Annotated in this window: 53 protein-coding genes and 2 tRNA genes (2 of these 55 only partly in view); 23 read left to right on the forward strand and 32 right to left on the reverse strand. The window is 65.8% G+C overall.

The window, feature by feature from the left end; all coding sequences use genetic code 11:
• From ACNFBT_RS10190 to ACNFBT_RS10205, 4 genes are all read right to left on the reverse strand, one after another.
• Positions 1-1147, reverse strand: partial view of an NAD(P)/FAD-dependent oxidoreductase gene (locus tag ACNFBT_RS10190; RefSeq protein ID WP_416748904.1) — the 5' portion only. Its footprint begins 200 nt before the window's first position; only the first 1147 of its 1347 coding nucleotides appear in the window; the start codon lies at positions 1145-1147; its stop codon lies off the left edge, out of view.
• Between the two features lie 89 nt (positions 1148-1236).
• Complete coding sequence (locus ACNFBT_RS10195; RefSeq protein WP_416748906.1) at positions 1237-2127, reverse strand: metal-dependent hydrolase; 891 nt, start codon at positions 2125-2127, stop codon at positions 1237-1239.
• A gap of 8 nt (positions 2128-2135) precedes the next feature.
• Positions 2136-3908: an SDR family oxidoreductase gene (locus ACNFBT_RS10200; RefSeq protein ID WP_416748908.1), complete on the reverse strand. Its 1773-nt coding sequence runs from the start codon at positions 3906-3908 to the stop codon at positions 2136-2138.
• Entirely contained in the window at positions 3905-4789 is an 885-nt protein-coding gene (locus tag ACNFBT_RS10205; protein ID WP_416748909.1) for a M24 family metallopeptidase, read from the reverse strand. The genes ACNFBT_RS10200 and ACNFBT_RS10205 overlap by 4 nt, the downstream gene beginning before the upstream one ends.
• Before the next feature lie 392 nt (positions 4790-5181).
• On the opposite strand from ACNFBT_RS10205, the gene ACNFBT_RS10210 reads away from it, so the two are divergent.
• Positions 5182-5880, forward strand: coding sequence for a MerR family transcriptional regulator (locus ACNFBT_RS10210; protein ID WP_416749456.1), 699 nt, complete (start codon positions 5182-5184; stop codon positions 5878-5880).
• 7 nt (positions 5881-5887) lie between these two features.
• On the opposite strand, the gene ACNFBT_RS10215 is transcribed toward ACNFBT_RS10210, so the two are convergent.
• Positions 5888-6802, reverse strand: a complete 915-nt coding sequence (locus ACNFBT_RS10215; RefSeq protein ID WP_416748911.1) for a LysR family transcriptional regulator — start codon at positions 6800-6802, stop codon at positions 5888-5890.
• Between the two features lie 82 nt (positions 6803-6884).
• Here ACNFBT_RS10215 and ACNFBT_RS10220 point away from each other — a divergent pair, with 82 nt between their 5' ends.
• Complete coding sequence (locus ACNFBT_RS10220; RefSeq protein ID WP_416748913.1) at positions 6885-7343, forward strand: DMT family transporter; 459 nt, start codon at positions 6885-6887, stop codon at positions 7341-7343.
• Positions 7344-7452: 109 nt separating this feature from the next.
• Here the strand turns inward: ACNFBT_RS10220 and ACNFBT_RS10225 are convergent, their stop codons facing one another.
• Positions 7453-10929, reverse strand: a complete 3477-nt coding sequence (locus ACNFBT_RS10225) for a NahK/ErcS family hybrid sensor histidine kinase/response regulator (RefSeq protein WP_416748915.1) — start codon at positions 10927-10929, stop codon at positions 7453-7455.
• Between the two features lie 263 nt (positions 10930-11192).
• Here ACNFBT_RS10225 and ACNFBT_RS10230 point away from each other — a divergent pair, with 263 nt between their 5' ends.
• The 4 genes from ACNFBT_RS10230 (at position 11193) to ACNFBT_RS10245 (ending at position 17037) form a co-directional block, all read left to right on the forward strand.
• A complete protein-coding gene (locus ACNFBT_RS10230; protein ID WP_416748916.1) occupies positions 11193-11762 on the forward strand; it encodes a GNAT family N-acetyltransferase in 570 nt (189 codons plus the stop codon).
• Between the two features lie 62 nt (positions 11763-11824).
• Positions 11825-12676 (forward strand): AraC family ligand binding domain-containing protein, encoded by an 852-nt coding sequence (locus tag ACNFBT_RS10235; protein WP_416748918.1) that lies wholly within the window; start codon positions 11825-11827, stop codon positions 12674-12676.
• A 139-nt stretch (positions 12677-12815) separates the two neighbouring features.
• Positions 12816-14981 carry a TonB-dependent receptor family protein gene (locus tag ACNFBT_RS10240; RefSeq protein WP_416748920.1) on the forward strand — a complete coding sequence of 722 codons (2166 nt, stop codon included), beginning with the start codon at positions 12816-12818 and terminating at the stop codon, positions 14979-14981.
• Between the two features lie 181 nt (positions 14982-15162).
• Positions 15163-17037, forward strand: a complete 1875-nt coding sequence (locus ACNFBT_RS10245; protein ID WP_416748922.1) for an MFS transporter — start codon at positions 15163-15165, stop codon at positions 17035-17037.
• A 63-nt stretch (positions 17038-17100) separates the two neighbouring features.
• Here the strand turns inward: ACNFBT_RS10245 and ACNFBT_RS10250 are convergent, their stop codons facing one another.
• From ACNFBT_RS10250 to rdgC, 4 genes are all read right to left on the reverse strand, one after another.
• Entirely contained in the window at positions 17101-17310 is a 210-nt protein-coding gene (locus tag ACNFBT_RS10250; RefSeq protein ID WP_024763416.1) for a cold-shock protein, read from the reverse strand.
• 204 nt (positions 17311-17514) lie between these two features.
• On the reverse strand, positions 17515-17829 hold the full coding sequence (gene sugE / locus ACNFBT_RS10255) for a quaternary ammonium compound efflux SMR transporter SugE (protein ID WP_416748925.1): 315 nt from the start codon (positions 17827-17829) through the stop codon (positions 17515-17517).
• A 135-nt stretch (positions 17830-17964) separates the two neighbouring features.
• A complete protein-coding gene (locus ACNFBT_RS10260; RefSeq protein ID WP_416748927.1) occupies positions 17965-18921 on the reverse strand; it encodes a bile acid:sodium symporter family protein in 957 nt (318 codons plus the stop codon).
• Between the two features lie 54 nt (positions 18922-18975).
• Positions 18976-19896: a recombination-associated protein RdgC gene (rdgC, locus tag ACNFBT_RS10265; protein WP_416748929.1), complete on the reverse strand. Its 921-nt coding sequence runs from the start codon at positions 19894-19896 to the stop codon at positions 18976-18978.
• Positions 19897-20074: 178 nt separating this feature from the next.
• Between rdgC and ACNFBT_RS10270 the strand changes: the two genes are divergently transcribed.
• The 4 genes from ACNFBT_RS10270 to ACNFBT_RS10285 all read left to right on the forward strand — a co-directional run bounded on the left by ACNFBT_RS10270 (position 20075) and on the right by ACNFBT_RS10285 (position 22022).
• Positions 20075-20150: transfer RNA gene (locus ACNFBT_RS10270), tRNA-Val, on the forward strand.
• Between the two features lie 15 nt (positions 20151-20165).
• Positions 20166-20242, forward strand: a tRNA-Asp gene (locus ACNFBT_RS10275).
• A gap of 243 nt (positions 20243-20485) precedes the next feature.
• Positions 20486-21232 carry an FKBP-type peptidyl-prolyl cis-trans isomerase gene (locus ACNFBT_RS10280; protein WP_416748931.1) on the forward strand — a complete coding sequence of 249 codons (747 nt, stop codon included), beginning with the start codon at positions 20486-20488 and terminating at the stop codon, positions 21230-21232.
• A 370-nt stretch (positions 21233-21602) separates the two neighbouring features.
• Positions 21603-22022, forward strand: coding sequence for a YkvA family protein (locus tag ACNFBT_RS10285; RefSeq protein ID WP_416748933.1), 420 nt, complete (start codon positions 21603-21605; stop codon positions 22020-22022).
• On the opposite strand, the gene ACNFBT_RS10290 is transcribed toward ACNFBT_RS10285, so the two are convergent.
• Entirely contained in the window at positions 22010-22768 is a 759-nt protein-coding gene (locus tag ACNFBT_RS10290; protein ID WP_416748934.1) for a substrate-binding periplasmic protein, read from the reverse strand. The two genes, ACNFBT_RS10285 and ACNFBT_RS10290, sit on opposite strands and share 13 nt — an antisense overlap.
• Before the next feature lie 87 nt (positions 22769-22855).
• On the opposite strand from ACNFBT_RS10290, the gene ACNFBT_RS10295 reads away from it, so the two are divergent.
• The 3 genes from ACNFBT_RS10295 to ACNFBT_RS10305 all read left to right on the forward strand — a co-directional run bounded on the left by ACNFBT_RS10295 (position 22856) and on the right by ACNFBT_RS10305 (position 24022).
• Positions 22856-23173 carry a helix-turn-helix domain-containing protein gene (locus ACNFBT_RS10295; protein ID WP_416748936.1) on the forward strand — a complete coding sequence of 106 codons (318 nt, stop codon included), beginning with the start codon at positions 22856-22858 and terminating at the stop codon, positions 23171-23173.
• Positions 23170-23535 carry a hypothetical protein gene (locus tag ACNFBT_RS10300; protein WP_152221681.1) on the forward strand — a complete coding sequence of 122 codons (366 nt, stop codon included), beginning with the start codon at positions 23170-23172 and terminating at the stop codon, positions 23533-23535. The genes ACNFBT_RS10295 and ACNFBT_RS10300 overlap by 4 nt, the downstream gene beginning before the upstream one ends.
• A gap of 70 nt (positions 23536-23605) precedes the next feature.
• A complete protein-coding gene (locus ACNFBT_RS10305; RefSeq protein ID WP_416749458.1) occupies positions 23606-24022 on the forward strand; it encodes a sel1 repeat family protein in 417 nt (138 codons plus the stop codon).
• 2 nt (positions 24023-24024) lie between these two features.
• Here the strand turns inward: ACNFBT_RS10305 and ACNFBT_RS10310 are convergent, their stop codons facing one another.
• Entirely contained in the window at positions 24025-25773 is a 1749-nt protein-coding gene (locus tag ACNFBT_RS10310) for a GGDEF domain-containing protein (protein ID WP_416748939.1), read from the reverse strand.
• A gap of 89 nt (positions 25774-25862) precedes the next feature.
• Positions 25863-27941 carry a carboxy terminal-processing peptidase gene (locus ACNFBT_RS10315; protein ID WP_416748941.1) on the reverse strand — a complete coding sequence of 693 codons (2079 nt, stop codon included), beginning with the start codon at positions 27939-27941 and terminating at the stop codon, positions 25863-25865.
• A 138-nt stretch (positions 27942-28079) separates the two neighbouring features.
• On the opposite strand from ACNFBT_RS10315, the gene ACNFBT_RS10320 reads away from it, so the two are divergent.
• Together ACNFBT_RS10320 and ACNFBT_RS10325 are read left to right on the forward strand one after the other, a co-directional pair.
• Positions 28080-29042: an NAD(P)H-quinone oxidoreductase gene (locus ACNFBT_RS10320; protein WP_416748943.1), complete on the forward strand. Its 963-nt coding sequence runs from the start codon at positions 28080-28082 to the stop codon at positions 29040-29042.
• 28 nt (positions 29043-29070) lie between these two features.
• On the forward strand, positions 29071-30234 hold the full coding sequence (locus ACNFBT_RS10325; RefSeq protein WP_416748945.1) for a site-2 protease family protein: 1164 nt from the start codon (positions 29071-29073) through the stop codon (positions 30232-30234).
• A 6-nt stretch (positions 30235-30240) separates the two neighbouring features.
• Here ACNFBT_RS10325 and ACNFBT_RS10330 read toward each other — a convergent pair whose 3' ends face one another.
• Genes ACNFBT_RS10330 through ACNFBT_RS10355 form a run of 6 tightly spaced genes read right to left on the reverse strand, consistent with a single transcriptional unit; the run spans position 30241 to position 35423 of the window.
• The gene (locus ACNFBT_RS10330; RefSeq protein WP_416748947.1) at positions 30241-30894 is read right to left on the reverse strand and encodes an HAD family hydrolase; all 654 of its coding nucleotides are present in this window, start codon (positions 30892-30894) and stop codon (positions 30241-30243) included.
• Complete coding sequence (locus ACNFBT_RS10335) at positions 30894-31889, reverse strand: ABC transporter ATP-binding protein (RefSeq protein ID WP_416748949.1); 996 nt, start codon at positions 31887-31889, stop codon at positions 30894-30896. The genes ACNFBT_RS10330 and ACNFBT_RS10335 overlap by 1 nt, the downstream gene beginning before the upstream one ends.
• Positions 31886-32674 carry an ABC transporter permease gene (locus tag ACNFBT_RS10340; protein ID WP_416748951.1) on the reverse strand — a complete coding sequence of 263 codons (789 nt, stop codon included), beginning with the start codon at positions 32672-32674 and terminating at the stop codon, positions 31886-31888. Before ACNFBT_RS10340 ends, ACNFBT_RS10335 begins: the two co-directional genes overlap by 4 nt.
• Positions 32658-33500, reverse strand: a complete 843-nt coding sequence (locus ACNFBT_RS10345) for an ABC transporter permease (protein WP_416748953.1) — start codon at positions 33498-33500, stop codon at positions 32658-32660. Before ACNFBT_RS10345 ends, ACNFBT_RS10340 begins: the two co-directional genes overlap by 17 nt.
• A complete protein-coding gene (locus ACNFBT_RS10350) occupies positions 33497-34306 on the reverse strand; it encodes an alkaline phosphatase family protein (RefSeq protein ID WP_416748955.1) in 810 nt (269 codons plus the stop codon). Before ACNFBT_RS10350 ends, ACNFBT_RS10345 begins: the two co-directional genes overlap by 4 nt.
• Positions 34307-34364: 58 nt before the next feature.
• Positions 34365-35423, reverse strand: coding sequence for an ABC transporter substrate-binding protein (locus tag ACNFBT_RS10355; protein ID WP_416748957.1), 1059 nt, complete (start codon positions 35421-35423; stop codon positions 34365-34367).
• A gap of 357 nt (positions 35424-35780) precedes the next feature.
• Here ACNFBT_RS10355 and ACNFBT_RS10360 point away from each other — a divergent pair, with 357 nt between their 5' ends.
• Positions 35781-36497, forward strand: a complete 717-nt coding sequence (locus ACNFBT_RS10360) for a UTRA domain-containing protein (RefSeq protein WP_416748959.1) — start codon at positions 35781-35783, stop codon at positions 36495-36497.
• A 154-nt stretch (positions 36498-36651) separates the two neighbouring features.
• Here the strand turns inward: ACNFBT_RS10360 and ACNFBT_RS10365 are convergent, their stop codons facing one another.
• The 6 genes from ACNFBT_RS10365 to minC form a co-directional block, all read right to left on the reverse strand.
• Positions 36652-37053: a GFA family protein gene (locus ACNFBT_RS10365; protein ID WP_416748961.1), complete on the reverse strand. Its 402-nt coding sequence runs from the start codon at positions 37051-37053 to the stop codon at positions 36652-36654.
• 48 nt (positions 37054-37101) lie between these two features.
• Positions 37102-38391, reverse strand: a complete 1290-nt coding sequence (locus ACNFBT_RS10370; protein ID WP_416748963.1) for a M18 family aminopeptidase — start codon at positions 38389-38391, stop codon at positions 37102-37104.
• Between the two features lie 132 nt (positions 38392-38523).
• Positions 38524-39159: an RluA family pseudouridine synthase gene (locus ACNFBT_RS10375; RefSeq protein WP_416748965.1), complete on the reverse strand. Its 636-nt coding sequence runs from the start codon at positions 39157-39159 to the stop codon at positions 38524-38526.
• Between the two features lie 85 nt (positions 39160-39244).
• Positions 39245-39499, reverse strand: coding sequence for a cell division topological specificity factor MinE (gene minE / locus ACNFBT_RS10380; protein WP_043253957.1), 255 nt, complete (start codon positions 39497-39499; stop codon positions 39245-39247).
• A complete protein-coding gene (gene minD / locus ACNFBT_RS10385) occupies positions 39496-40311 on the reverse strand; it encodes a septum site-determining protein MinD (protein ID WP_416748967.1) in 816 nt (271 codons plus the stop codon). Before minD ends, minE begins: the two co-directional genes overlap by 4 nt.
• A gap of 61 nt (positions 40312-40372) precedes the next feature.
• Positions 40373-41290: a septum site-determining protein MinC gene (gene minC / locus ACNFBT_RS10390; protein ID WP_416748969.1), complete on the reverse strand. Its 918-nt coding sequence runs from the start codon at positions 41288-41290 to the stop codon at positions 40373-40375.
• A gap of 144 nt (positions 41291-41434) precedes the next feature.
• Here minC and ACNFBT_RS10395 point away from each other — a divergent pair, with 144 nt between their 5' ends.
• Positions 41435-42367, forward strand: coding sequence for a lipid A biosynthesis lauroyl acyltransferase (locus ACNFBT_RS10395; protein ID WP_416748971.1), 933 nt, complete (start codon positions 41435-41437; stop codon positions 42365-42367).
• Positions 42368-42412: 45 nt separating this feature from the next.
• Positions 42413-43597, forward strand: coding sequence for a patatin-like phospholipase family protein (locus ACNFBT_RS10400; protein ID WP_416748973.1), 1185 nt, complete (start codon positions 42413-42415; stop codon positions 43595-43597).
• Between the two features lie 45 nt (positions 43598-43642).
• On the opposite strand, the gene ACNFBT_RS10405 is transcribed toward ACNFBT_RS10400, so the two are convergent.
• From ACNFBT_RS10405 to ACNFBT_RS10425, 5 genes are all read right to left on the reverse strand, one after another.
• Positions 43643-44503 carry a pirin family protein gene (locus ACNFBT_RS10405; protein WP_416748975.1) on the reverse strand — a complete coding sequence of 287 codons (861 nt, stop codon included), beginning with the start codon at positions 44501-44503 and terminating at the stop codon, positions 43643-43645.
• 139 nt (positions 44504-44642) lie between these two features.
• Positions 44643-45455 carry a VacJ family lipoprotein gene (locus ACNFBT_RS10410; RefSeq protein WP_416748977.1) on the reverse strand — a complete coding sequence of 271 codons (813 nt, stop codon included), beginning with the start codon at positions 45453-45455 and terminating at the stop codon, positions 44643-44645.
• Positions 45456-45458: 3 nt separating this feature from the next.
• Positions 45459-46808 (reverse strand): serine/threonine protein kinase, encoded by a 1350-nt coding sequence (locus ACNFBT_RS10415; RefSeq protein WP_416748979.1) that lies wholly within the window; start codon positions 46806-46808, stop codon positions 45459-45461.
• Positions 46809-46894: 86 nt separating this feature from the next.
• Positions 46895-47380: a GNAT family N-acetyltransferase gene (locus ACNFBT_RS10420; RefSeq protein ID WP_416748981.1), complete on the reverse strand. Its 486-nt coding sequence runs from the start codon at positions 47378-47380 to the stop codon at positions 46895-46897.
• 77 nt (positions 47381-47457) lie between these two features.
• On the reverse strand, positions 47458-48024 hold the full coding sequence (locus tag ACNFBT_RS10425) for a hypothetical protein (protein WP_416748983.1): 567 nt from the start codon (positions 48022-48024) through the stop codon (positions 47458-47460).
• A 102-nt stretch (positions 48025-48126) separates the two neighbouring features.
• On the opposite strand from ACNFBT_RS10425, the gene ACNFBT_RS10430 reads away from it, so the two are divergent.
• The gene (locus ACNFBT_RS10430) at positions 48127-48492 is read left to right on the forward strand and encodes a hypothetical protein (RefSeq protein ID WP_416748985.1); all 366 of its coding nucleotides are present in this window, start codon (positions 48127-48129) and stop codon (positions 48490-48492) included.
• Between the two features lies 1 nt (position 48493).
• Here the strand turns inward: ACNFBT_RS10430 and ACNFBT_RS10435 are convergent, their stop codons facing one another.
• Together ACNFBT_RS10435 and ACNFBT_RS10440 are read right to left on the reverse strand one after the other, a co-directional pair.
• The gene (locus ACNFBT_RS10435; RefSeq protein ID WP_416748987.1) at positions 48494-50077 is read right to left on the reverse strand and encodes a glycosyl hydrolase family 17 protein; all 1584 of its coding nucleotides are present in this window, start codon (positions 50075-50077) and stop codon (positions 48494-48496) included.
• 79 nt (positions 50078-50156) lie between these two features.
• Positions 50157-50378, reverse strand: coding sequence for a DUF2061 domain-containing protein (locus tag ACNFBT_RS10440; RefSeq protein ID WP_416748989.1), 222 nt, complete (start codon positions 50376-50378; stop codon positions 50157-50159).
• Between the two features lie 283 nt (positions 50379-50661).
• Here ACNFBT_RS10440 and ACNFBT_RS10445 point away from each other — a divergent pair, with 283 nt between their 5' ends.
• The 4 genes from ACNFBT_RS10445 to ACNFBT_RS10460 form a co-directional block, all read left to right on the forward strand.
• On the forward strand, positions 50662-51516 hold the full coding sequence (locus ACNFBT_RS10445; RefSeq protein WP_416748991.1) for a glycine betaine ABC transporter substrate-binding protein: 855 nt from the start codon (positions 50662-50664) through the stop codon (positions 51514-51516).
• A gap of 222 nt (positions 51517-51738) precedes the next feature.
• Positions 51739-52050 (forward strand): DUF485 domain-containing protein, encoded by a 312-nt coding sequence (locus ACNFBT_RS10450; protein ID WP_416748993.1) that lies wholly within the window; start codon positions 51739-51741, stop codon positions 52048-52050.
• Positions 52047-53717, forward strand: coding sequence for a cation acetate symporter (locus ACNFBT_RS10455; RefSeq protein ID WP_416748995.1), 1671 nt, complete (start codon positions 52047-52049; stop codon positions 53715-53717). The genes ACNFBT_RS10450 and ACNFBT_RS10455 overlap by 4 nt, the downstream gene beginning before the upstream one ends.
• Before the next feature lie 75 nt (positions 53718-53792).
• Positions 53793-54318: the start of a putative nucleotidyltransferase substrate binding domain-containing protein gene (locus tag ACNFBT_RS10460; RefSeq protein WP_416748997.1), read on the forward strand. The gene runs 1265 nt beyond the window's last position; 526 of the gene's 1791 nt are visible here — the first part of the coding sequence; it begins with the start codon at positions 53793-53795; its stop codon lies beyond the right edge, outside the window.

The raw sequence follows: 54318 nt of genomic DNA on the forward strand, positions 1-54318 counted from the left end.
GGATGCCGTCGGGCAGCACGTCGATCAATCCGGCCCAGCTTTCCACCACCTTCACATCCCGCAGCGCCGGGAAGGCTTTCGCCAGGTTCTCCTGTGCAGCAAACACGCGGGACATATTTGCCTTCACCTGCGGATCGCGCTCGCCCAATACCGGGCCATTGGTGTTGCGCTCCGAGCCCGGCAGGCGCTGGCGCAGGTCATGCAGCAGCGCGCCGTTGAGCTTGAAGGAGAAGCTCGCGCGGTTGGCCGGCAGGTGTGGCAAGTAGTGCTTGGCGCCGCGCAGGTAGTCGAGGCTGAGGTCGATGTCGGCCTGGGTTTCGTCGGCGAGGTTGATGCTGCCGTCGGCGCGCTGGCGGAAGCCGATCCCGTGACCGATGAAACTCTGCGCGCCGACGTCCGGGCCGGGGCTGGTGCGCGAGACGGTGCAGCGTACGGCCTGCTGTGGCAGTTCCAGGCCCAGGCTTTCCACCAGGCGCCAACTGCTGGCGCCGGCGCAGACCAGCAGGTGCCTGGTCTTCACGTAGCCACGCTCGGTCTGCACGCCGCAGACGGCGCCGGCGGCGCGATCGATGCCGGTGACGCCGCAACCTTCGACGAACACGGCGCCACGTTCGATGGCGCGCAGGGCGTAGCCGGGAGCGACCCGGCGCGGTTCGGCCTGGCCGTCATTGGCGGTGTACATCGCCCCCAGTCCGGGATCGGACAGTGATGGCATCAGCTGCGCCACTTCAACGCGACTGAGCAGGCGGGTGTCGAGGCCGAAGTTGTTGGCCACCTTCAGCCAGTCCTCGTACTTGTGCTGCTGCTCCGGGGTTTCGGCCAGGTACAGGCAGCCACCCTGGCGCCATTCCAGCGGCAGTTGCAGCTCTTCTTCGAGACGCTCCCACAGCGGAATCGCCGCCATCATCAGCGGCACTTCCGCCGGGTCGCGCGCCTGCTGGCGGACGAAGCCCCAGGCGCGGGTGGACTGCTGGCTGGCAATGCCGGCCTTATCCAGCACCAGCACGCTCATGCCCTGGCCGGCGAGGTACCAGGCGGTGGCGCAGCCCATGATGCCGCTGCCGGCGATGACCACGTCCACCTGCTCCGGCAGGCGCTCCACGCGGGAGGAAAGGGCGGGGTGAAGCGGGTAGGTTCCCATCGGCATTCGGCGGCGTCCCTGTATCGAGTGGCGGATGCCGCAGTATGCGATTGGCGTGCGCCGCGCAACCACTGCGCGGGCACGCGGACAGGAGGCTACGAGGCGCGCGCGGCCCGGCTGGCGGCCGGCGAGCGGGCCAGGTAGTCCAGCGCTTCCTGGGTGTTGGCTTCATGGTCCGGGTGGTACCAGGGCTTGAAGTAGCGCAGGAAGCTGGTGGCCACCGAGCTGATCTTCGGCAGCACGCCGGATTTCGAGCCGTCGCGCCAGATCGCGGCGAAGGAGCGCGGCCGGGCGATGCTCGGGTCCTGCCGCGACAGGGTGCGGGTGCCGAAGGCGAACAGGTAGATGATCAGCGGCCACACCACGAACATCCACAGCTGGCGACTGATGAAGCTGCCACCCAGGTGGACGTGCAGGTCGTGGGCGACGTTGCGGTGCTCCACTTCCTCGGCGCCGTGCCAGCGGAACAGGTCCAGCAGCACCGGGTCGGCCTTGGCGCGGTCCAGCGCGTCGGCTTCGAGAATCCATTTGCCCAGCACGCAGGTGAAGTGCTCCACCGCCGCGACGATGGCGCAGCGCTGGCCGATCCACCAGCGCTTGAGCCGTGCGCTGCGGTTGAACAGGTTGAAGCCCAGCGGCGTGTCGCTGAGCAACTGTTCGAACAGGTAGTCCATGACCTTCAGGTAGCGGGTGGAGTCGATGCCGTGGTGGCTCAGGTAGCGCTCCAGCGCGCCCGAGTGGGCGCGGGCGTGCATCGCTTCCTGGCGGATGAAGCCCTGCACGTCGTCGCGCAGGCGGCCGTCCTTCACGAAGGGCAGGGCCTTGTTGTACAGCCGGCAGAACCACAGCTCGCCGGCCGGCAGCATCATGTGGATGACGTTGACCACGTGCGAAGCCTCGGGCTCGCCGGGAATCCAGTGCAGCGGCGAGTCGCTGTAGTCGAACTGCACCTTGCGTTGCACCAGCTTGTGTTGATGGTCGTTCATGAGGATTCTCAAGCAGTCAGGTTGAGGCGGGCCAACAGGCGCGACAGCCAGGGCATGAAGCGCCATTGCAGGGCGCCCAGGTGCACTTCGCTGCCGACCTTCAGCACCGGCTGGTTGCGTTCCACCGCGCGGGCGATGCGTTCGCCGATGGTGTCCGGGCTGAGCCGGCGCCGACGGTAGAAGCGCTGCACTTTCGCGCGATGCCTGGCTTGTTGTTCGTCGTCGAGGCCGGCGAAGCGCGTGGCCTGGACGATGCCGGTATCGACGAAGCCCGGGCACGCCGCGCTGACGCCGATGCCGTGGCCGGCCAGCTCGGCGCGCAGGCATTCGCTGAGCATCAGCACCGCCGCCTTGCTGGTGGCGTATGCCGGGTAGTTGCGCGACGGCGCGAAGGCCACGCCGGAGGCGACGTTGACCAGGTGCCCCGGCTTGCCGCTGTCCACCATCTGCTTGCCGAACAGCCGGCAACCGTCGATCACGCTCCACAGGTTGATTCGCAGCAGACGATCCCATTCCTGGGGCGTGGTCTTGAGCATCGGTCCGGCCATGCCGATGCCGGCGTTGCTCACCACCACGTCGGGTACGCCGAGGCTGCTCTTCACCCAGAGGGCGAAGCGTTCCATGGCGGCGCTGTCGCCCACGTCCACGCAGTAGCTGTAGGCGCTGGCGCCCAGTGCGCGGGCTAGCTCGGCGCTGCGTTCGGCGGCGGCCGGGTCGATGTCCGCGGCCAGCACGCTGGCGCCGCGTTCGGCGAAGCTGAGCAGGGTCGAACGGCCGATGCCGCCGCCCGCGCCAGTGACCACGACCAGCTTTCCGGCGAAAGGCCCGGCGCCGGGTTTCAGCGTGGCGCGCTGCAGCTCGGGGCCGGCCTCGCCGCCTTCGATGTGCTGGACGAACTCGCCGATCCAGCGCGCCAGTTGCGTCGGCTCGGCCAGCAGTTGCCAGTGCCCGGCGGTGACGTCACGCCGCCACAGGCGCGGCGCCCACAGCGAGAGCTGCTGGAACAGTTGCTGGCCGACGTAGCGGTCGCGGGTCGGCACGATCAGTTGCACCGGTACTTCGGTGTGGCGCCTACGTGGCTTGAAGATCGAGGTGATGAAGTTGGCCCGGTAGAGCTTCACGCCGTGTTCGCCGTCGCTGGCCTGGTGCGGGTTGCGCGACGGGTTGCGGATGCCTTCGACTTTGCGCAGGTACTGCGGCCACAGCTTCGCCGCGCCCAGGCGCCAGGAGATCGCCGGCAGCAGTGGCAGGTGGAAGTAGTAGATGTACCAGGAGTGCAGCAGCTGGCTGAGCATCTGCAGCAGCGCACGCGGGGTCTTGCGCCGCAGGCGGTCGCGCATCCAGAAACCGACGTGGTCCAGGCAGGGCCCGGAGACGCTGGTGTAGGAGGCGATGCGCGTGCGCAGCTCGGGATCGGTGACGCTCTCCCAGGTCTGGATCGAGCCCCAGTCGTGGGCCACCAGGTGCACCGCGCGCTGCGGGCTCACCGCATCGAGCACGGCCTTCAGGTCCTGGCTGAGCAGTTCCAGGCGGTAGTCGCGGGTCCTGCGCGGCTTGTCCGATTCGCCGGCGCCGCGCACGTCGTAGGCCACCAGCTGGAAGCGCCCGGAAAGCTGGCGGATCAACGGCAGCCAGACTTCGTGGTTGTCCGGGTAGCCGTGGACGAACAGCACCATCGGCAGGTGCGCCTCGCCCCAGCGCCAGACGGCCAGGCGCACGTCGCCGGACTGTGCCTCCAGGCGCTCGGGCGTCGGCAGCGGGTTTTCCAGCATCGCGTTCATGCCACCTCCCGCCGCGCCGGGGCGCTGATCAGGCCACGGGCGACCCAGCGGCGCACGTGGGGCAGGTCGTCGTCCAGCCAGTAGGCATCGTCTTCGGTGACCACCAGCAGCTCCTCGAACTTGGCGCCCACGCCGCGCAGGCCCAGGTGCGGTTCCACCGCCCAAAGGCCGGGCGTCGGGGCGTGCTGCGAGCGGTCGTTGCTCGACCATAGCGGCGACCAGCCTTCGCGGCGGCCGGTGATCAGGGCGTTCTTCATCAGGGTGGCGATGTTGCGCACGCCGAAGCGCGCCAGCGAAGGGCCGCTGTTGCGCGCGCCGAGTTTTTCCACGCGGTGGGCCAGCACTTCGAAGGGGTAGGCCTTGTGCCGGGGCAGGGTGCCCTGGCGCTGGCAGAGGCGGTCCACCGACTGGCTGACCTCGGCCAGCGGCAGGCGCTGGCGCACCTGCTCGACGATCAGGTTGCGGTGCGCCAGCAGGTCGTCCATCAGGCGCTCCACCAGCAGGTTGTGGCCCAGTGCGCCGGAGTAACCGACGTCTGCGGTGTAGGCGCCCAGGGTCGGCGCGCAGTCGAGGATGAAGGGCATGCCTTCCTCCAGGCGCTGCTTGCCGGGGTAGAAGGCCAGGTTGAAGCCGCCCAGATGGCGCAGGCCGTCGAAACCCCTGAACGAGGTGCGCGGGCCGAACCAGGCGAAGGGCTGGTGGAACCAGTCGCGCACGCCGTGATCGAGCAGCCAGGTCTTCATCAGGGCAGCGGTTTCACGCTCGCTGATGCCCGGGCGCAGTTCGCCGGCAATGGTTTCGCAGCAGCGGTAGGCCAGTTGCTGAATCTCGCGGAAGTGCCGCAGGTCTTCGGGAGTGGGCACCCAGGCGCCTTGGGACATGACTTTCTCCAGGCTGGTTGTTGTTATCGTTACATCGAGCAATGTCACGATCGATGCTGACCCATCGGTGGCCGTTGCGCCATGCCGTGCGCGCCGGGCCAGGAGTGTTACCGCAGCGGCAAGCCGCTGGCGGCGCGGCTTGCGGGCGAGAGGGGGATTTCGGGCGGGCGCAGTTCCCGTCTTTGGTTGGGCCGCCGGGCTGTGCGGCGGATCACTTTGGAATTAGTGCTTTGGATTGTGGCGCGGCGGTGACGCTGGCTATCATCCGGCCCATGAGCACACCCCTGAACCTGCTGCAGCGCCTGCTCCAGCGCCCGGACGATGTTCCTTCGGCGCTGGAAGATGAGCGCGAATACACGGTGGACGAACTGGCCCGCGAGGCCGGCAGCACCGTGCGCAACCTGCGCGCCTACCAGGACCGTGGCCTGCTGCCGCCGCCCGAGCGCCGGGGCCGCGCCGGGGTGTACTTCGCCAGCCACCTGCGCCGCCTGCGGCTGATCAACCGCCTGCTGGAGCGCGGCTACAACATCGCCAACATCAAGGAACTGCTGGAAAGCTGGGAGCGCGGCCATGACCTGGACCACGTGCTCGGCCTCGATGAGGCCATCGTCGGCCCGTGGAACCTCGAGTCTCCCGGCAGCATCGAGTTCAGCGACCTGCAGGCGCTGTTCGGCGACGAGTTGAATGACGCAGTGATCGACCAGGCGCTGGAGCAGGGCCTGCTGGCCTTCGATGGCGAGCGCATCAGCATTCCCAGTCCGCGCCTGTTCAATGCCGGCATCGAGCTTTACCGCGCCGGCATTCCCCTGGCCGCGCTGCTCGATCACCTGGCCGTGCTGCGCACCGACACCGAACACCTGGCCGCCGGCATCGTGCGCCTGGTGGTGACCCATCTGGTGGACAAGCCCGGCGCCGACCTGCTGCCCGGCGCGGCCGATCTGGAGCGCCTCGCCGAGGTGTTCCAGCGCCTGCGGCCGGTGGCCGAGCAGGTGGTGCTGGTGGAGCTGGCGCGTGGCCTGAAGCGCTCGGCCAACGAGATGCTGGGCGAGCGTGTCGGGGAAATCCTGCGGCGGCTGGAAACGCCGGAGTAACGAGCGCTCAGGTGCTGCCGGCGGCCTGGGCCAGCTTGCCACGTAGCCAACGCCGCGCCGGGTCGTCCTCGCTGGTCTCGGACCAGATCTGCACGAAGTCGAAGCGTGCCAGTTGCAGTGGCGGTTCCAAGCTGGCCAGCCCGTGGGTTTCGAGGTCGTCCGGCAGCATCCTCTCGGCAATCGTCAGGACCAGATCGGTGCCCGCCAGCAGCCCCGGCGCAACGCTGAAGTGCGGCACGGTGGCAGCCACCTTGCGGCGCCGGCCGAGCTTTTCCAGATGGCTGTCGATTTCTTCCGCCGGGCTCTGCTGCAGGGCGACCCGCAGGTGCGGGGCGGCGAGGTAGTCGTCGAGGTCCATTCGCTGGCGCCCGGCGAGGGTATCGACGGCGCACAGGCAGACAAAGCGCTCCTCGAACAATCGTTGCGTACGCAGCCCCTCGGGCAACATCGGGAAGACGCCGAGGGCGCCGTCCAGTTCGCCGCTCGCCACCTGCTCGGCCATGCCCAGGCGCGAAGCCTGGCGCACGTCGAGGTGGATGCCCGGTGCCTCGCGGCGCAGGATCGGCAACAGTGCCGGCAGCACCACCCAGGCGCCGTAATCGGACATGCCCAGGCGCAGTTCCAGTTCTGCTTTGGCCGGGTCGAAGTCGTCGCCCAGCACGAGACGGCGCACGTCGCCGAGGATTTCCCGCAGCGGCCCGGCCAGTTCGAAGGCGCGGCGGGTCAGTTGCATCTGGTTGCCGGCGCGCACCAGCAGCGGGTCGTCGAGCAGGTCGCGCAGGCGGTTCAGCGCATGGCTTACCGCCGGCTGGGTCATGGCCAGCCGCTCGGCCGCGCGGGAGACGTGTCGCTCGTCCAACAGGGCGTCGAGGATCACCAGCAGGTTGAGATCGATGCGTCGCAAGTCATGAATCGAGTGCATTTATGCTGTGCTGATCATTCATTTCCATGCGCAGGATGGATAGCAGAAGCTGAAGGCATCGACAAGAAACGGAGGAAAGTCGATGTCGAAACTGCTTCTTCTGCTGCCCGCCATCGGTGTAGGCGCGCTGGTCGCCCTGCAGGCCGGCAGCAACTCCCTGCTGGGTCGCCAACTGGGCCATCCGCTGAGTGCCAGCCTGACCTCGCTGGGCGTCAGTCTGGCGGCGGTGATCATTGCATTGCTGGCCTTCCGCGTGCCGTTGCCGGCAGTCAGCGGCATCGCCACGACACCCTGGTGGGGCTGGCTGGGCGGCATCTTCGGTGCGGCCTACCTGACGGTGGCGGTGATGCTGGCGCCGCTATTGGGCGCGGCGACTTTCCTCGCCTGCGTGGTGGCGGGGCAGATGCTGATGTCGGCGTTGTGCGACCAGTTCGGCTGGGCTGGCTTCCCGGTGCGGCGGCTGTCGCCCGAGGGCGTAATTGCCGTCGGGCTGATCATCGCCGGGGTGGTGTTGTTGCAGTGGCGGGGGAGGGTGGCTTGAGGCGTCGGTACGGGACTGCTTCGCGAGCAAGCTCGCTCCTACAAAAAAGCAGCTTCGAAGCTGGGGCTGACTGTAGGAGCGAGCTTGCTCGCGAACAGCGGTAGCTCGGCTACCGCAGGCTCAGATGCCGACTCAACAGCGCCCGCAACGCCGCCGGCTTCACCGGCTTGGGCAGGAAGTCCAGCCCCGCCGCGTGGATCTGCGCCACCAGTTCGGGCCGGGCGTCGGCGCTGATCACCACGCCCGGCACCGGCTCGCCCAGACGGGTGCGCAGCCAGGCCATGAGGTCGGTGCCCAGTTCGCCGTCGTCCAGGTGGTAGTCGATCAGCGCCAGTTGCGGGCGGGCGTCGCCTTCCAGCAGCGCCTGGCATTCCTCGCGGCTGCGCGCGGTGAGTACGCGGCAACCCCAGCGGGTCAGCAGGCTGTTCATGCCGGTGAGGATGCTGTCCTCGTTGTCCACGCAGAGCACTTGCGCGCCGTTGAGCTGTTCCGGGGTTTCCAGCTTGTGGCCGTTGATCTGGGCCGGCGCTGGCTGGCGGGCCAGCGGCACGCTGACGCTGAACACACTGCCCTTGCCCGGCCAGGAACGCACTTCCAGGCGGTGGCCGAGCACCTTGCACAGCCGGTCGGCGATCGCCAGGCCCAGGCCCAGGCCTTTCTCGGCGCGGGTCTGGTGGCTGTCCAGGCGTTTGAACTCCTCGAAGATCACGTGGAGCTTGTCCGGCGGAATGCCCGGACCGTGGTCCCAGACCTCCAGGCGCAGGTGGCCCTGTTCGCGGCGCACGCCCAGCAGCACATGGCCCTTGGCGTAGCGGAAGGCGTTGGTAAGGAAGTTCTGCAGCACGCGGCGTAGCAGCTTGATGTCGCTTTCGATGCGCAGCTTGCTGCCGCGCACGTGGAAATCGATGCCGTGCTCCTGGGCCAGCACGCGGAACTCAACGCCCAGGGTGTCGTACAGATTGGCCAGCGGGAAGGCCGCGACGTCGGCGCTGACACGGCCGCCCTCCAGGCGCGAGATGTCCAGCAGGTCGGTGATCAGGTCTTCCGCCGAGCGCAGCGAGGAATCCAGGTGGCGCACCAGTTCGGTGGCCTCCTCGGGCAGTTTTTCCTGGTGGGCGAGGGCGGCGGAGAACAGCCGCGCGGCGTTCAGCGGCTGCATCAGGTCGTGGCTGACCGCGGCGAGGAAGCGTGACTTGGACTGGTTGGCCGCTTCGGCGTTGCCCTTGGCCTCGGTGAGCGCCTGGTTCAGTTGCGAGAGCTCGAAGGTGCGCTCCTGCACACGCTGTTCCAGGCCCTCGTTGGCATCTTTCAGGCCCTGCTCGGCATGCCGGTAGGCGGTGATGTCGGTGAAGCTCATGACGAAGCCGCCGCCAGGCATCGGGTTGCCGATCAGCTCGATCACCCGGCCATTGGGGAACAGCCGCTCGGAGGTGTGCGGGGTACCCTGGCGCATCCAGTACAGGCGCTTGGCGACGTGCAGGTCGGGGTCGCCCGGCCCGCACAGGCCGCGCTCGGCGTTGTAGCGGATGATGTCGGCAATGGGCCGGCCGACGTAGATCAGCCCGTCCGGGTACTCGAACAGTTCCAGGTAGCGATGGTTCCAGGCCACCAGGCGCAGTGACTGGTCGACCACGCTGATGCCCTGGGTGATGTTCTCGATGGCGCCCTGCAGCAGGGCGCGGTTGAACTGCAGCACCTCGGAGGCTTCGTCGGCGATCTTCACCACGTCCTCCACCTGCATCTCGCGGCCTTCGATGGCGGCCTTCACCACGGCCCGCGCGGAGGAGGCGCCAAGCACGCCGGCGAGCAGGCGTTCGGTGTGGGCGATCCATTCGTCGTTGGCGTTCTGGCTGGGGCTGAAGCCCTTGCCCTGGCGGTAGGCGAAGCGGATGAAGCTCTGCCGCGCGCGCTCCTCGCCGACGAAGCGGGCGGCGAGCATCAGCAGGTCTTCCAGTTGCACCGCGAGCATCGAGCGCGAGCTGAGCTTCTGGGAGATTTCCTGGCCGATGAAGCGGCTGGCCTGCCAGTGCTCGGAGACACGGGTGCGGGAGAACACCGAGACCAGCCCGAACAGGGCGAAATTGCCGATCAGCGACAGCAGCACGCCGAGGGTCAGCGGCTCGATCATCAGGCCGAACGGACGGCCGTCGAGCCAGGCCAGGCCCGGGAAGGCTGCCAGCGACCAGCCCAGGCCCTTGGCAACCACCGGCAGCACCAGCGTATAGGCCCACAGGAAGGAGCCGGCGGCCAGGCCGGCGAACACGCCGCGGCGGTTGGCCTGCTTCCAGTACAGCGCGCCGATCATCGCCGGGCCGAGCTGGGCGATGGCGGCGAAGGCGATCTGGCCGATGGTGGCCAGGCTCGCGGTGGAGCCCAGCAGGCGGTAGCTGACGTAGGCCAGCAGGAGGATCAGCGCGATGCTCACCCGGCGCACGGTCAGCAGCCAGTGGCGGAACACTTCGAAGGGCTGCTCGGCCTCGCCTTTGCGGCGCAGCAGCCAGGGCAGCAGCATGTCGTTGGAGACCATGGTGGACAGCGCCACGCTGGCGACGATGACCATGCCGGTGGCCGCCGAGGCGCCACCGATGAAGGCCAGCAGCGCCAGTGCCGGATGCGCCTCGGCCAGCGGCAGGCTGATCACGAAGGAGTCGGGGATGACTCCGGCTGGCAGCTGCATCTGCCCGGCCAGGGCGATGGGCACCACGAACAGCGCGGCCAGCACCAGGTAGATCGGGAACACCCAGCGCGCCAGGTTGAGGTCGCGCGGTTCGATGTTCTCCACCACCAGCACGTGGAACTGGCGCGGCAGGCACATGATGGCGGTCATCGCCACGCCGGTCTGCAGCAGCAGGCCCGGCCAGTGCACGGTCTCTTCCCAGTAGTCGGCCAGCTGCGGGGCGGCGCGGGCCTTGTCGAGCAGGTCGTCGAAACCGTCGTAGAGTCCATAGGTGACGAAGATGCCGACGGCGAGGAAGGCGGTGAGCTTGACCAGTGACTCGAAGGCGATGGCCAGCACCATGCCGCGGTGGTGCTCGGTGACGTCCAGGCTGCGGGTGCCGAACACGATGGTGAACAGTGCCAGCACCAGCGAGACGATCAGCGCGGTGTCCTGGGCGCGGATGCCGCCGGAGTCGGCGCCGGCGCCGATCAGAAGGTTGACGCCGAGGACGATGCCCTTGAGCTGCAGGGCGATGTAGGGCAGCACGCAGACGATGCAGATCAGCGCCACCACCACCGCCAGGGCCTGCGACTTGCCATAGCGCGCGGCGATGAAGTCGGCGATGGAGGTGATGTTCTCCTGCTTGCTGATCATGATCATCTTCTGCAGCACCCAGGGCGCGAAGAGCATCAGCAGCACGGGGCCGACATAGATCGGCAGGAACGACCAGAGCTGGCCGGCGGCCTGGCCGACGGCGCCGAAGAAGGTCCAGCTGGTGCAGTACACCGCCAGGGACAGGCTGTAGACCCAGGCGCGGACACGCGGCGAAAGAGGGGCGCGACGGCGGTCGCCATAGAACGCAATGGCGAACAGGACCGCCATGTAGAGCAGGGCGACCGTTGCGATCAACCCACTGGACAACGACATGCTGACTCCGGAAATGAACTGGCTCCCCCGCAGGAGCGCTTGCAGCAGTTTCGCACCAAAGTCCCGATGTGTCAGACGACTGCTACCAATGTCTCAGTGGCGCTGTGTCGCGCTTCTCACTTGAGTCGCGTCGGCCGGGCTGATAGCTTGCCGGCCTTTGCGCGTCACCCATCTGTCGCGCCCCTTCGCGGGTGCGGCACTTCGGGCAGCCGCTACGCTCTGAAATGAGCGAGATTTCGCGTCGACGTACCCAGGAGGACGCCATGTTCAGACCGCTACCTATCACCTTGCAGCGCGGGGCCTTGCGCCTGGAGCCGATGGTGGAGGCCGACGTGCCCGAGCTGGTGGCCCTGGCGGAAGCGAACCGCGACGTGCTGCAGTTCATGAGCGCGCCGGGGCGTCCGGACTGGTATCGCCAGGGCCTTGCCGACCAGCGCGAGGGCCGTGCGCTGCCGCTGGTGGTGCGCCTGGGCAACGAGATCGTCGGCACCACGCGTTTCATGGACTTCCTCCCGGCGTTGCCGGCGTGCGAGATCGGCGCCACCTGGCTGGACCAGGCGCAGCACGGCAGCGGCCTGAACGCCACCATGAAGTACCTGATGCTGCGCCATGCCTTCGACAGCTGGAAGATGGTCCGCGTGCAGCTCAAGACCGCCGCCAGCAACTTGCGTTCGCAGCGCGCCATCGAGAAGCTCGGCGCGGTGCGCGAAGGCGTGCTGCGCAACCACCGGCGCCTGGCCGGCGGCCGCCTCGACGACACCATTCTCTACAGCATCACCGACCACGAGTGGCCGCAGGTGAAGGCTGCGCTGGAGGCCGGTTTCAACGGCTGACGACGCTGGTGTAAGGTGATCGACCCGCTCCTGCGCGAGCGGAACGACACCGGGGCAGGAGCATGACAGACCACCACGAGAGCGGCGAAAGCACCCGCTTCTGGCGCGCCCAGGAGCTGGGCGGCGTCGAGCTGCTGCACGCGCGCTACATCGAGCAGGTGTTTGCGCCCCACGTCCACGAGGGCTTCGCCTTCGTGATGATCGAGCAGGGCGCGCAGCGCTTCCACCATCGTGGCAGCGAGCATTTCGCCCCCACCGGCAGCGTGGTGCTGATCAACCCCGACGAGGTGCACACCGGCTCCAAGGCCGATGAGGCGGGTTGGCTGTATCGCGGCTTCTACCCGGAGCTGGGGCAGGTTTCCGGCATTCTCGAAGAACTCGAACTGGGGCGCTCCGGCACGCCGTCCTTCGCCGCCAGCGTGGTGCAGGACCCGGAATTGGTCCAGGCACTGCTCGGCGCCCATCGCCTGCTGGAGTCCGAGGCCACGGTGCTGCAGCGCCAGACCTGCTGGCGCGAGGCGCTCCTGCTGCTGTTCCAGCGTCATGCGCGGATTCCCGATGCGCCACCCGCCGGCAATGAGCCGGTGGCCGTCGCACGGGCTCGCGAACTGCTCGGCTCGCGGCTGATGGAGCCGCCGTCGCTGGAGGAGCTGGCCGCCGCCGTCGGGCTTTCGCCGTTCCATTTCGCCCGGGTGTTCCGCAAGGCCACCGGCCTGCCGCCCCACGCCTGGCTCAAGCAGCGCCGCCTGGAGCAGGCGCGTGCGCTGCTCAAGCAGGGCTGCGCGCCGGTGAGCGTGGCGATGCAATTGGGCTTCGCCGACCAGAGCCATCTCAGCCGCCAGTTCAAGCAGGCCTACGGTGTCGGCCCCGGCGAATATCGGCAGGCCTGCGCCAGATCGTTCAAGATGGCGTAAGCCAGTGCGTCCGGCTTGATGCAAAGGTGAATCAGATTCATGCGGAAATTTATATCATTTAATATAGATTTTCATTTACGAATTTTACGATTTAACGTACTTTTCGCCCCCTTCACGAAGCACCCGGGGAGGGGGAAGCATGTCGTCCGTTCGTTCGTGGTCGCGCCTGGCGATCGCCGTTGCCCTGGCCACGCCGCTGCTGCCGGCCCAGGCCGAGGATGAAACCAAGGAATTGGAGGCCGTCACCGTGGTTGGCGACTGGCTCGGTGAGGCCGATCAGCAGGTGGTGCAGAACCACCCCGGCGCACGCACCGTGGTGCGTCGCGAGAAGATGATCGAAGAGGGCGCGCAGAACGTGCGCGACGTGCTGCGCGGCATTCCCGGCGTGCAGGTGCAGGACAACAACGGCACCGGTGGCAGCGACGTCTCCCTGAACGTTGGCGTGCGTGGCCTGACCTCGCGCCTGTCGCCGCGCTCAACCGTGCTCATCGATGGCGTGCCGGCCGCCGTGGCGCCCTACGGCCAGCCGCAGCTGTCGATGTTCCCGCTGTCGGTGGGCAACCTCGACAGCGTCGACGTAGTGCGTGGCGCCGGCTCCGTGCGCTATGGCCCGCAGAACGTCGGCGGGGTGATCAACTTCGTTACCCGGGCGATTCCCAAGGAGTTCTCCGGTGACGTCGGCACCACCAGCGAGACCGCCTCCCACGGCGGCTGGAAGAATCTCTACAACGCCTTCCTGGGCGGCACCGCCGACAACGGCATCGGCGCCGCGCTGCTGTATTCGGGTGTGAAGGGCGCGGGATATCGCGACAGCAACGATTCCACCGACATCGATGACGTGATGCTCAAGACCCATTGGGCGCCGACCGATGCCGACGAGTTTTCCGCCAACTTCCACTATTACGACGGCACCGCCGACATGCCCGGCGGCCTGACCCAGGCGCAGTTCGACCAGGACCCGTACCAGTCCGTGCGCGACTGGGACAACTTCACCGGCCGGCGCAAGGACTTCTCGCTCAAGTACAAGCGGCAGATCGATGACCTGACTCAGGGCGAAGTGCTGACCTACTACAGCGACAGCTTTCGTGGCAGCAACATCGCCAACCGCGACCTCAAGACCCTGGCGTCCTACCCGCGCGACTACCACACCTTCGGCATCGAGCCGCGGGTGTCGAAGATCTTCATGGTCGGCCCGACCACCCAGGAAGCCAGCATCGGCTACCGCTACCTGAAGGAAGCCATGCACGAGCGCGCCAGCCAGGTCGCCCTGGTGAACAACGTGCCCACGCCGATCAAGGGTGCCGATGGCCACACCTACCAGGACCGCACCGGCGGCACCGAAGCCAACGCCATCTACCTCGACGACAAGATCGACGTGGGCAACTGGACGGTGACCCCGGGTATTCGCTTCGAGAGCATCTCCACCGACTGGCACGATCGCCCGGTGGTCGACAACAAGGGCAAGCCGGTCCAGGAGAAAAAGCGCAGCAAGGACTACAACGAGCCGTTGCCGGCGCTGGCGGTGATGTATCACCTGTCGGACGAGTGGAAGCTGTTCGCCAACTACGAGACGTCCTTCGGCAGCCTGCAGTACTTCCAGCTCGGCCAGGGCGGCAGCGGCAACGACACCGCCAACGGCCTGCAGCCGGAAAAGGCCAAGACCTACGAAGTGGGCACCCGCTACGACAACGGCGTGTGGGGCGGCGAGGTGACGCTGTTCTACATCGACTTCGACGACGAGCTGCAGTTCATCAGCAACGACGTGGGCTGGACCAACCTGGGCGCCACCAAGCACCAGGGCATCGAGACCTCGATGCACTACGACATGGCTGCGCTCGATCCGCTCCTGTCGGGGCTGACCGCCTACGGAACCTTCACCTACACCCGCGCGACTTACGAGGGCGATATTCCCGGCTTCGAAGGCCGTGACCTGCCGCTGTACTCGCGTCAGGTGGCGACCGTCGGCCTGCGCTACGAGCATGACCGCTGGACCTACAACCTGGACGGCTTCGCCCAGTCCAAGCAGCGCTCGCCCGGTCCGTCCACCGACTCCAAGGGCAACTTCACCGGCGACTACATCACCGCGCCGACCGCCGATGGCCAGTACGGCGACATCCCCGGCTACATGCTGTGGAACGCTCGCGTGGGGTACGACTTCGGTCCGCAGGCGTCGAACCTGAAGCTGGCCGCCGGGGTGAAGAACGTCTTCGATCAGATGAACTACACCCGCTCCAGCGACAACAATGCCGGTATCTACCTGGGCGAGCCGCGCACCTTCTTCGTGCAGGGCAGCGTCGGCTTCTGACCTGATCGTCGGCAGACCGAAAAGCCCGTCCCCGCGACGGGCTTTTTCTTGCCGGCGGGAAAATCACAGGTACTCTGCGCCAGTGGAATTGTGCGGAAAATGTGGCTTTTCTTCAGGTCATTGCCGTCAAATCCGTGCTGTCATTCCGGCCACGCGGCCATCACGCAGGTAAACAAGGACGATGACTGAACAATCGCAATTCGCCCTGCTGGGCAAGAAGCGTTTCCTGCCATTCTTCGTCACCCAGCTTTTGGGTGCGTTCAACGACAACATCTTCAAGCAGTCGCTGATCCTGGCGATCCTCTATCACCTCACTGTCGGTGGTGATCGCAACCTGCTGGTCAACCTCTGCGCGCTCCTGTTCATCCTGCCGTTCTTCCTGTTCTCCGCCCTGGGCGGACAGTTCGGCGAGAAGTTCAACAAGGACGCGCTGATGCGCGCGCTGAAGCTGGCCGAGATCGTGATCATGGCAGTGGGCGCCGCGGGCTTCGTGTTCGGCAGCCTGCCGCTGCTGTTCCTCGCGTTGTTCGCCATGGGGACTCACTCGGCGCTGTTCGGACCGGTGAAGTACTCGATCCTGCCGCAGCACCTGCAGGAAAACGAGCTGGTGGGGGGCAACGCCCTGGTGGAGATGGGCACCTTCCTCGCCATCCTCTGCGGCACCATCGGCGCCGGCGTGCTGATGTCGCGCCAGGACTACGCTGCCGGCGTCGGCCTCGCCGTGGTGCTGGTGGCCGCCTGCGGTTATCTCGCCAGCCGCAACATTCCCCGCGCGGCGGCGGCCCTGCCGGAGCTGGTGATCGACTGGAACATCTTCCGCCAGTCCTGGAGCATCCTCATGCTCGGTCTGCGCCAGCGTCCGGCGGTGTCGCGCTCGCTGGTGGGCAACTCCTGGTTCTGGTTCCTCGGTGCGGTCTATCTCACCCAGATCCCGACCTACGCCAAGGAGCTGCTGCACGGTGACGAGAGCGTGGTGACGCTGATCCTCACCGTGTTCTCGGTGGGCATCGCGCTGGGTTCGATGCTGTGCGAAAAGCTCTCGGGCAAGAAGGTGGAAATCGGCCTGGTGCCTTTCGGCTCCATCGGCCTGAGCCTGTTCGGCATCCTGCTCTGGTGGCATTCCGGCGACTTCCCCAAGGGCGAGCAGCCGTACCACTGGCTGGCGGTGCTGGAACACTCGCAATCCTGGGCGGTGCTGGCCGACATCCTCGGCATCGGTATCTTCGGCGGCTTCTACATCGTGCCGCTGTACGCGCTGATCCAGGCGCGCACCGATGAGGACAAGCGGGCGCGGGTGATCGCCGCCAACAACATCCTCAACGCGTTGTTCATGGTGGTGGCGGCGATCGTCTCGATCCTGCTGCTGTCGGTGGCGAAGCTGACGATCCCCGAGTTGTTCCTCGTGCTGTCGCTGATGAACGTCGCGGTGAACGTGTACATCTTCAAGATCGTCCCCGAGTTCACCATGCGCTTCCTGGTGTGGCTGCTGACCCACTCGATGTACCGGGTCGACCACCGCAACCTCGACGTGATTCCCGACGAGGGCCCGGCGGTGCTGGTGTGCAACCACGTGTCCTTCGTCGACGCGCTGCTCATCGCCGGCTCCGTGCGCCGTCCGGTGCGCTTCGTCATGTACTACAAGATCTTCCGCATCCCGGTGCTCAACTTCATCTTCCGCACCGCCGGCGCGGTGCCCATCGCCGGGCGCAACGAAGACGCGCAGACCTACGAGAAGGCCTTCGCCAAGGTCGCCGAGTACCTGCGCGAAGGGGAGGTGGTGTGCATCTTCCCCGAGGGCATGCTGACCCTGGACGGCGAGATGAACGAGTTCCGCAGTGGCGTGGAGCGGATCATCGAGGAGACCCCGGTGCCGGTGATCCCGATGGCGCTGCAGGGGCTGTGGGGCAGCTTCTTCAGCCGCGACCCGGGCAAGGGATTCTTCCGCCGCATCTGGTCGCGGGTTTGCCTGGTGGCCGGTCAGCCGGTGCCGCCGGAAGCGGCCAAGCGCCTGGCACTGCAGGAGCAGGTCGCGGCCTTGCGTGGCGCGGCCCGCTGACTTTCATTCGTACAAAGAAAAAGCCCCGGCAGTGCCGGGGCTTTTTCATGGGCGTGTCGCGGTTCAGATGACCTGAACTTCGTCAGCCTGCAGGCCCTTCTGGCCTTCAACAACGATGAAGGAGACCTTCTGGCCTTCCTGCAGCGATTTGAAGCCGGTGCCCTGGATGGAGCGGAAGTGCACGAAGACATCGTTGCCGCTTTCCGGAGTGATGAAGCCGAAGCCCTTGGCGTCGTTGAACCACTTGACGGTGCCGGTCTGACGATTCGACATGGAATTACACCTTGAACAATTGAATATTGTTTTGCGGAAAAGCCCGCGCTCGTCCTGAGTTGCAAGGTGCAGTCGAAGCCGGGTGATGGGGAATGGCCCCACCAGGTCACGAGCCACAGTGACGCAAGCAAACACAGTGGGCCGCAGCATACCGACAAATTTTCGGGAAAGCGACAGCCCGCCGGCATCGAAATCGATGCAGCGTCAGTGGCTCAGTTTCAGGCCAACCAGCCCGCAGAGAATCAGCGCCACGCTGAGCATGCGGATCGGCGCCATGGATTCGCCAAACAGCCAGATGCCAACGGCAACGGTGCCCAGCGCGCCAATGCCAGTCCAGATGGCGTAGGCGGTGCCCAGCGGCAGGTTCTTCATGGCCAGGCCCAGCAGGCCTACGCTGGCGGCCATCGCCAGGGCGGTGAGCACTGAGGGAACCAGGCGGGTGAAACCTTCGGTGTACTTCAAGCCGACGGCCCAGGCGACTTCGAACAGGCCGGCGACGAACAGAATGATCCAGGACATGCAGGACTCCAGACGGTGGATGGATTGAAGGGCCGTCCCCGCTGGAACACCGGAAGGTGGTGAGGTCGTCCTCACGATGTGCATTATTTTGCACAAATCCGGCGCCCCGGGCAAGCCGGGCGCCGGATCAGTGGGTTACTCCGGCGCTGCTTCCGGTCTGGGCGACTCGTCGGTCATGCGCCGGAACCAGGTGGAGAGTGTCGCTCCGGAGATGTTGTGCCAGACGCTGAACAACGCGCTGGGCACCGCCGCCAGGGGCGAGAAGTGGGCACTGGCCAGGGCCGCGCCGAGGCCGGAGTTCTGCATGCCGACTTCCAGCGCCAGCGACTTGCGCTGCGCCAGCGGCAGGCCGAAGACCTTGGCGGTGAAGTAGCCGAGCAGGAAGCCGAAACCGTTGTGCAGGATCACCACCGCCAGGATCAGCAGGCCGGACTCGGCGATTTTCGCCTGGCTGGCCGCGACCACCGCGGCGACGATGATCACGATGGAGACCACCGACACCAGCGGCAGCACCTCCACCGCATGGCGCACCCGTGCGCCGAGCAGGCGCTGGGCGGCGAGACCGAGAATGATCGGCACCACCACCACCTGCAGGATCGACCAGAACAGCGCGCCGAAGGACACCGGCAGCCAGGCCGAGGCCAGCAGCCAGGTCAGCGCCGGGGTGAGCAGCGGGGCGAGGAGGGTGGTGACGCCGGCGATGGCCACCGACAGCGCCAGGTCGCCGCGCGACAGCCAGGTCATCACGTTGGACGCGGTGCCGCTGGGGCAGCAGCCGACCAGGATAACCCCGACGGCAATCTCCGGTGGCAGGTGCATGGCCTGGCAGAGCAGCCAGGCCATGCCGGGCATGATCACGAAGTGGGCGATCACCCCGAGGGCGACGCGCCAGGGATGCCGGGCGACCTCGGCGAAGTCTTCGACCTTGAGGGTCAAGCCCATGCCGAACATCACCACGCCGAGCATCGGCACGATGGCGGGCGTGAGCGGGGTGAAGAGGGTGGGGACGAAGAACGCCAGGATGGCGAAGAGCAGCACCCAGAGGGCGAAGGTGTTGCCCATGAAGCGGCTGAGGAGAATGAGAGCACGCATGGGACTTTCCTTATGGAGGTGTCAGGCGCCGCGCGGTGGCGGCGCCTGGGGGCGTCAGATGCCTTCGGGCATCGCCTCGCCGCCGAGTGCTTCGATCAGCGCCGGGAGGAACTCGGCGAAGGTCAGCATCATCAGGGTGAAGCTGGCATCGAGTTGGCCGAGGGCGTCTTCGCCGCCGTCCTGTTCCGCTTTCTCCTGGAGCATGTCTTCGAAGCGCAGGCGCTTGATCACCACCTTGTCGTCGAGGACGAAGGACAGCTTGTCCGACCAGGCCAGGGACAGCTGGGTGACCAGCTTGCCGGAGGTCAGGTGCAGCTGGATTTCCTCGCTGGTCAGGTCCTGGCGCTTGCAGCGCACCACGCCGCCGTCCTCGTGGGTGTCACGCAGCTCGCACTCATCCAGCACGAAGAAGTCGCCGGCGGCTTCCTGGGTTTTCACCCATTCGGTCAGGGTGGCGGTTGGCGCGACCTTCACTGTCAGCGGGCGCACCGGCAGCGAGCCCAGGGCTTCGCGCAGGGTGGAGAGCAGGTCTTCGGCCTTTTTCGCGCTGGCGGAGTCGACCAGGATCAGGCCGAGGCTCGGGGCAATGGCGGCGAAGGTCGCCGAGCGGCGGATGAAGGCGCGCGGCAGCAGGGTCTGGACGATCTCGTCCTTGAGCTGGTCGCGTTCCTTCTTGTAGACCTTGCGCATCTGCGCGGTCTCGATTTCGTCGACCTTGTCTTTGAGCGCGTCACGCACGACGCTGCCGGGAAGGATGCGTTCTTCCTTGCGCGCGCTGATCAGGAAGAAACCCTCGCTGGCATGGACCAGCGGCGCGTCCGGACCCTTGCCGAAGGGCGCGGAGAAACCGTAGGTGGTGAGCTCCTGGCTGGCGCAGGGGCGCGCCGGCTTGCTGGCCAGGGCCTTCTCCAGGGCATCGGCGTCGATCTGCAGATCCTGGGTGAGGCGGTATACGAGCAGGTTGCGGAACCACATGAGGGGCGAACTCCTGGACACAAAGGCCCCATTATTCCGTCAGGCGCTTTCCAGGCCAACCCCGTTTTGTCTTTCACGCACTTCATCTAAGCCTTTGGAACATCTGAAAATTTTTTTCATCCGAGGGCTTGCCAGGTTCAAATCTCCTCCGTAGAATGCGCCCCACTTCGAGAGTGAAGGGTGATTAGCTCAGCTGGGAGAGCATCTGCCTTACAAGCAGAGGGTCGGCGGTTCGATCCCGTCATCACCCACCAAACTCGAGGTCCGACGCAGCGGTAGTTCAGTCGGTTAGAATACCGGCCTGTCACGCCGGGGGTCGCGGGTTCGAGTCCCGTCCGCTGCGCCATATTTCGAAAAGCCCTCAGGTAGCGATGCCTGGGGGCTTTTTCTTTGCCCTCGAAAAAGCCGCGCCAGTTCGCATTCCTTTGACCTGCTCGTCGAACATATCCTGTTAATTTTCCTATAAGTTTGTCGTGGGAACTTCTCCCGTGGCAGGGGTTCCTATTGCCCATAGCCACTGGCCACGAGCGCCTGATAAGCTCGCGGCTTCAAAGACCCTGCCATGACGGCGCAAAGACAAGGATTCAGCATGAAACAACATCGGTTGGCGGCAGCGATCGCGCTGGTTGGCCTGGTTCTCGCGGGCTGCGACAAGCAAGCCGCTGAAGTGGAACTGAAGACCCCCGCGCAGAAAGCCTCCTACGGCATCGGCCTGAACATGGGCAAGAGTCTGGCCCAGGAAGGCATGAACGATCTCGACTCCAAGGCTGTTGCCCTGGGCATCGAGGACGCCGTCGGCAAGCAAAAGCAGAAGCTGACCGACGAAGAGCTGACCGAAGCCTTTGCCTTCCTGCAGAAGCGTGCTGAAGAGCAGCTGGCCAAGAAGAACTCCGAAGCCCTGGAAGCCGGCAAGAAGTTCCTCGAGACCAACGGCAAGCGCGAAGGCGTAGTGACTACCAAGTCCGGCCTGCAGTACGAAGTCGTGAAGAAGGCCGATGGCCCGCAGCCCAAGGCGACCGACGTGGTCACCGTTCACTACGAAGGCAAGCTGGTCGACGGCACCGTGTTCGACAGCTCCATCCAGCGCGGCAGCCCGATCGATCTGCCGGTTGGCGGCGTGATTCCGGGTTGGGTCGAAGCCCTGCAACTGATGCACGTGGGCGAGAAGATCAAGCTCTACATTCCGAGCGAACTGGCCTACGGCGCGCAGAGCCCGAGCCCGACCATCCCGGCGAACTCCGTGCTGGTGTTCGACCTGGAGCTGCTGGCTATCAAGGATCAGAATCAGCCGGAAGAAGCTCCGGAAGCGACCCAGGAAGCTCCGAAGAAAAACTGAGTACCTTCGTACCAATGAATACGCCCCGTTACCCACGGGGCGTTTTCGTTTTTGCGGGACCGGCTCTGGAACGGGAGGCTGACCCGAGGGTCTGTTTGGGGGTAGGCTGCCTCCTGTTGTTACGCTTATGCACATATTTGCCGCAGTTGCTCTGATGCCAGGGGCTTGACATCCAGGTGGCCATCGAATAGCCGCAACTGCATGATTTTTAACGCATTTGTCGGGCTGGATAAAAAATCGCCTATCTGTCTGGAGCCCTGATGTTTCGGGCCTTTGGGCGATGTTGAAGGTTTCTTTCAACAGAGTTATCCACAGTAAAGGTGGATAACCTGAACCATTCCTGTCTGATTATTCCTACCGAGGTGGAGTGATGAGAAAACCTCCGGGATTCGATCGCTACCTGGACCTCGCCGGACGATTCCTGGCCCGTGGGCGGGTGCCGGCGTTGCTGTTCGCGGTGGCGCGCAAGAGTGGCCGGCTGAAGCTGGCCCGCAATGACCTGAAGCTGTTGCAGGAGCTGCTGGTGGCCTGGGGGCGCGGTGATTATCGCGGTATCAGTTCCCAGGCCCTGGTTTCCGTCGTGGCGGCGCTGCTGTATTTCCTGGCGCCGGTTGACCTGGTGCCTGACTGGCTGTTGGGCGTGGGGTTCCTCGATGACCTGGCCGTGCTGGCCTGGGTGGTGCGCCGCTGGCAGTCCGAGCTGGATGCCTTCAAGGTGTGGCGTGACGGCCAGGGTGTGGAAACCCGCGAGGCGCTCAGGCAGTTGCCCGCTCCGGTTCAGCGCCGCTGACGCAGTAACTGGTCCTGTTGGGCGAGCATGCGCTGGATGGACCCATCGTCCACCAGTGTCTGCAACGCCGCGTCGAGGCGCTCGGCGGGGATCGGCAGCGTCGGGCCGTAGGAGCAGCGGATCGAATAGCGCTGCAGGACGCCGGGATTGACCTGGATGCTCAGGTTGGGATGTTCCCGCAACAGGAATTCCAGCGGGCGGCGCATGTCGACGATGGCGTCCAGGCGCTGGTGTTCGAGCATGTGCAGGCGGGTTTCGAGGTCGCGCACGTCGTTGCGGCGGATGGCGTGGCTGGCGAAGGCTTCCATCAATGCCGGCGGGTAGACGTAGCCGAGGCTGGTGCCGAGCGTGTGGCCGCGAAGGGCGTCGAGGGTGTTCAGGGTCGGTGCGTCACTGCGTTGCGCCAGAACGTCTTCTTCCTCGAACAGACTGGGCGACCAGTGCAGTTTCTCCGGGGCGCTCATCCACTGCGGGTTGTTGATGCACAGCAGCTGGATGCTGCCCTGTTGCAGCGAGGCCTCTACGCGTTTATCAGGGGTTTCGATGAAGCGAACCTCGAGGTTCAGAAGCTGTCCGATCCTTTCGCCCAGGTCGCGGACGAAGCCGTGCGCCAATTCGTGGTCAATACTTTCCACGTAGGGCATTCCGTTGCTTGGCGAGTAGCCCCAGCGCAGTTCTTCGGCGCCGCATAGGGCGCTCGTCAGACAGAGGCAGATCAGGAGAAAACGCTGCAAGTCGGTCCCCATCGTCGGCGGGAAGTGACGGCAGCAGCAGTATAGCCGGCACAGGTGCCGGTCAGGCTGTTAAGATGGCGGCCTGCAAGGAGTGTTGTCATGAACGTGCAAGTCATCATGCGTGACGGCGAGGCGGAATACGCCGTTGTTCCCTGGGCCGAGTACCAGGCACTGTTGGCCGCCGCCGGCCGCGGCGCCGCTCAGGTGGTCCAGCCTGCCACAGCACCCGTATCCGATGAGGCTCCGAACTGGAAGTCCCTGCGCGAGGCGCGCGGGCTTTCGATCGAGATGCTGGCGCGTGCGGTGGGCATCAGTCCGTCATACCTCGCCCTCATCGAGAACGGCGAGCGCGAGGCCAGCGACGCCATCCAGCACGGCCTGCGCCGTGCCCTGGGCAGTGGGGAGTCCGGTTCTTGAGCGTACAGATCAGTCGCAAACACTGGGAAGGCCTGCTCGGTGAGCTGGAAGACGCCCGCCGCCAGCGCCATCTGTTGACCTACCGGGCGCTGATCGAGCGCCTGCAATTGCCGACGCCGGCGATGACCACCCTGACCGCCGCCCTCGAACATCTCGCCGCCCTGGATGCCCGCGCCGGGCGTCCGTTGCGCAGTTCGCTGGTGATCAGCCAGGGCGCGAGTCGCCTGCCGCGTACCGGCTTCTTCGAATGCGTGGAGCGCCTGGGGCGCTTCTCCGGCGCGCCGGATGGCCCGGCCGCGGCGGGCTGGCATGCGGCGGAAGTGGTGCGGGTCTTCGAGTTCGAGTACCCCGAGGAGCTCTGAGGTGGCGACACCCCGTGAGCAATACTGGCGTTTGCGCGCGCGGCTGACCTACGCCGTGGCGCGGCGCCTGATGGGCTGGCCCTGGCTGGTGCGCCAACCGCGCGCCTGGCAATGGATGCAGGGGCAGTTCTCGCGCATGGCCAATCTGGGCGATAGCGCTGCGCAGAGTTTCTATGGACACTTGCTGCTGTTCCGTGGGCAGGGTCTGGGGGCTCGCGAGGAGGGGCTGCGTTTGCTGCGCCTGGCCGCTGGCGCAGGCGATGCCAAGGCGGCGTATCAGGTCGGCGTGCAGTCGCTCAAGGGCGATACGCGGCACGCTGCCGATGCGCAGGAAGCTGCACGCTACTGGGGGCAGGCTGCCGACGCTGGTCATCCACTGGCGGCGCGCCAACTGGCGGAGCTGTACCGCAGTGGCGGCCCGGGGTTGCCGCCCGATGAGGCACAGGCCGCGCGCTTCGAGGCGCGCGCCCATCAGCTGGGTCTCTGAATTCAGTCGGCGTTGAGGATGTGCAGGCTGTAGCCGGGCACGGCCTTGGCGTGGCGTTTGGCCTCAGAGGCCAGTCCCGCCAGTTGGTCGGCATCCAGGCGCGCACAGGCGCCGGGCGTGAGATGCACGACACCGATCGACAGTGACAGCAACGGAAACTCCTCGCGCTGTCCCTGGCGGTTGTGCGAGACGAAGCAGCCCGCTTCGAGGTGCTCGCGGCTATAGAAGCGCCGACATTGTCCCTGGAAGTCTTCCAGCAGGTGATTGAGGCGTTCGCGCCAGTCCCGGGTGCCTAGCACCAGCATGAAGTCATCGCCGCCGATGTGGCCGACGAAGTCTTGTGCCGGGTCCACCCGCTCGCCCAGGCATTGCGCCAGGCACAGCAGCACTTCATCGCCGCGCGCGTAGCCGTAGAGGTCGTTGAAGGGCTTGAAACTGTCGATGTCCACGTAGCACACCACGGCTTCCCGGCCCTGCTGCAGCAGCCGGCTCAGGCACTGCTGGATCGGCACGTTGCCGGGCAGCAGGGTCAGTGGGTTGGCGTGGCGTGCCTGGCGAATCTTCTGTTCGGTGATCAGCTTGAGCACGTCGATCACCCGGCCGAGCCCCAGGTAGCGGCCGTTCAGGGTGATGATGAAGTCTTCCTCGATGCGCTGCCGCGCGCGGCTGGTCAGCAGGCGGCTGACCTGTTGCAGCGACTGGCTGCGCTCCACTGCGAGGAAGTCGCCGCTCATCAGCCGGCTGATCGGTTTGCGCGCGTAAAGCTCCGGGGCGAAGGGCTTGAGCAGCGCATCGGACAGCGCATGGCGGTGCACGATGCCCACCGGCCGCCCGTGCGGGTCGAGCACCGCCAGGGAGTTCAGGTTGGCCTGGGCGCGGAAGGCTTCCAGCACGTCATGGGTCGGGGTGTCGTCGCGTACCGCCGGTTGTTCCAGCAGTAGCGGCTGCAGGTCGGAGGGTTCGTCGGCGAGCAGGCTGCCGCTGGCGTCCACGTCCGGCAACAGGCTGCGCGCTTCGCGCGGCGGCTGCTCGCTGGGGCGGCCGAACAGGTAGCCCTGCACCAGGTCGATGCCCATTTCCGAGAGCACCGCGAGCTCTTCTGCCAGCTCGATGCCTTCGGCGATGACCTGGGCGCGCGAAGCGTGGGCCATCTTCATGATCGAGCCGACGAACTCGCGTTTCACCGCGTCCAGGTGGATGCCTTCGATGAAGTGGCGGTCGATCTTCACGTAGTCAGGGCGCAGCTCCGACCACAGGCGCAGGCTGGAGTAGCCTGCGCCGAGGTCGTCCAGGGCAATGGAGAAACCCATCGCCCGGTAGTGGTGGAGTGCGGTGTCGAGCAGGCTGAAATCCTCGATGGGGGTCTGCTCGGTGAGTTCGATCACCACGTCGTTGGGTGATATGCCGAAGGTCTGCAGCAACTGCAGGGTGCGGCCGGGCTGGTGGGTGGGTTCCAGCAGCGACTCAGGAGACACGTTGAGAAACAACTTGCCGTCGAGATTCAGGTCACGGAAGCGCGCACAGGCCTGGCGCCGACAGAGCAGTTCGAGCTGGCTCAAGCGGCCGCTGCTGCGGGCGATGCTGAACAGGGGCAGGGGAGAGTGCAGGGGGCCGTTGGAGGGGCCGCGGGTGAGGGCCTCGTAGCCGACCAGGCGCCGCTCGGAGAGCGACAGGATGGGCTGGAACAGGCAGTGCAGGTCGCCGTGAGCGAGGATCTGGTCCAGCGCGCTCAACTGCTCGGTGACGGTCATGACGGTTCTCGGTGGATGAAAATGCAAAGGGCCGGTTTCCCGGCCCTGTGCATTTCACGACAGCGTCATGACTGTTTGATTACATCCGATCAGTGTTTGGCGACCTGCGAATCCAGGTTCAGGTAGTCGATCAGGATGTGCCCGGACTCGGTCAGGTAGGCGTCGTCCTGCGGCTTGGTCTTGTCCTCTTCCGGCAGGGCGTTCTCGTCTTCCTTCTTCAGTTCCTTGAGCGGTTCCTGGCCCTTGGACTTGCGCAGGGTGTTCTCCATGGCCAGCTGGCGGTTCTCGATGCTCGTCTGCTGGGCGCGACGCTTGGCTTCGTTGAGGCTGACGGTCTTCTCTTTCATCAGCTCCTGGGCCAGCGCCAGACGCTCGCGGGCATAGACGAAGTCGGCATTGTTCGCGGTGCGCGAATCATGCCGGCTGCGCAGCTGGTCGAGGAACGGCTTGAACGGGTCGGCCTGAGCCTTGAGCACCGGCTTGATGGTGTCCCAGGGCATGGAGTCGGGCAGGGCGCTTTCGCCGATTTCCTTGTCGTCGACGATGGACGGGTAGCTGATGTCCGGGATCACGCCCTGGTGCTGGGTGCTCTGACCGGAGACGCGGTAGAACTTGGCGAGGGTCAGCTTCAGCTCGCCGTGATTCAGCGGCTGGATGGTCTGCACGGTGCCCTTGCCGAAGGTCTGGCCGCCGACGATCAGCGCGCGGTGGTAGTCCTGCATGGCGCCGGCGAAGATCTCCGAGGCCGAGGCGGACAGGCGGTTGACCAGCACGGTCATCGGGCCGGTGTAGAAGGCCTTGCCTTCGTCATCGTTGAGTACGTCGACGCGGCCGTCGCTGTTGCGCACCAGCACGGTCGGACCCTGGTCGATGAACAGGCCCGTCAGCTCGGTGGCTTCCTGCAGGGAGCCGCCGCCGTTGTTGCGCAGGTCGATGACGATGCCGTCGACGTTGTCCTTCTGCAGCTCGCTGATCAGCTTCTTCACGTCGCGGGTGGTGGACTTGTAGTCCGGGTCGCCCGCACGGTAGGCCTTGAAGTCTAGGTAGAAGGCCGGCACGTCGATGATGCCCAGCTTGTAGGCCTTGCCTTCGTGGTCGAGGGTGATTTCCGACTTCTTCGCTGCCTGGTCTTCCAGCTTCACCGCTTCGCGGGTGATGGTGACGATCTTGCTGGTCTGGTCGTTCGGCGCGTTGCTCGCCGGAATCACTTCCAGGCGCACCTGCGAGCCTTTCGGACCGCGGATCAGCTTGACCACTTCGTCCAGGCGCCAGCCGACCACGTCGACCATTTCGCCCTTGCCCTGGGCGACGCCGACGATCTTGTCGGAGGTGGCGATCTGCTTGCTCTTTTCCGCCGGGCCGGCCGGTACCAGGCGCACGACCTTCACGTAGTCGTTGTCGCTCTGCAACACGGCGCCGATACCTTCCAGCGACAGGCTCATGTTGATGTCGAAGTTTTCCGCGCTGTCCGGCGACAGGTACTGGGTGTGCGGATCGTAGGTCTGGGCGAAGGCGTTGATGTAGGCCTGGAAGATGTCTTCGCTGCGGGTCTGCTCCAGGCGCATCAGCTGGTTCTTGTAGCGCTTGGTCAGCTGGTCCTGGATGGCCTTGTTGTCCTTGCCGGCGATCTTCAGGCGCAGCACCTCGTCCTTCACCTTCTTGCGCCACAGGTCGTCCAGCTCGGCGCTATTCTTCGCCCAGGGAGACTTCTCGCGGTCGATCTCGAGGGACTCGTTGGTGGTGAAGTCGATCTTGTCGACGCCCTTGCCGAGCATCGCCAGGGCGAAGTCCAGGCGCTCCTTCAGGCGGTCGAGGTGGCGCTTGTAGATAGTGAAGCCCGGCTCCAGCTCGCCGCTCTTCAGGAAGTCGTCGAACTGGGTGCGCCAGGGCGCGAACTGGTCGATGTCGGCGGCGGTGAAGTACATGCGCGCCGGGTCGAGGATCTTCAGGTAGCTGTCATAGATCTTCGCCGAGCGGTCGTCGTTCAGCGGCGGCTTGTTGTAGTGGTGGCGCTTGAGCAGCTCAACGATGTTGAGGCTGGCGATCACCTGGTCCCGGTCCGGCTGCAGGCCATCCCAGACGTTCGGGCTGCTGGTGGCGGCGAACGAGGACAGGGCGGTCGCGCCGAGGATGAACAACAGGGCGGTACGGGGCAAAAATCGCTTCATGCTGATTCGACTGATCGCGGAGTTATGACGCATATTAGGCCGTAATTGGCGGCGCCGGGTTCAATCGCTGGTGAATTCGGCGCGAAGAAAGGGCCCGACCTTACGGATCGGGCCCTGCAAGGTCACTATGGAGGCAGCGTGAACGCATTGCAAGGTATCGAAGGGCGGGTGGAGTGGGCCGAGCGCTCGAACCCGACTTGCGCACAGGGGCAGATCCGCATCCAGGTCGCCGCCGCGGGACTCAACCGCGCCGACCTGTTGCAGGTGGCCGGTCTCTACCCGCCGCCGCCCGGGGCGAGCGACGTCATTGGCCTGGAATGTTCCGGGGTCGTGACCGAGGTGGGCGCCGGCAGCACCTGGCACGTGGGCGACCGGGTCTGCGCGCTGCTGGCCGGTGGCGGCATGGCCGAGGAAGTGGTGGTGGACGAGCGCCATGCCCTGCCGGTGCCGGCGGGCCTTTCCCTGGCCGAGGCCGCCGCGCTGCCCGAGGTCTACGCCACCGCATGGCTGAACCTGTTCATGCTTGGCGCGCTGCAGCCCGGCGAAAAGGTGCTGTTGCATGCCGGCGCCAGCGGCGTCGGCTCCGCCGGCATCCAGCTGTGCAAGGCCTTTGGCAGCCCCTGCTGGGTCAGCGTCGGCAACGCCGAGCGCCTGGCCTATTGCGAGGGCCTGGGCGCCGAGGGCGGCGCGTTGCGCGGCGAGAATCTCGAAACGCTTCGGGATTTCGCGCCGTTCGACGTGATCCTCGATCCGGTGGGGGCCAACTACGCCGCGATGGACCTGGAAATCCTCGGCCGCGATGGCCGATGGGTGGTCATTGGCCTGATGGGTGGTCGCAAGGCCGAGCTGGATCTGGCCCTGCTGCTGGGCAAGCGCATCCAGTTGATCGGTTCGACCCTGCGTTCGCGCGACGCCGACTTCAAGGCCCGGCTGATGGCGGAGCTGGGGCAGAAGGTCTGGCCATTGTTCGAAACTGCCAAACTGAGCCCGCAACTGGAGCGGACCTTCCCGATCGGCCAGGCACAGAAGGCCTTCGATGCGCTCGCCAGCAACCAGGTGCAGGGCAAGGTGGTGGTGCTGATCGACGAGAGCCTGAAGTAATCAGGCGCCGGACGCAGGGAGCGCGAACATGGCGGAGACCAGGGAGGTTGCCGTTAACGGCGAAGCGGCGAGTGACTTCTGGAGCTTGCCGGGCTGGCTCAATGGGCTGCTCTGGCTGCTCCAGTTCAGTCTGAGCGCCGCTGCTGGCGCGTTGGCGGTGCTGCTGTCCATGTTGTGGCTGCCCGGTGGAGCGATCTGGAGTCTGCCGGGCATAGTTGCCGGCCTCTGCATTGTTTATCTGTCCGTCGTCGTCCATGAACTGGGCCATTTGCTGGCGGCACGCTGGGCCGGCATGACTGTCCTGCGCATGCGTGTCGGACGCCTGGATATCCGGCTGTTGCGCAAAGGCTGGAAACTGGGCTTTCCGCCGCGCACGCAAAAACGCCTGCAGGGCTTCGTCATGGCTTTCGCGGACCCACGCACTCCCTGGCGGCGGCAACATATGTGCTTCGTCGCCGGCGGGCCGCTGGCGAATCTGATTCTTGCCATGCTGGCTGGCGCCCTGGGGGCGTGGCTGGCTCCCGGTGCCGCCCTCGGAGTGCTGCTGGCTTTCGCCGCCTGCAACGCTTGCGTAGGCGTCGCCAATTTGCTGCCGGTAGAGCGCAAGCCACAGGTCAGTGACGGACTCTGGCTGTTGCGCTGGTGGCGTGGTCTGGATGTCGCTCATCCAAAACTGGCCTTCGCCCGGCTGATGGGGGCCGCCTGCGCGGGGCGGTGTGCCGATCAGGCGGACCCCGCGGATCTGCAATTGCTGGAGGCCCAGGGGCAGCCCATGTCGCTGCTGGCGCTGTACATCCGCCTCAGGGGGCTGCTGGTGCAGGGGCGTTGGGTGGAAGCGGCCGCACTGGACGCGGTGTTCCAGGCGCAACGTTCGGCGCTGCCGGACGCGATGCTGCGTCCGCTGTACGACCTCTTGCGGTTGATGGAAACCGAACTGGCATTCGCCCAGGCGGTGGCCGGCAAGAGTGCTGTTGGCCTGTTCGACGAACTGCTGCCGAGCCGGCTGCAACGGGAATATGCCAGCATCTGGGCGCGTTGCCTGGCATTGCGCGCAGTGCTGGCCGGTGACGACGAGGAGCTTCGCCGTCAGTTGGCGCGGGGGCTCGAGCATTCCGCGAAGTCGCCCGATCTTTCCATGGAGAAGGAAGAGGCGCGCATTCAGCAGGGCATGCTCCAGTTCCTGCGCGGCTGAGCCGGCTCAGCTCCAGGCGAGACTATCCCAGCCCATCTTCTGCGCGTGCTCCAGCAGTACCGGATCGGCGTTCACCACATGGGGGTGGCCGATCAGCTTGAGCAGCGGAAGGTCATTGCGCGAGTCGGAGTAGAAGTGCGCCTCGGCCAGTTGGCTGTCGTCGCCTTCCAGCAGGTCGAGCAGGCGCAGGACCTTGCCCTCGCGGTAGGTGAGGACGCCGACGGTGCGGCCGGTATAGTGGCCGTTCGCGACTTCCAGGTCGATCGCCAGCACTTCGTCGATGCCAATGCGCTCGGCGATCGGCTGCACCAGGTGCACGCCGGAGGCCGAGATCACCAGTGGGCGATCGCCGGCTTCGCGGTGGCGGGCGAGGGTGGCGCAGGCATCGCTGTGGATTAGCGGCTCGATCACGTCCTCGACGAAGGCTTCCACTTCACGTTCGATTTCCTCGACGCTGCGCCCGGCCATCGGCTCCAGGGCGAAGGCCATGTAGTCCTCCATGGGCAGCTTGCCCTGCGCGTACAGCGCCATCAGCTCGGCATCGCGCTTGAGGAACGACTCCGCGTCGACCCAGCCGAGATCGGCCATGCGCTTGCTCCACAGGCTCGCGCAGTCGCCGTCGATCAGGGTGTCGTCGAGGTCGAATATCACCAGGGCCATCAGGCCACCTCCCGAATACTTTCAATGTCTACTTGCAGGCCGAGCAGGGTGCCGGCCGGGTACAGGCGTTCGGCGCTGCGGTTGAGAACGTCCACGGTCAGCTCCACGCCGGTGGCGTCCACCCGGTAGCGGATCACGTTGCCCAGAAGGCTGTGGGAGAGTACCCGAACCGGGATGCCGTCGCCCGTCTCGGCGCTCAGGCGCAGGGATTCCGGGCGGATCGCCACCTTCTGCTGGAAGGGACGGTCCAGCAGGCGGGTCGCCTGGGCGGCTTCGAGCAGGTTGTAGTTGCCGATGAAGCCGGCGGCGAAGACGTTTTCCGGCGCGGTGTAGAGGGTTTCCGCGTCACCGCTCTGGACGATACGCCCGGCGTTCATCAATACGATGCGGTCGGACAGCGTCAGCGCTTCCTCCTGGTCGTGGGTGACGAATACCGTGGTCAGTTTCAGGTCCTGCTGGATGCGCCGGATCTGCTCACGCAAGTGCTTGCGGATGCGCGCGTCCAGCGCCGAAAGCGGCTCGTCGAGCAGCAGCAGGCGCGGGCGGGTGACCAGCGAGCGGGCCAGGGCCACGCGCTGGCACTGGCCGCCGGAAAGCTGGTGCGGGTAGCGCGAGGTCAGCGGACCGAGCTCGACCATTTCCAGCACCTCGCGCACTCGCTGCGCGGATTCCGCCGCCGGCACTTTCTGCATGCGCAGGCCGAAGGCGACGTTCTGCTCCACGGTCATGTTGGGGAACAGCGCGTAGCTCTGGAACACCATGGCGATGCCGCGCTTCTGCGGGCTCTTGGGCACGATGTCCTCGCCGTCCAGCAGGATGCGCCCGCTGTCCACCGGCGTAAGTCCGGCGATGCAGCGCAGCAGGGTGGATTTGCCGCAGCCGCTGGGGCCGAGCAGGGTGACGAACTCGCCGCGCTCGGCAGCGAAGTCGATGTCCTGGAACACCGTGGTGTCGCCATAGCTCTTGTTCAGTGTCTCGACGCTGAGGAAGCTCATGCCTTGTCCTTGCTTAAACGGTTCGCCGCCCAGGTGAGCAGCAGGACGAAGAAGAAATACGAGACCACCACCGCACTGGTGTAGTGGCCGCTGCTGTTGCGCATGTTGTTGAGGAACACCTGCAGGGTTTCGTAGCGGGTGCCCACCAGCAGGTTGGCGAAGACGAACTCGCCGATGAGGAAGCTGAAGGACAGGAACAGCGCCACCATCAAACCCTTGCGCAGGTTCGGCAGCACGACCAGCAGGGCCGCCTGCCAGGTGCTGGCGCCGAGCAGGTGGGCGGCGTCCATCAGGTCGTGCAGGTTGATCGCCTGCAGGTTGTTGCTGATCGCCCGGTACATGAAGGGCAGGGCGATGGTGAAGTAGCAGCCGATCAGCACCCAGGGTGTACCGATCAGCGGCAGCGGGCCTGCCGCGTAGAGCTGCAGCAGGCCGACCGAGGAGACCACCGGCGGTACCGCGAAGGGCAGCAGGATCAGCACGTTCATCAGTGCGTCCAGACGCGGGAAGTAGTAGTGCACGACGAACATCAGTGGCAGCACCAGCACCACGCTGAGCACCAGCGAGCCGAAGCACACCAGCAGCGACTGGCCGAAGGCGGTGAGGAAGCGCGGGTCGCTCCACAGCGTGAAGTACCACTTCAGGGTCAGGCCGTCGGGCAGCACACTGGCACTCCAGGATGTGGCCAGCGAGTAGAGCAGGGTGGCCGCCAGCGGCAGCAGCAGGATCAGGAACAGCGCATACACCACCACGCGGTGGTACAGCGAATTAGCGCTTCTGGACATGGTAGCTCCGGCGCAGCAGCCACTGGTGGGCGAGGGTGATCAGGGTCATCAGGCCGACCAGGAACATCGCCAGTGCACTGGCCATGTTCGGGTCGAGGAACACGTCGCCCGAAACCAGGCCGGCGATGCGGATCGTCACCACGTTGAAATTGCCGGTGGTCAGCGAATACACCGTGGCGTAGGCGCCCAGGGCGTTGGCCAGGAGGATGACGAAGGTGCCCAGCAGTGCCGGGGTCAGCACCGGGATGCCGATGTGCCGCCAGAACGCCCAGTGGCTGGCGCCCAGCAGCGCGGCGGATTCGCGCCAGTCTTCGCGCAGGGCGTCGAAGGCGGGGAAGAGCAGCATCACCCCCAGCGGAATCTGGAAGTAGGTGTAGAGGATGATCAGACCGGTCTTCGAGTAGAGGTTGAAGTCCTCGATGAGCCCTGCCTGCTTGAGCAGCAGAGTGATGGCGCCGTTGAAGCCGAGGATGATGATGAAGGCGAAGGCCAGCGGCACCCCGGCGAAGTTGCTGGTCATGTTGGCGAAGGCCATCACGAAGTCGCGCAGCCTGCTGTCCACCTGGCGCAGCGAGTAGCTGCCGAGCACGGCGATGAACAGGCCGATCAGGCTCGACCAGATCGATATTTCCAGGCTGTAGCGGATCGCCTGGCGGTAGAAGGGCGAGCCGAGGATTTCGGCGAAGTTGCCCAGGCCCCAGGCGTCGCTGGTGCGCAGGCTGTTGATCGCGACCCAGGCCAGCGGGGCCACCTGGAATGCGATGAAGAACGCCGCGAAGGGCAGCAGGCAGAGCAGGGCGATGAGTTTGCCGCGATTCGATCTCATGCCTTGAGCAGCTCCCGGCAGACGGGTTTGTCGTGGGGCGCGCCGAGGATCTCGCACAACGTGCCGCACAGCTCGACCTGGCGCGGGCGCGCCTGGTCATCGAGGCTGAAGGCATCGCCGAAGACGAACAACGGCACTTCGCGCTCCTCCGGCAGGATGCCGCCGTGGCTGCGGTCGTCGTTCATGCCGTGGTCGGCGGTGACCATCACCTGGTAGTCGGCGGCCAGCCACTGGTGCAGGTACTCGGAGAGGATGATGTCGGCATGCCGCGCGCTGTTGCGGTACTGCGGAGTGCCCAGGCCATGCTTGTGCCCGGCGTCGTCGATGTTCATCGGGTGCACCAGCAGGCAGTTCGGCGCATGGCGGCGGCGCAGCGACTCGGCGTCGGTGAACAGGTGCGAGTCGGGATAGTGGTCGGTCCAGTAGAAGTGCCCGTACTGGATCGGCAGGGAATCGTCGTTGGTATGGCGGTCGCGGGCCGGGTCGAAGGGCGTGCGGTTGTACAGCTCGCTGACCCAGTGGTAGGCCGCCGCGGCGGTCGTCAGGCCGGCGGCGCGGGCGTAGTGGAACAGGCTGCGCTGGTTCGACAGGCGCGACACGTCGTTGTGCAGGATGCCGCTGTCGATGGGCGGTACCCCGGTGAGGATGCATTCGTAGAGCGGGCGCGACAGCGAAGGCAGCTCGCATTCGAGCCGGTAGAGCTGGCCGCGGCCGGCGTTGCACAGGGCCTGCAGGTGGCCCATGCAGTCGTGGGCGACGCTGTAGTTGAGGCCGTCTAGAACGACCAGGATGACGTCGTGGCGCATGGGGGCGGGGCCTTTGTCGGAGCGTGAAACCGCCCCGGCGAACCGGGGCAGCCGGGCGTCACTGCATGTTGATGATGACGTTTTCCTGCCACAGGCGCGGCAGGCGCTTGGAGGTCTCTTCCCAGGCCTTGGCGTCCTTGATCGGCTGGGCCTTGGCGTACTGCTCGTTGGGCAGCAGCTTGGCCTTCACCTCGGCCGGCAGGGTCAGGTGCTCGGCGCGGATCGGACGGGCATTGCCCTTGGCCAGGTTGATCTGGCCGGCGTCGCTGAAGATGTACTCGCGGGCCAGCTTCGCGGCGTTCGGGTTCTTCGCGTACTTGTTGATGATGGTGGTGTAGCCGGAGATCACCGAACCGTCGGAGGGGATCAGCACTTCGAAGCGCGACGGGTCGATCTGGTCGCGGTAGCTCAGGCCGTTGAAGTCCCAGACGATGCCGACTTCCACTTCACCCTTCTCCAGGGTGTTGATCACCGGGTTGGTCAGCGACAGGCGGCCCTGCTTGGCGATCTGCGCGAAGAACTCCAGGCCCGGCTTGATGTTCTTCTCGTCGCCGCCATTGGCGATGCTCGCCGCCAGTACGCCGTTGACCGCCTGGGCCGCGGCACTCACGTCACCGATGGTGACCTTGTACTTGCCCTTGAGCAGGTCGGCCCAGCTGTGCGGAACGTCCTTGACCAGTTGCTTGTTGACGATGAAGGCGATGGTGCCGGTGTAGGCCAGCGCCCAGTGGCCGTCCTTGTCCTTGGCCCAGTCCGGAACCTGGTCCCAGGTGCTCGGTTTGTAGGGCTGGCTGACGTTCTGCTGCACAGCGATGGGGCCGAAGGCGGCACCAACGTCGCCGATGTCGGCGCTGGCGTTCTCGGCTTCGGCCTTGAACTTGGCCAACTCCTGGGCCGAGCTCATGTCGGTGTCCATGTGCTTCAGGCCGTACTTGCTTTCCAGGTCCTTCCAGGTGTCTTTCCAGTTCGCCCAGCTGTCGGGCATGCCCACGCTGTTCACCTGGCCTTCCTTGCGGGCGGCGGCTTCCAGCGATTGCAGGTTGGCGTCGGCCGCCATGGCGAGGCCACTGCCGATGGCAATGGCCGATCCCAGCAGTGAAGCAAGCAAGCGTTTCATTCGGTGCTCCTTCGATCGTTAGGGTAGGTCCGTGTCGGGCATCCGCCGACGCGGGGAAACAAGTGGTCTAGATCAGCAAGACCCAGGCCAATCTATGTGGCCTGGATGACAGTTTGATGTCCGGCCTGGCGCGGACTCGGGCAGCGAGGCAATCTGGCGGGGCATCCGGAGAAAGCGTAGACCATCGCCAATCCCCCGGTTTCATTGGGCTACGCTGCTTGCTGAAGGCTGGCATGGGCGCTGCTTGAAAGCTGGCTGTCACGGGACCGTCACGGGATTTTCCTAGGATGAAGGCACCCCGGACGTGCAACGAAATGCCCCGTTTCGGGGCTGGACTAGGCCAAAAGAGGAGTCGGCATGCGCGACACGGCGCTACCCACGGTGACGGCGATCTGCCGGGCACTGATCGAACAGATCGACAGCGGGCTGCTCAGCGCCGGCGGCAAGCTGCCGGCCGAGCGCAAGTTGAGCGAACTGTTCGATACCACGCGGATCACCTTGCGCGAGGCCCTGGGCCAACTGGAGGCGCAGGGGCTGATCTACCGCGAGGAACGCCGTGGCTGGTTCGTCTCGCCGCCGCGCCTGCTGTACAACCCGCTGGTGCGCAGCCATTACCACGCGATGGTGGAAGGGCAGGGTCGGGTGCCGGCGACCGAAGTGCTGTCGGCCCGGCAGATTCCCGCCAGCGCGGCGATCTGTGAGCTGCTGGAGTTGCCGGCGCTGTCCAGCGTGTACCAGATTCGCCGGCTGCGGCGGGTGGACGGCCGCCTGGTGCTCTACGTCGAGCATTACCTCAACCCGGCGTACTTCCCCGGCATTCTCGACTGCGACCTCACCTGCTCGCTGACTGAGCTGTACGGCAGCCGCTACGACATCCGCTACGGCCGCGTGCGCTTCGACATGGTGCCCACCGCCCTGCACGGCGAGGCCGCCAGTGTGCTGCGCGTCGCCGAAGGCAGCCCCGCGCTGCGCATCACCCGGATCAACCGCGACCAGCACGGACGGATCATCGATTGCGACCTGGAGTTCTGGCGGCACGATGCGATTCACGTGAGCGTGGAAGTGCCGGACTGACCGCTCGGCACGGTCTGGAACCTGTAGGAGCGAGCTTGCTCGCGAACCGCCTAACACCGGTGCAACTGGCTGAATCTGTTCGCAAGCAAGGGCTAGGCGCCCCTTCGGTCCTACGAAAAGCCCTTCGTGCACACCCCAATGATGCCGGAGTAGTTCAGCGATCCGGATTCCACTCCGGGTAGGCCGGAATCCTGTCCTGCGCCAGCCAGGGCCGGTCGTGGGACACCCAGATATGCCGCGCCGGCCGCGTGCCCGGGTCGTCGTCCAGGCTTGCCACGCGAACGATGACGTGGGGCTGGCCGGCGCGCTCGGCGATCAGTTGCGTCCCGCAGCGTGGACAGAACTTGCGCAGCTTGCCGGGGGATGACTCATAGGCGGCGACCTTGTCCGCGCCACGCGTCCAGCGAAAGTGCTCGCGCATCACTCCCGCGGTGGTCGCGAAGGCTGCCGAATGCGCTTTCTGGCAGGTATGGCAGTGGCAATGGCCGATCGGCATGTCCAGGCCGTCGACCTCATAGGCGATGTCGCCGCACAGGCAGCTTCCGTTGAAGGGCATGTTCGATCTCCTGAAAGAAAAACGCCCGGCGGGTGCGGGCGTTCGGGGTCAGGGCAGGTCGGCGCTGTCGTAGAAGGCGCTGAGCACCTTGGCCAGGTAGTGCAGGTCCTGGCTGCCGGCCAGCTCGCGGATGGAGTGCATGGCGAAGGTCGGCAGGCCGATGTCCACGGTGCGCACGCCGATCTGGCTGGCGGTGATCGGACCGATGGTGGAGCCGCAGCCCATGTCGCTGCGGGTCACGAAGCTCTGCACCGGCACTTCGTTTTCCAGGCACAGGTGGCGGAAGAAGCCGGCGGTCTCGCTGTTGGTGGCGTAGCGCTGGTTGCTGTTGATCTTGATCACCGGGCCGCCGTTGAGCTTCGGGCCGTGGTTGGCGTCGTGCTTGTCGGCGTAGTTGGGGTGCACGCCGTGGGCGTTGTCGGCGGAGACCAGCAGCGAGCGCTGTACGGCGCGGGTATAGATGTCGTTCTCAGGCAGCACGCGGCGCAGCACCTGCTCGAGGAACGGACCGTCGGCGCCGCAGGCGGAGCAGGAGCCGACTTCTTCATGGTCGGTGCAGACCAGCACGCCGCTCTGCTCGTTGCTGCTGCCCAGCAGGGCTTGCAGGCCGGCGTAGCAGGACAGCAGGTTGTCCAGGCGGGCGCCGGCGATGAAGCCCTGGTCGAGGCCGATCACGGCGGCGCGCTGGGTGTCGTAGAAGCTCAGTTCGTAGTCGAGGATGGCGTCGGCGGTGATGCCGTGCTCCAGCTGCAGCTGTTCGCCGAGCAGGTCGCGGAAGTCGCGGCCTTCGCCGGCGGAAACCTGGGCGAGGATCGGCGGCAGCTCGGTCTGCGCGTTGATCGCCCAACCCATGTTGGCCTCGCGGTTGAGGTGGATGGCCAGGTTGGGGATCACGGCGATCGGCGCCTTGAAGTCGATCAGCTTGCTTTCCACCTTGCCGGCCAGGCGGAAGGTGACGCGGCCGGCCAGCGACAGGTCGCGATCGAACCAGGGCGCGAACAGCGCGCCGCCGTAGACCTCGACGCCCAGTTGCCAGTAGCCCTGGCGCACCAGCTCGGGGTTCGGCTTGACCCGCAGGCAGGGGCTGTCGGTGTGCGCGCCGACCAGGCGCAGGCCGCTCTCCAGCAGCGGCGCGGTGCCGAGCTTGAAGGCGATCAGCGAGGAATCGTTGCGGGTGACGTAATAGCGGCCACCGGCTTCGGTACGCCAGGCATCGCGCTCGTCCAGACGCTGGTAGCCGGCCTCGTCGAGGTGACGGGCGAGGGTCTGGGTGGCGTGGAAAGGCGTGGGGGAGGCCGCGAGGAATTCGATCAGGCCCTGGTTGAGTTCTGCGCGCATGGGTAACTCCGAACAGCGAATGGCCGGAAGTTTATCGCAAATGTGGGCATCTGCGGCTGGGACCTCGCTCCGACGAAGTGCCAAGCGTAGGGCGTACAACCGTTCGCGGTTGTACGCCGATTAGCCGCGGCATCAGAACGGCGCGGGAGACTCGAAGCGCAGCCGCTCGCCGGTCAGCGGATGGGTCAGACAGAGCATGCTGGCGTGCAGGCACAGACGGTCGCGCAGGGTGAGGGCCTCGCCTTCGGCGTACAGGCGGTCGCCCAGCAGCGGATGGCCGATGCTCAGCATATGCACGCGCAACTGGTGCGAGCGACCGGTGATCGGGGTGAGTTCGACGCGGCTCCAGTTGCCGTGGCGCTCCATGACGCGCCAGAAAGTCAGCGCGTGGCGGCCCTGCTCGAAGTCCACCACATGGCGCGGCTTGGTCGGCGGGTCGTAGCGCAGCGGAGCCTCGATGCGGCCGCTGTCCAGTTCCGGCTCACCCCAGCACAGCGCGGTGTAGGCCTTCTCGGTTTCGCGGTCGTGGAACTGCCGGGACAGCTCGCGGTGGCTGTCGGCGTCGCGGGCCAGGACGATCAGGCCGGAGGTTTCCCAGTCCAGACGGTGGACGATGCGCGCTTCCGGGTAACCGTTTTCCTGCAGGCGGGTGATCAGGCAGTCCTTGTTGTCGTCCGCGCGACCGGGCACGGAGAGCAGAAGGGTAGGCTTGTTCACCACCAGCAGGGCGGCGTCCACATGGACGAATTCGATCTGGGAAAGCGGCATGGAGGCTCTTGCGCGACTCTTACGCGAAAAAAGGGACGAAAACGACTGCGGCGGCCGAAGCCGCCGCAGGTTCACCAGCGCCGGATCAACGCTCCGGCAGGGTGATGTTGAGTTCCAGGATCGAACAGCTGCCCTGGTTGGCCAGCTCGACCTGGACTTGTTCCTGGTCGATGGGCACGTATTTGCGGATCACTTCCAGCAGGTCTTTCTGCAGCTGCGGGAGGTAGTCCGGTTGCGAACGGTTGCCGCGCTCGTGGGCGACGATGATCTGGAGTCTTTCTTTCGCGATGGAGGCGCTGGATTGCGCCTTCCGGCTGCGGAAGAAATCTAAAAGGCTCATTCACGTCCTCCGAACAGTCTTTGCAGGAATCCTTTCTTCTGCACATCGAGGAATCGATGCGGCATCTCTTTGCCCAGCAGACGCTCTACCGCATCGCTGTAGGCCTGGCCGGCATCGCTCTCTTCATCGAGGATGACCGGTACGCCCTGGTTGGACGCCTTGAGCACGGCCTGGGACTCCGGGATCACGCCGAGCAGGCGGATGGCCAGGATTTCCTCGACGTCCTCGACGCCCAGCATTTCGCCCTTGGTGACGCGCTCGGGGTTGTAGCGGGTCAGCAGCAGGTGTTCCTTGATCGGGTCCTCGCCCTTTTCGGCGCGGGCGGACTTGCTGGCCAGGAGGCCCAGCATGCGGTCGGAGTCGCGGACCGAGGAGACTTCCGGGTTGGTCACGACGATCGCCTCGTCGGCGAAGTACATGGCCAGGTGGGCGCCTTTCTCGATGCCCGCCGGGGAGTCGCAGATGATGTAGTCGAAGGTCTGCTTGAGCTCTTCCATCACCTTGCCGACGCCTTCCTGGGTGAGGGCGTCCTTGTCACGGGTCTGGCTGGCGGCCAGCACGTACAGGTTTTCGAGGCGCTTGTCCTTGATCAGGGCCTGGGTGAGGGTGGCTTCGCCGTTGATGACGTTGACGAAGTCGTACACCACGCGGCGTTCGCAGCCCATGATCAGGTCGAGGTTACGCAGGCCCACGTCGAAGTCGACGATGACGGTCTTGTGGCCGCGCAGGGCCAGGCCGGTGCCGATGGCTGCGCTAGTGGTGGTTTTACCGACGCCACCCTTACCGGAAGTGACTACGAGGATCTTGGCCAAGGTGATTCACCCCAAAGAAAAAACGAAGAATTCTGGTCCCTGAAAGTCGCGGCAGTATCCGTTAAAGGCGGGTGATGTTCAACACGTCACCCGACAGGCTGACGTGCACCGCCTGCCCCCATTGCGGACTGCGTCGAAGGTCTTCGGCGACCTTGTAATTACCAGCGATGGACACGAGTTCCGCGGCCAGTTGCTGGCAGAAAATCCGCGCGCTGGTGTCGCCCTTGACACCGGCCAGGGCACGACCGCGCATCGGACCGTAAACATGGATATTGCCGTCGGCGAGAAGTTCCGCGCCCGGGCTGACCGGAGCCAGCACGATCAGGTCGCCGCCGGCGGCATAGATCTGCACGCCACCACGCACCGGCGTGGTAACCAGCTTGGTCGGACGGACGACCGGTGCCGGCGCTTCGGCCGGTTTTTCCGGCGCGGCGTCCTTTTCCGGCTCCTGGCCTTCGGCGGATTTATCCGCCTGGGTCTCGGCCGGAATCGCCTCGGCGGGCTTTTCCGTCGCTACGCTGGCGCTGCCGGCGGCCTGTTCCACGGCCTTCTCGGACAGGCGCTCGCCGCGCGGGCGGCGCACCGGGGTGGCGCCGGTCAGCGGGGCGACCGCGTCCTTCGGCTCGACGATGCGCTCGCGGGACGAGCCGGACGGCGGCAGCACGGGAATGTCGAACATGGTCGCCAGGCGGATGTCTTCCTCGCGGCTGGCGCGGATCGCCAGGGTGCGCAGGCCGTGGCGGCGGCAGATGTCCAGCACGCCCTGAAGGTCGAGCTGGCCCTCGCCGTCGGGCAGCTTGTCCAGCGCCAGCACCAGCGGGGTGTCACGGAAGAAGTTGGGCGCCTGGGCGACCTTGTCGGCGAGCTGCCGGTCCAGGCGCGGCAAGTCGTTGTGGGCCAGTTCCAGAACGGTGACGGCGAGCATGCTGCCCTTGAGCTGGAATACGGGATCGTGGTCGAGAAGGTCAGCTTGGCTCATGATCGGACTGCGTCATTAAATGGGTTGGACTTATAGCGGACCGCCCCGGCAGCCGCAAGCGTGGCCGATTGCTAGGGCTCGAAGCAGGCGCGGTGCGCATTGGCAAGGTAGAATGTCCGGCTTTGATCGATGCCGGAAAGTTCCATGGACCGCCCCACATTTCGCCGTGAGTTCCTCCATCCCCGCCACTGGCCGCTCTGGCTGGGCCTCGGCGTGCTCTGGCTGGTGGTGCAACTGCCGTATCCGACGCTGCTCTGGCTGGGACGCGTGCTGGGCGCGGCGATGTACTGCGTGGTCGGTAGCCGCCGGGCGATTGCCGCGCGCAACCTGGAACTGTGCTTCCCGGAGCTGTCCGCCACCGAGCGCACCCGCCTCTTGAAGGAAAACTTCGCCTCCACCGGCATCGCCTTCTTCGAGATGGCCATGAGCTGGTGGTGGCCCAAGGCCCGTCTGGCGAAGCTGGCGCACATCGAGGGGCTGGAGCACCTGCGCAAGGCCGAGGCCGAGGGCAAGGGCGTGATCCTGATGGCCATGCACTTCACCACCCTGGAAATCGGTGCGGCGCTGCTCGGCCAGGTACAGACCATCGACGGCATGTACCGCGAGCACGACAACCCGGTGTTCGACTTCGTGCAGCGCACCGGCCGCGAACGGCACAACGCCGACGCCACCGCCATCGAGCGCGAGGACGTGCGCGCCATGCTCAAGGTACTGCGCGCCGGCCGCGCCATCTGGTATGCGCCGGACCAGGACTACGGCATCAAGCAGAGCATCTTCGTGCCGCTGTTCGGCATCCAGGCCGCCACCGTCACCGCCACCACCAAATTCGCCCGCCTGGGCCGCGCGCAGGTATGCCCCTTCACCCAGTCGCGCCTGGCCGACGGCACCGGCTATCGCCTGACCATCCATCCGCCGCTGGACGACTTCCCCGGCGAGACCGAGGAGGCCGATTGCCTGCGCGTCAACCAGTGGGTCGAGCGGGAGATCCGCCGCCAGCCCGAGCAGTACCTCTGGGCCCATCGCCGCTTCAAGAGCCGCCCCGAAGGCGAGCCCAAGCTCTACGCAAGGAAGAAGTAGGTTCCGGCCAGCTAATCTGGATACGACGCGACAAGGACTTCGGACGTGACGGACTCCACCAGCCCTGCAACGCCCCCAGCCGTGACCGGCCTGATCCTCTCCGGAGGCGGGGCGCGCGCGGCGTATCAGGTCGGCGTGCTGGCGGCGATCGCCGAGTTGCTGCCGGAGGGCGCCGAAAATCCCTTCCCCGTGATCGTCGGTACCTCGGCGGGGGCGATCAATGCCGTCGGGCTGGCCTGCGGGGCGCTGTCCTTCCCGACGGCGGTACAGCGGCTCACCCAGGTCTGGAAGGGCTTCCGCACCGGTCAGGTGTACCGCGCCGACTGGTCGGGCGTGATCGGCCAGGCCTTCAGGTTCCTCGGCCACAGCCTGCTCGGGCTGGGCAAGCGCCAGCCGGTGGCGTTGCTGGACAGCACTCCGTTGCGCTACCTGCTGGAACGCGAACTGGATTTCTCCGGCATTGCCGCCGCGGTGCGCCGGCGCAACCTGCGCGCGGTGGCGGTCACCGCGTTCGGCTACGAATCCGGCCAGGCGGTGACCTTCTACCAGGGCCGCGCCACCATCGATCCCTGGCTGCGCCACCGGCGTGTGGGCATGCCGACGCGTCTGCGCCTGGAACACCTGCTCGCCAGCTCGGCGATTCCGCTGTTGTTCGCGCCGGTGAAGGTCAACCGCGAATTCTTCGGTGATGGCGCGGTGCGCCAGCAGGCGCCGATCAGTCCCGCCCTGCACCTGGGCGCCAATCGGGTGTTGGTGATCGGGGTGAGCGGCAACCCGACTATGGGCAGCGCCAATGAGACGGTGGCCAATTACCGTACCGGCCAGCCGCCGAGCCTGGCGCAGGTCGGTATCCATCTGCTCAACAGCACCTTCATCGACAGCCTGGAAGGCGATATCGAGTTGCTGAACCGAATCAACTTTCTCAGCTCGATGGTGCCGGAAGGAAAGCGCCGCGCGGCGCTAGGGCTGCAACCGGTCGACGTGCTGCTGATCTCGCCGAGCCGGCCGCTGGATGAGATCGCCGCCGAGTATCGCCACGAGTTGCCGCGTGCGCTGCGCCTGTTCCTGCGCGGGCCGGGGGCGACCAAGGCGAGCGGGGCGGGGGTGCTCAGCTACCTGCTGTTCGAGCCGGGCTACTGCAATGCGCTGATCGAACTGGGATATCGCGATGCCATGGAAAAGCGCGCGGAGATCGCGCGCTTCCTGGGGATGGAGGAGTGGTCGCTGTAGGGGCCAGGCGTATAACCGCGAACGGTTATACGCCCTATGTCCGGCTCAGACCGCCAGCACTCCGTCGCGGTAATCGCGCAGGGCCTGCTCGATCTCTTCGCGGCTGTTCATCACGAAGGGGCCGTACTGCACGATCGGCTCGTTGAGCGGCTTGCCGGCCAGCAGCAGGACGCGTGCGCCGTTGTCGCTGGAAAGCTGGATTTCGTCGCCCTGGCCGAGCCGCACCAGGCGGTTGGTGGCCACGGTTTCGTCGCCGCGCTCGCCCGGCACCTTCAGCGAACCTTCGTAGACGTACAGCATCACCCGGTGTCCCGCCGGAATGCGCGGGCTGACCGAAGCGCCCGCCGGCAGCCGCAGATCGTAATAGTGTGGCTCGGTGCCGGGGCGTTGCACGGCGCCATCCATTGCGGTCTCGCCATCGTCGAAGCGACCGGCGATCACGGTGACGCCGACGCCTTGCGCGGTGGTGGTGCGCGGCACGTCTTCGGGTTCGATGTCGCGGTAGCCGGCCGGGGACAGCTTGTCCTTCGCCGGCAGGTTCAGCCACAGCTGGAAGCCGCGCATGGCGCCTTCTTCCTGCTCGGGCATCTCGCTATGGATGATGCCGTGGGCGGCGGTCATCCACTGCACGCCACCGGGCTTGAGCAGGCCGCGGTTGCCCAAGTGGTCTTCATGGCGCATGCGCCCTTCGAGCATGTAGGTGACAGTCTCGAAGCCACGGTGCGGGTGGGCCGGGAAGCCGGCGATGTAGTCGTCCGGGTTCTGCGTGTCGAACTGGTCGAGCATCAGGAACGGGTCGAAACGCTCGATGCCGGGGCCGCCGATCACGCGGGTCAGGCGCACGCCGGCGCCGTCGGAGGCAGGGTGGCCGATGTGCTGGTCGATCAGGGTACGCAAGCGGGACATGGGAACCTCCTTGATCAGTGAATGGAGATCATCCTAGTCCCAATTGATGGATGAATGGTTGCGAGTTTTTCGCCAAAATAATCGAATAAATAGATGCTTTGTCGAAAAAGAAACCGCCGCAAAGGGCGGCGGTTTCGGGTCACTCCTGGATCTGCAGCTTGCGCGCCTCGCTGTAGACGTAGCGCAGCTTTTCGTACTCGAACGGGGAGTCGGTCTGGCCGTAGCGGAAGCTGTTGCTGTAGCGCTTGTCGATGATTTCCAGTACCGGCAGCTCCCAGTAGGTGCGACCGAGACTGGAGACGTTGAGGTAGTTCACCTCGCGGGCCGCCACGAAGTCGGTCACCAGGCCGCCGGTGTCGCGCACGTTGGATGGGCCCAGGATCGGCAGCATCAGGTAGGGGCCGGAGGGGACGCCCCAGTAGCCCAGGGTCTGGCCGAAGTCCTCGCTGATCTTCGGCAGGCCCATGGCGGTGGCCGGGTCCCAGAGGCCGGCGACACCGAACACGGTATTGAACAGCAGCCGCGCGGTGCTGTTCGCCGCCCGTTCGGCCTTGAGCTGGCCGATGTTGTTGAGCAGCGTCGTCACTTCGCCCAGGTTGCTGAAGAAATTGGTCACTCCGGTGCGCACGAAGCGCGGAGTGACGTATTCGTAGCCGTGGACGACCGGCAGGAACACCCACTGGTCGAAGCGGTAGTTGAAGTGATACACGCGGCGGTTCCACGACTCCCACGGGTCGTAGACGTTGAGGGCGTCGAGGGTGGCGCGCTCGAATTCGCGCTGGTCCAGGCCGGGGTTGAACTTCAGCGCATCCATCGGGTGCTTGAAGCCGTCGGCCTGTGGCTGTTCGGAAAAGCTGTCGTTGCTGCCGGGTTTGGTTGCCGAGGCGCTATCGGCCTGCGCCAGGCCGCAGCACAGCGCCAGGCCGAAAATCCAGGAAGAGCGGAGTTGCATGGATCAGTTCCCTGTCTGTGCGGTTGCCAGGCCGGGGGCCTGCGCATCCTGTCCTTTGAAGAACGCCAGCATGTCCTGGGCGTTCACGCGGTAGTTGAGGTTGCCGCAGTGGCCGCCGAGCGGGTACAGCGTCAGGCGGTCACCGAAGGTGCGGCGCAGGAAGCCGATATCGCCGGGGCCGAGGATGACGTCGTCGGCGTTGTGCATCACGGCGATCTTCGGGCTGTCGTGCAGGTAGTCCTGCAGGGCGTAGAGGCTCACCTGCTGGATCATCTGCGGCAGGCTGTTGCCCTTGCCGTGGGCGCGCCAGACGGGGATCAGCTGGTCGGTCAGGTAGCACTCGAAGTCGCACTGCATGGCGCGCTTGAAGAAGGGCTCCAGGCTGGTGCCTTCCTTGATGGGGTAGTTCGGAGGGGTGATCAGGCCGCGACGGTTGATCAGGTCGGAAGTGAACGCCATGTCGGCGGACGAGAAGCGGAATACCGTCCCGATCAGCATGGCCATTTCTTCATTGGAGAGGTGCTGCTTGGACTGCTGCAGCTCGTAGACGAAGGCATCGTTGAGGTCGATGTAGCCCTTCTGCTTGAAGTAGCGCGACAGCTTGCCCAGCACCACCTGGTAGAAGGTCTTGGAGTCGTTGATGCCCTTGACCCGGGTCTGCACCATCTTGTCCAGATTGCTGACCGAGGTGTAGAGGTTCACCGGCGGGTTGAGCAGCAGCACGCGCTTGAAATTGAAGCTGCGGCGGGATTCGTCGAGCTGGCTGACGAAGGCGGCGTGCAGGGCGCCGAGGCTGTAGCCGGTGAGGTAGTACTCGCTGACCGGCAGGTCCGGATGCTGGGCGCGCACCGCCTGCATCACCCGGTAGAGGTCGTCGGCATCGGTGGGGGTGTAGCCGGGCGTGGCGGACTGCGAGGCCCCGGCCATGAAGTCCCAGCTGGTCGGCGAGGAAATCTGCACCACGTGGTAGCCGGCGCTGTAGAACAGGCGCTTGAGGTACTCCGGCGTGCTGCTGGCGTAGTGCGCGCCGGTGCCGGCGATGATGAACACCAGCGGTGCCTCGTGGTCCTGCCGGGCCAGGCGGTAGTGCAGCTTGGTGACCGGCCAGAAGTTCTCCGGCAGCTGGTGCTCGCGTTCCGGCCGCAGCTTCAGGGCGTAGTCGGACTGGCGAATGTCGTCGTTATCGGGCAGCTGCGGGCGCAGGTCCGGCGGCGTCGTGGCGATGGTCGCCTCGAACGGGTTGGTCAGCGGATAGCCATAGCCGGCCTCGTCGACGTCGCGGCTGAATGCCGGGCCGGCGAGAGCCAGGGCGAGACTGCCGAGCAGGACGGCCGCGCGTGAAAGACATTTCATGGTGAGGGAGTCCTTTCGAAAAGAAGCCAACTCTAGGGGGACCGGCCAATATGACCAGCAGATTGCCGACAAGTGCTACCGCGGCTTCATGCCTTGTGGGCCAGCTCACGCAAGGCATCGCCGGTCAGGCGATAGACCGTCCATTCATCCTGCGGGCGCGCGCCCAGGCTGCGGTAGAAGCCGATGGCGGGCTCGTTCCAGTCCAGTACTGACCATTCCAGTCGTCCGCAGCCACGCTCCACTGCCAGCCGCGCCAGCTCGGTGAGCAGCGCCTTGCCCAGTCCGGCGCCACGGGCGGCGGGGCGTACGAACAGGTCTTCCAGGTAGATGCCTGGCTGGCTGAGCCAGGTGGAGTAGTTGTGGAAGAACAGCGCGAAGCCTTGCGGTTGGCCGTCCACCTCGCCGATCAGCACTTCGGCATAGGGGCGCGGGCCGAACAGGTGGTCGTGCATGCGCTGGGCGTCGGCCTTGACCTCATGGACGAGGCGCTCGTAGTCGGCGAGCTCGGTGATCAGCTCGATGATCAGCGGAATGTCGGCGGGGACGGCAGGGCGAAGCGTGACGCGCGGCATGGCGGGCTACCTTGATGAGGGGACGCCCGAGAATGCCCCGTGGCCGGCGCCGCTGGCAACTGCTCGATGCGACGGCGCTACAGGCGCTCCAGGCTCTCCACCCAGATCAGCTCGCAGGCGCCGGCACCGGTGTCCTCTCGGCTCAGCGAGCTGACCCAGCGCCAGCCGTCGTCGCCCTCCACGCGCACCAGTTTGCCGGAGAGACGGATGCGTTCACCCGTGCCGACCTGCGCCAGGACGCGGGCCACGCTGTCGTTGGCGGGGATCATGTGCATGTTGGCGCTGTGGGTCTCGATGTCCCGGCGCGGGATCGGCATCGTGTCGGCGTGCCAGTAGTACCAGCGGTTGCCCTGGGTGATCCGGATGTCGGCGAGGACGTTCGGATCGGCCATCGGTCCCCAGCCCAGGGCGAGGTCGGTGGGAGAGAGGTCGGCCTCGCGGCCCAGGCGGTAGTCCTCGCGGCCCAGTACGCGGGCCTCGAGGCTGAAGTCCTGCAGCGGATAGATCGAGTAGCGCTCCACCCGGAAGCCACCGTCGGCCAGGACGCTGCCCTGCTGCGGCGGCGCATGGGGGCGCTCGCCGGGCCAGAGCCACCAGAAGCTGACGACGACGCAGGCCAGCAGGAACAGGTTCGATCGCTTCATCGCAGGCTCCGTCGCCGCACGCGGTGTCAGTAAGCGCAGCGCCTCTTGCATCGGCCATTGCGCTGGTTATGCTGGGCGCCGTTTTCGCCCCGGAGAGGCGCCATGCCCCGTCGATTGCCCGTCATCCTGCTGTTGCTCGTGTTCTCACTGTGGCTGGCCGTCAGCTATGGCGTGCGTTTCGGGCTGATGGAGGATAGCCGCTGGGTCGGGCTGTGCGCCGAGTCGGCCACTCGCTGGGAGTGCGTGGCGCGTGCGCAGCTGGGCCTGCTGATCCATTTCGGCGTGTTCGGCACGCTGGCACTGGGCCTTTCGGTGCTGGCCTTCCTGGTTCCGGGCCGTCGCGGCTGGTGGCTGGCGGCATTGGGGATGTTCGCCGCGCTGCCGGCACTGGTGTTGTACAACGCCGGCCTTGCAGTATTCGCCGTGGTGCTCGCCGGGTTGCGCCTGGTGCGCGCACGGCGGCCCTGATTCAGCTGGCGCTCGCCCGCACGCTACCTGCCAGCGGTAGAGGCTGCTGCACACCGCGCGCGAGCGCTCCGAGCAGCAGCAGGCTGACCGCCGCCCAACCCAGCGCCTGCAGGTTGCTCAGGCCCTCCAGCAGCAGTTGCGCCGGCAGGCCCAGGGCGATGAACAGGATCAGCAGCAGGCTTTCGCGGCGCGGTGCAATCACCGGCCGGCACAGGTAGACCAACGCCGGGAACAGCAAGGCGGCGCTGGGGAAGCTGCGGTAGCGGGCATCGAACACCAGGCCCAGCATCAGCACCGCGCCGGCGAAGCCGGCCGCCGCCAGCCAAAGCCCGGCGCGTTTTTCCAACCAGTCGAAGGCACCGGCACGCCAGCCCTGGCGCGCTGACAGGGTCAGGCTGAGGTGCGCCAGCACCAGCAGATTCAAACCGATCAGGCACGCCGCCCACAGCCACTCGTCCCAGGAACGGCTGGTCACGACCGCCAGTTCCGCCCACGAACCGATGCAGGCGCCACCCAGTGCGGCGCCCAGGGGTAGCAGCAGTGCCGCGCGGGACGAGGCCGGACGACCGCCCAGCAGCAGGCCGCCGGCCAGGATCAATCCGGACAGGCCCAGCCACGCCGGCCAGCCCGGCAGGTTGCTGACCGGCCCGGCGAGTACGCCCTTTTCCTCGCGGTCGGCGCTGAACAGGCCCCAATAGCCGCCCACCGCGCCTTCGCTCTGGCGCTTCCAGGGCTGGTCGAAGGCTTCGATCAGGTTGTAGTGCCAGCCGCGTTCCTCGGCCATGCGTACGAAGCCGCGGATGAAGCGTGCCTCGTTGACCCGGCTGGGCAGGGCGGTTTCGCGCTGGCGGCCTTCGCTGGGCCAGCCGGTCTCGCCGATCAGGATGTCCTTGGGGGCGAACTCGCGACCGAAGTCTTCACGGATCTGCGCCACATGGGCGAGGGCGTCGTCGATGCCGCTGGGGTTGTCTTCCCAGTAGGGCAGCAGGTGGATGGTGACGAAGTCCACCGCCGGGGCGATTTCCGGATGGCGGTGCCAGAACTCCCAGACATCGGCGTAGGTCACCGGCTGGTGCACCTGCGACTTCACGTGGCGGATCAGTCCGGCGAGGTAGCGGGCGGTGACCTCCTTGCGCAGCAGGGTTTCGTTGCCGACGATCACCGCCTGGACCACGTCCGGGTACTGGTTGGCGGCCTTGATCAGCGCGGCCACTTCGCTATCGGTGTCGACCGGATTGGCGTTCACCCAGGCGCCGAGCATCAGTTTCAGCCCGTGCTTGCGGGCCAGCGCCGGAATGCCTTCCAGGCCAGTCATCGAGTAGGTGCGCACGCAGTCGAAGCGCGTCGCCAGCAGGGCCAGGTCGGCGTCCATCTGCTCCGGGCGCAGGACGAAGGGCTTGTCGAAGGGCGACTGGTCCTTGGCGAAGGGGCTGTAGGACACGCATTGCAGCTTGTGCGTGGGCGTCGCCGCATCGGGCAGGTTCACCGGTTTGCCCAGGCCGTACCAGAGTCCGCACAGGGCGAAGAGGGCGATCAGCAGGGCGAGACAATAGGGCAGGAACGGGAAGCGCGAAGACTGGGGCATGGAGGCAAAGGCACGCAAGCCAGGGGAGGCGCGCATCTTAGCAATGCCGCCGGCTGGCGTCAGCGTCCCCGTCGAGCACTCAGGCGTGGCGGTGCAGCCAGTTGTGCGTCAGTGCGGCGTCACCTGGCTGGCCTTGTTCGATGCGTTTCCAGAACTTCTCGTGGAAGTGAAAGCCCACGGCGTTGCACAGCGGCTCGACAACTGCCAGCAGGCCGCCCACCGCGATGCTGCCGGTCAGGGCATAGGCCACGCTGAAGGCGATGGTGAAGTGCATCAGGGTGAAGGTGACGGTCTTGAGCATGGCGGTCTCTCCGTATTGAGAAATGTTCTCCGTTGCGAAAAGGCTATCGCGGGGAAGCCCAGCTGGGTAATCGAGCCTCTGTATGGAGGCGATAGGCCGTCACGTTCGTCGTGGATGGAATGGCGCGGTCGTGGATGGATGAGTTCTGTCGTGGATCGGATCGTTGCGTGTCGTTCTCGGAGCAGCCCCCCAGCCGCTCCGGCAGATGATGGAGGGGCGGCCAAGACCGCGAATTGCGCCGGGTTCGCCCGGACGCTCCGAAAAAAATTACGGGGAGAAAACCATGCGAATGATGCGACGCCTGATGGGCCTGGGCGCAGGGCTGGTGCTGTCGGCGGCTGCGGGCCTGGCCGGTGCGGCGGCCAAGCCGGAAGTCACTCTGGGTTACGTTGACGGCTGGTCGGACAGCGTGGCGACCACGCACGTGGCCGCCGAGATCATGCGCGAGAAGCTCGGCTACCAGGTCAAGCTGATGCCGGTCGCGGCCGGGATCATGTGGCAGGGCGTGGCGCGCGGCAAGCTCGACGCCATGCTCTCTGCCTGGCTGCCGGTTACCCACGGCGCCTACTACGACAAGATGAAGGACAAGGTGGTCAACCTGGGCGTGAACTACCCGGGCGCGAAGATCGGCCTGATCGTGCCCGAGTACGTGAAAGCCAACAGCATCGAAGACCTCAAGGCGCAGAAGGCCGATTTCGACGGCCGCATCGTCGGCATCGACGCCGGTGCCGGGGTGATGCTCAAGACCGACCAGGCGATCAAGGACTACGGCCTGGACTACAAGCTGGTGGCCAGCTCCGGCAGCGGCATGATCGCCGAGCTCACCCGTGCGGAGGCTGACAAGAAGGCCGTGGCGGTGACCGGCTGGATTCCGCACTGGATGTTCGCCAAATGGAAGCTGAAGTTCCTCGAAGACCCGAAGAAGGTCTACGGCGAAGAAGAGCACGTCGACAGCGTCGCCAACCCGGCGCTGGAGAAGAAGGCACCGGAAGTCTGGGCCTTCCTGAAGAAATTCCAGTGGAAGGACGGCCAGGAAATCGGCGAAGTGATGCTCGCCGTGCAGAACGGCGAGAAGCCGGAAGTAGCCGCCAAGAAGTGGGTGGAAGCGCATCCGGACCGCGTGAAAGAGTGGCTGTAAGCGCTTAGATCGCGCCACGTCCGATACATGGAAATCCCTCGCGAAGCCAAGTCTTCGCGGGGGATTTTTTCATGGCACGGCGTCTATTCCGGGCTTGTTCGAAGCGGCCCGGCTTCGCTTCGCCCCCCGCTACGACTAAAGTCGTCTGGAGCGCTTGCACCGTAGTCCTAAAGTGGAGATCGACGACATCCGCGTCATCCCCGCTGTGAGGACAAGAACAAAATGAACGACAGCATCTACCAGCGGATTGATACCAATCCGCGCTTCAAAGAGTTGGTGGCCAAGCGCGAGCGATTCGCCTGGCTGCTCTCCCTGGTCATGTTGGGCCTGTACGTGAGCTTCATCCTGCTGATCGCCTTCCAGCCGCAGCTGCTCGGCACCAAGATCAGCGCCGATTCGTCCGTCACCTGGGGCATTCCCATGGGCGTCGGGCTGATCGTCTCGGCCTTCGTGCTCACCGGCATCTACGTGCGCCGTGCAAACGGTGAATTCGACCGTCTGAACCAGGAAATCCTCAAGGAGGCCCAGCAATGAAAGGCCGAAACTCCGCGGCCCTCGCGCTGGCCGTCCTGCTCCCCGCACTCTGGGCCCCCGCACTCTGGGCTGACGCCCTCACCGGCGAGGTGAAGCGCCAGCCGCTGAACCTCTCCGCCATCATCATGTTCGTCGCCTTCGTCGGCCTGACCCTGTGCATCACCTACTGGGCCTCCAAGCGCAGCAAGTCCGCCGCCGATTTCTATACCGCCGGCGGCAGCATCACCGGTTTCCAGAACGGCCTGGCGATCGCCGGCGACTACATGTCCGCCGCGTCCTTCCTCGGCATTTCCGCGCTGGTGTTCACCTCGGGCTATGACGGCCTGATCTACTCCATCGGCTTCCTCGTCGGCTGGCCGATCATCCTCTTCCTGATCGCCGAACGCCTGCGCAACCTGGGCAAGTACACCTTCGCCGACGTGGCGTCCTACCGCCTGAAGCAGAAGGATATCCGTACCCTGTCCGCCTGCGGTTCGCTGGTGGTGGTGGCCTTCTACCTGATCGCGCAGATGGTCGGCGCCGGCAAGCTGATCGAGCTGCTGTTCGGCCTGAACTACCACGTCGCGGTGGTCATGGTCGGTATCCTGATGGTCCTGTACGTGCTGTTCGGCGGCATGCTCGCTACCACCTGGGTCCAGATCATCAAGGCCGTGCTGCTGCTCTCGGGCGCCACCTTCATGGCGATCATGGTGCTCAAGCACGTCAACTTCGACATCAGCACCCTGTTCTCCGAAGCCATCAAGGTCCACCCGAAGGGTGAGTCCATCATGAGCCCCGGTGGCCTGGTGAAGGACCCGATCTCGGCCTTCTCCCTGGGCTTCGCGCTGATGTTCGGCACCGCCGGCCTGCCGCACATCCTGATGCGCTTCTTCACCGTCAGTGACGCCAAGGAAGCCCGCAAGTCGGTGTTCTTCGCCACCGGTTTCATCGGCTACTTCTACATCCTGACCTTCATCATCGGCTTCGGCGCGATCCTGCTGGTCAGCACCAACCCGGACTTCAAGGACGCCACCGGCGCGCTGCTGGGCGGCAACAACATGGCCGCCGTACACCTGGCCAACGCCGTGGGCGGCAGCCTGTTCCTGGGCTTCATCTCCGCCGTGGCCTTCGCTACCATCCTCGCGGTGGTCGCTGGCCTGACCCTGGCCGGCGCCTCGGCCGTGTCCCACGACCTGTACGCCAGCGTGCTGAAGAACGGCAAGGCCAACGAGAAGGATGAGCTGCGCGTGTCGAAGATCACCACCGTCTGCCTGGGCGTAGTGGCGATCATCCTCGGCATCCTGTTCGAGAAGCAGAACATCGCCTTCATGGTCGGCCTGGCCTTCTCCATCGCCGCCAGCTGCAACTTCCCGGTGCTGCTGCTCTCCATGTACTGGAAGAAGCTGACCACCCGCGGCGCCAAGATCGGCGGCTGGATGGGCCTGATCACCGCGGTGGTGCTGATGATCCTCGGCCCGACCATCTGGGTGCAGATCCTCGGCCACGAGAAGCCCATCTATCCGTTCGAATACCCGGCGCTGTTCTCCATGGCCGTGGCCTTCACCGGTATCTGGTTCTTCTCCATCACCGACAAGTCGACTGCGGCCGACGAAGAGCGCGCGCGCTTCTTCCCGCAGTTCATCCGCTCGCAGACCGGCCTGGGTGCCAGCGGTGCGGTTGCCCACTGATAGTCTGAGCTGACCTGCCGGGGCCGGGGGTGGAAACACCTCCGGCCCCGCTGCTTTGAGACGGGGACTTTTCGGATGTCCGACGATTTCAATTTCGCCTCGCCGCCCTTCGACCAGTTGCGCCCGCAGGAGCGCGAGCAGCTGTGCGACGCGCTGAGCGTGGGTTACTACACGGTCGACGAAGTGCTACTGGAAGCCGGCGCGCCGGTACCCTGCCTGTTCATCCTGCTCAAGGGCGTGATCGAGGAGCGCGGCGAGGATGGCAGGCTGTTCGCCCAGTACGCCGCCGAGGACCTGTTCGACGTACGCGGGCTGCTCTCCGGCAGCAGCAAGCACCGCTACCAGGCGGTGGAGGAGAGCATCGTCTACGAGCTGCCGGCGGAGGTGTTCCACCAGCTCTGTGCCGGCAATCCCGAGTTCGCCCGTTTCTTCCGCGCCGACCTCGCGAGCAAGCGCCAGCTGGAGCGTCGCGACGGACAGAACCTCGCCGAGTTCATCCTCACCCGCATCGCCCCCGAACACCTTCTGCCGGCGATCGAAGTCGAACCCTCGCTACCGCTGGGCGATGCCGCGCGCCTGCAACTGAGCCGTGGCGCCGATG

Origin of the sequence: Pseudomonas sp. NY15181, assembly GCF_048068055.1 — a bacterium.
In the GTDB taxonomy this organism is placed as follows: domain Bacteria; phylum Pseudomonadota; class Gammaproteobacteria; order Pseudomonadales; family Pseudomonadaceae; genus Pseudomonas.

What these genes read in the sequence shown, in the direction of transcription:
- ACNFBT_RS10195 (WP_416748906.1), bottom strand. Translation starts at nt 2,127, where the DNA reads ATGAACGACCATCAACACAAGCTGGTGCAACGCAAGGTGCAGTTCGAC.
- ACNFBT_RS10200 (WP_416748908.1), bottom strand. Translation starts at nt 3,908, where the DNA reads ATGAACGCGATGCTGGAAAACCCGCTGCCGACGCCCGAGCGCCTGGAG.
- ACNFBT_RS10205 (WP_416748909.1), bottom strand. Translation starts at nt 4,789, where the DNA reads ATGTCCCAAGGCGCCTGGGTGCCCACTCCCGAAGACCTGCGGCACTTC.
- ACNFBT_RS10215 (WP_416748911.1), bottom strand. Translation starts at nt 6,802, where the DNA reads ATGCACTCGATTCATGACTTGCGACGCATCGATCTCAACCTGCTGGTG.
- ACNFBT_RS10220 (WP_416748913.1), top strand. Translation starts at nt 6,885, where the DNA reads ATGTCGAAACTGCTTCTTCTGCTGCCCGCCATCGGTGTAGGCGCGCTG.
- ACNFBT_RS10225 (WP_416748915.1), bottom strand. Translation starts at nt 10,929, where the DNA reads ATGTCGTTGTCCAGTGGGTTGATCGCAACGGTCGCCCTGCTCTACATG.
- ACNFBT_RS10230 (WP_416748916.1), top strand. Translation starts at nt 11,193, where the DNA reads ATGTTCAGACCGCTACCTATCACCTTGCAGCGCGGGGCCTTGCGCCTG.
- ACNFBT_RS10235 (WP_416748918.1), top strand. Translation starts at nt 11,825, where the DNA reads ATGACAGACCACCACGAGAGCGGCGAAAGCACCCGCTTCTGGCGCGCC.
- ACNFBT_RS10240 (WP_416748920.1), top strand. Translation starts at nt 12,816, where the DNA reads ATGTCGTCCGTTCGTTCGTGGTCGCGCCTGGCGATCGCCGTTGCCCTG.
- ACNFBT_RS10245 (WP_416748922.1), top strand. Translation starts at nt 15,163, where the DNA reads ATGACTGAACAATCGCAATTCGCCCTGCTGGGCAAGAAGCGTTTCCTG.
- ACNFBT_RS10250 (WP_024763416.1), bottom strand. Translation starts at nt 17,310, where the DNA reads ATGTCGAATCGTCAGACCGGCACCGTCAAGTGGTTCAACGACGCCAAG.
- sugE (WP_416748925.1), bottom strand. Translation starts at nt 17,829, where the DNA reads ATGTCCTGGATCATTCTGTTCGTCGCCGGCCTGTTCGAAGTCGCCTGG.
- ACNFBT_RS10260 (WP_416748927.1), bottom strand. Translation starts at nt 18,921, where the DNA reads ATGCGTGCTCTCATTCTCCTCAGCCGCTTCATGGGCAACACCTTCGCC.
- rdgC (WP_416748929.1), bottom strand. Translation starts at nt 19,896, where the DNA reads ATGTGGTTCCGCAACCTGCTCGTATACCGCCTCACCCAGGATCTGCAG.
- ACNFBT_RS10280 (WP_416748931.1), top strand. Translation starts at nt 20,486, where the DNA reads ATGAAACAACATCGGTTGGCGGCAGCGATCGCGCTGGTTGGCCTGGTT.
- ACNFBT_RS10285 (WP_416748933.1), top strand. Translation starts at nt 21,603, where the DNA reads ATGAGAAAACCTCCGGGATTCGATCGCTACCTGGACCTCGCCGGACGA.
- ACNFBT_RS10290 (WP_416748934.1), bottom strand. Translation starts at nt 22,768, where the DNA reads ATGGGGACCGACTTGCAGCGTTTTCTCCTGATCTGCCTCTGTCTGACG.
- ACNFBT_RS10295 (WP_416748936.1), top strand. Translation starts at nt 22,856, where the DNA reads ATGAACGTGCAAGTCATCATGCGTGACGGCGAGGCGGAATACGCCGTT.
- ACNFBT_RS10305 (WP_416749458.1), top strand. Translation starts at nt 23,606, where the DNA reads ATGGGCTGGCCCTGGCTGGTGCGCCAACCGCGCGCCTGGCAATGGATG.
- ACNFBT_RS10310 (WP_416748939.1), bottom strand. Translation starts at nt 25,773, where the DNA reads ATGACCGTCACCGAGCAGTTGAGCGCGCTGGACCAGATCCTCGCTCAC.
- ACNFBT_RS10315 (WP_416748941.1), bottom strand. Translation starts at nt 27,941, where the DNA reads ATGAAGCGATTTTTGCCCCGTACCGCCCTGTTGTTCATCCTCGGCGCG.
- ACNFBT_RS10325 (WP_416748945.1), top strand. Translation starts at nt 29,071, where the DNA reads ATGGCGGAGACCAGGGAGGTTGCCGTTAACGGCGAAGCGGCGAGTGAC.
- ACNFBT_RS10330 (WP_416748947.1), bottom strand. Translation starts at nt 30,894, where the DNA reads ATGGCCCTGGTGATATTCGACCTCGACGACACCCTGATCGACGGCGAC.
- ACNFBT_RS10335 (WP_416748949.1), bottom strand. Translation starts at nt 31,889, where the DNA reads ATGAGCTTCCTCAGCGTCGAGACACTGAACAAGAGCTATGGCGACACC.
- ACNFBT_RS10340 (WP_416748951.1), bottom strand. Translation starts at nt 32,674, where the DNA reads ATGTCCAGAAGCGCTAATTCGCTGTACCACCGCGTGGTGGTGTATGCG.
- ACNFBT_RS10345 (WP_416748953.1), bottom strand. Translation starts at nt 33,500, where the DNA reads ATGAGATCGAATCGCGGCAAACTCATCGCCCTGCTCTGCCTGCTGCCC.
- ACNFBT_RS10350 (WP_416748955.1), bottom strand. Translation starts at nt 34,306, where the DNA reads ATGCGCCACGACGTCATCCTGGTCGTTCTAGACGGCCTCAACTACAGC.
- ACNFBT_RS10355 (WP_416748957.1), bottom strand. Translation starts at nt 35,423, where the DNA reads ATGAAACGCTTGCTTGCTTCACTGCTGGGATCGGCCATTGCCATCGGC.
- ACNFBT_RS10360 (WP_416748959.1), top strand. Translation starts at nt 35,781, where the DNA reads ATGCGCGACACGGCGCTACCCACGGTGACGGCGATCTGCCGGGCACTG.
- ACNFBT_RS10365 (WP_416748961.1), bottom strand. Translation starts at nt 37,053, where the DNA reads ATGCCCTTCAACGGAAGCTGCCTGTGCGGCGACATCGCCTATGAGGTC.
- ACNFBT_RS10370 (WP_416748963.1), bottom strand. Translation starts at nt 38,391, where the DNA reads ATGCGCGCAGAACTCAACCAGGGCCTGATCGAATTCCTCGCGGCCTCC.
- ACNFBT_RS10375 (WP_416748965.1), bottom strand. Translation starts at nt 39,159, where the DNA reads ATGCCGCTTTCCCAGATCGAATTCGTCCATGTGGACGCCGCCCTGCTG.
- minE (WP_043253957.1), bottom strand. Translation starts at nt 39,499, where the DNA reads ATGAGCCTTTTAGATTTCTTCCGCAGCCGGAAGGCGCAATCCAGCGCC.
- minC (WP_416748969.1), bottom strand. Translation starts at nt 41,290, where the DNA reads ATGAGCCAAGCTGACCTTCTCGACCACGATCCCGTATTCCAGCTCAAG.
- ACNFBT_RS10395 (WP_416748971.1), top strand. Translation starts at nt 41,435, where the DNA reads ATGGACCGCCCCACATTTCGCCGTGAGTTCCTCCATCCCCGCCACTGG.
- ACNFBT_RS10405 (WP_416748975.1), bottom strand. Translation starts at nt 44,503, where the DNA reads ATGTCCCGCTTGCGTACCCTGATCGACCAGCACATCGGCCACCCTGCC.
- ACNFBT_RS10410 (WP_416748977.1), bottom strand. Translation starts at nt 45,455, where the DNA reads ATGCAACTCCGCTCTTCCTGGATTTTCGGCCTGGCGCTGTGCTGCGGC.
- ACNFBT_RS10415 (WP_416748979.1), bottom strand. Translation starts at nt 46,808, where the DNA reads ATGAAATGTCTTTCACGCGCGGCCGTCCTGCTCGGCAGTCTCGCCCTG.
- ACNFBT_RS10420 (WP_416748981.1), bottom strand. Translation starts at nt 47,380, where the DNA reads ATGCCGCGCGTCACGCTTCGCCCTGCCGTCCCCGCCGACATTCCGCTG.
- ACNFBT_RS10425 (WP_416748983.1), bottom strand. Translation starts at nt 48,024, where the DNA reads ATGAAGCGATCGAACCTGTTCCTGCTGGCCTGCGTCGTCGTCAGCTTC.
- ACNFBT_RS10430 (WP_416748985.1), top strand. Translation starts at nt 48,127, where the DNA reads ATGCCCCGTCGATTGCCCGTCATCCTGCTGTTGCTCGTGTTCTCACTG.
- ACNFBT_RS10435 (WP_416748987.1), bottom strand. Translation starts at nt 50,077, where the DNA reads ATGCCCCAGTCTTCGCGCTTCCCGTTCCTGCCCTATTGTCTCGCCCTG.
- ACNFBT_RS10440 (WP_416748989.1), bottom strand. Translation starts at nt 50,378, where the DNA reads ATGCTCAAGACCGTCACCTTCACCCTGATGCACTTCACCATCGCCTTC.
- ACNFBT_RS10445 (WP_416748991.1), top strand. Translation starts at nt 50,662, where the DNA reads ATGCGAATGATGCGACGCCTGATGGGCCTGGGCGCAGGGCTGGTGCTG.
- ACNFBT_RS10450 (WP_416748993.1), top strand. Translation starts at nt 51,739, where the DNA reads ATGAACGACAGCATCTACCAGCGGATTGATACCAATCCGCGCTTCAAA.
- ACNFBT_RS10455 (WP_416748995.1), top strand. Translation starts at nt 52,047, where the DNA reads ATGAAAGGCCGAAACTCCGCGGCCCTCGCGCTGGCCGTCCTGCTCCCC.